The organism is Variovorax sp. J31P179 (assembly GCF_030316985.1).
Classification (GTDB): domain Bacteria; phylum Pseudomonadota; class Gammaproteobacteria; order Burkholderiales; family Burkholderiaceae_C; genus Variovorax; species Variovorax ginsengisoli_B.
Map to the genome: position 1 here is coordinate 1 of NZ_JASZYL010000018.1, position 55595 is coordinate 55595.

A 55595-nucleotide genomic window follows, 5' to 3' on the forward strand; every position below is an offset into this window, starting at 1 on the left:
GGCCGACCTCGTGATGTTCGACTGCCGCGGCATGAACATCTTCCCCGCGCTGCCGGGCGGCAATGCCGCCCACATCGTCGTCATGTACGCCGAGACCTCGGACATCGAGAATGTCATCGTGGCAGGCAGGTTCGCCAAGAGAAACGGACAGCTGAATTTCGATGCGGCCCGGCTGGCCCGCCTCCACGATGAACTTCTGGCCTCGCGCCTGCGCATGTTCGAGCAAGGCCAGTTCAAGTCAGTGCCCGTCGAACGCGGGCCCCAACCGGAGCACTTCGTCCTATGACCCTGCCTGTCTTCCGACACGTCCTGACCGCCGGCGCGCTGCTGCTGGCCGCGGCATCCGCCCTGGCGCAAGCCACGGCGCCGGCGGCCCCCTGGCCGACCAAGCCGGTGCGCATCATCCACGGCTTCACATCGGGCGGGCCGGTCGACAACCTGGCGCGCCTGCTGGCGGCGCAGTTCCCCGAGGCCTTCGGCCAGCAGGCGATCGTCGAGGGCAAGCCCGGCGCCGGCGGCACCATCGGCGCCAACTACGTCGCCAAGGCCGAGCCCGACGGCTACACGCTGTTCCTGATGGCCTCGGGCCACTCGGCGGCACCGGGGCTGTACAAGTCGCTGCCCTTCGACGCCGTGTCCGACTTCACGATGGTGTCGATGGTGGCGCGCAGTCCGTTCGCGATCATCGCGGGACCGGGCTCGACCGCCGGCAGCCTCCAGGAACTGGTGGCGGCCGCGAAGGCCCAGCCGGGCAAGATCGACTACGGCTCGGGCGGCACCGGCAGCGGCATGCACCTGGCGGCCGTGCTGTTCCAGGCACGCGCCGGGGTCCAGTTCACGCACGTGCCCTACAAGGGCGGCAGCGCGCCGGCGCTGGCCGTCATGAGCGGCGAGGTGCCGATCATCTTCACCTCGCTGGCGGGCATGTCCAGCCAGATCGAAAGCGGCAAGGTGAGGCCGCTGGCGGTCACCTCGCGCACGCGCTTCCCGGGGTTCCCGGACATCCCGACCGTGGCCGAGACCGTGCTGCCGGATTTCGACGTCAGCGCCTGGTACGCCCTGGCGGGTCCGAAGAACCTGCCGCCCGCGATCGTGGCCCGGCTCAACCAGATGGTGCAGGCCACGCTGCGCCGTCCCGAGATCGTCCAGAACCTGAAGCTGCAGGCGGCCGAGCCCTGGCCGACCAGCGCGCGCGAGGCCCAGGCCTTCCTGGCCACCGACGTCGCGCGCTGGACCCAGGTGGTGAAGGACGAGAACATTTCGCCGCCGCCGAACTGACGGGCACCTCGGCAGCTAGACCCAGATCTGCAGCACGTAGTCGAACGGCGCCTGCCCGTTGAAGAGGTCGACCCGCTGCAGCACGATGCGCAGCGCGCCGCCCGCGTCGCGCGCCAGCGTGTGCCGGTAGGTGCCGCCGAAATGCCGCACCGTGTCGCGGCGCAGCTCCATCAGATGGAAGCGCGAGCGAACATGGACGGTCACGCCGTCCACCGACTCGATCGCGACATTGCCGACGATGTGATTGGTCTCCCACATCGGTGCCTGCGACCATGCGTTGGGGTGCGAGACGCGGCCCTTGCGGATCTCCATCATCAGCTTGTCCTCGGCAAAGATCGAGGGCGAGCCCTCCCACTCGGTCTGCTCGAGCGTGACCGGCATCCAGTAGACGCCGCGGTCGTCGAACAAGTCCATCCACGCCTGCCACAGCTTGCGGTCGAGCAGCTCGGCCTGCAGGTAGAGCAGTTGCTCGACCTCGCGCTGCAGGTCGCTGTCCACGACCAGGCCGGCACGCGGCGCGGCCTGCGCGGCAGGCGCGGCGCCGAGCTGCGGTGCGCGCGGCGAGTGGTCGGGTGCGATCACCTGCGCGCCGGTGGGCGCATCGCCGGGCGCGGCCTCGATCACCACGTCCTGCGCGAGCAGGTGCTCGAAGTCGGGTCCGGCGTTCGGGATGGCGGCGCTCGGGCTGTCGGAAGATGGCTGGCTCATGACGTGGTTCCTGCACTATGAAGCCATGTAGGTCGACCAGGCGCGAAACTGGCTTCGCATCACCGCCTCGGAAGTGCCGTGGCTGGAATAGGTCACGCCGCCCTCCTCGCGGTCGTCGCCGAAGTAGCGATGGAAGCTGACCCAGTCGCCGCCATTCGACTGCAGACCCCACTGCCCCTTGGTCCAGTTCTCGAGGTCGTCGGCATTGATCATCGTGGCTGGAGAATTCACGAGGTTGTAGTACCAGAGGCTGCGGCGATAGATGGCCTCGGGCGCACCCTTGAGGCGGAAGTGCCAGATCTCCGACAGCGTCTTGTCGGGCGCGATCGGCCGAAGGCAGCGCAGCTGCTGCAAGGGTGACTGCACCGACAGATAGGGATAGATCAGCACGTGATGAATGCTGCGCGACAGGTATTCCTCGGCGCGTTGCTCGCCGTAGGCCTGTTTCAGCAATGCCTCGTGCGCGAGCGTGTCGGGGTCCTGCGGGCGCAGCCCCATGTAGGCCTTCAGGATGCCGTGTCCGCGCGGGAAATTGATGGTCTGCACCGAGTCCCACTGCTCGAAGCTCGACGCGAAGGCCGAGAGGTAGTGGTAGTACAGCGGCACCTTCTCCTGCTGCGCCTTCAGCCGCTTCTCGACCCGCCCGGCCGCGATGCCGGTCGACTGGTGAGTGACCGAGGGATGCAGCGCGTCGAGCTGGTTCTCCATGAAGAACTTCCAGTTCGAATGCTGGATCACGCGATGGCAGATCGGCACCACCTCCACCTCGCCGACCGGCGAGCGGTCGCACATGTCGTCGAAGGCGACGCGCGCTTCGCCGAGGAATTCCTTCAACGAAGGGCCGTGGTGCGAGAGGCTGGCGAAGACGAAGCCCCGATAGCTCTCCACGCGCGCCGCGCGCTTGACGCCGCAGTCGGGGTTGTCGCGCGTCATGCGCGTGCCTTCATAGCCCTGGGCCAGCGGGATTGCACGCACGCTGCCGTCCAGGTGGAAGCTCCACGCGTGGTAGGAGCAGACGATGCTGTGCCCCGTGTTGCCCTTCAGGTTTCCCACGAGCTGCACGCCACGGTGCGGGCAGCGGTTGTGCAGCACCTGCACCGAGCCGTCGGCCTGCCGCACCATGAACATCGGCTGGCGGCCGATGGTGACGGCGTGGTAGTCGCCGGGATTCGGCACCTGCGACAGGTGGCCGCAGTAGACCCATATGCGCTCCCAGATCTTCTCCATCTCGGCATCGAAGATCGCGGCATCGGTGTAGACGGTCTTGTGAACGCGGTCGGGCTCGACCAGCGCATCGAGGTTCATCATCGACTGCCCCCTTGTTGCCTAACGCCCGGCGGCACCACCACCGGGTCCGCCACCCGCACCACCGGCCCCGCCCGCGCCACCACCGGCGCCGCCCCCGGGGCCAGCCCCCGCTCCGCCACCCCCGCCGGGGCCACCGGGGCCACCGGCGCCACCGGGGCCGCCTCCAGGACCGGCTCCGGCTCCAGGTCCGCCTCCAGGTCCGGCGCCGGCGCCAGGTCCGCCCCCAGGTCCGGCGCCTGCTCCTGCTCCTGCTCCTGCTCCTGCTCCTGCTCCTGCTCCTGCTCCTGCTCCTGCTCCGGCACCAGCGCCAGCACCAGCGCCGGCTCCCCCGCCAGCGCCACCACCCGCTCCCGCTCCGCCACCCGCTCCAGCACCGGCCCCTCCACCACCACCAGCGCCCCCACCACCTCCCGCACCTGCACCCGCGCCTGCGCCTCCACCTCCACCTCCACCGCCCGAGCCACCGCCGCCTGCTCCGCCACCGTCAGCCTGGCTCGCAGCCCCACCGCTCGCCACGGCCGTGCCACGCAGCCAGCCCGTTCCGCGGCTGCCGGCGAGCGATGTTCCGGTGGCCGCCGATGGCTGCGTCCCCGGGCCAGCCGACTGGGTCGTGCTGGCGCACACGGCCTCGCCGAAGGGGTTGTAGCGATCACAGGGCAGATTGCCTACGGCCTTGGACGCGATTCCCGAGCGAAGCGTCTGCGAGGTCTCGGGCGTCCTCGCCAGCACCGGCGCAGCCTCAGCGGCCGCTGATGGGAGAGGCGCGAGCGGCGCCCGGGGAACGCTCTCGAACGTGGTCGTCGCCGCGCGTCGCTTCGGCGCCGAGGCGACGACCTGGACGCGGCGCCGGGGGCTCGACAACGGCTTGGCGACAGGGCCATCCGGGCTGGCCGACACCTCGTCCCCGGTCGTCTCCTGACTCGCGGCCTCCACCGGTGGGCCCGCGTGAGCAGCCGGTTGCGGCTCCGGACCCGGCAGCGACGCCTCCTCGACCGTCGGCCCAGCGACGGGGCTCCGCGGCGCCTCCTCGGGCGTGGATGCAGGCGGCTTCTGCAACGACACGGGCGTCGAGTTCGGGACTGTCGACGCCGGGTCCGGCACCGCGACCGCGACCGCGTCCAGAGTCTCAGGCGCCGTCTGAAGGAGGCGCTGCGGCGAACTCGGGACCGGCGCCTCACGGACCGCCCGGGTCGAGTACCAATACACGAAACCCGCAACAGACACCAAGAGCACGAACAACAGCGACAGCAGTGGGACGGCGGCCCGCGGAGGCGGCGCGAGCCGTGGGCCTCGCTTTGGCACGGACATGGTCTTTCGAAGCGGTGCGCGCACGACCACCCGGTCCAGCGGTCTGGGCGTTGGCATGGCTCCCGCCGCGCGCGCATCCGGCAACGTCGGAAGGAAGGCCCCAGCGTCGAAGCGCAGACCTGAGAACTTGCCCGCGCAGCCACGGCAATATCTGGCGCGGTCCTTGTTGGCCGTGTGGCACGAGTCGCAGTACTTCGTCATTTCCGGGCTCCTGCGGTACTTCGTGCGCAGTCACGGCGCCGAGGAGAGGAGAGCCGCCGAGACCGGCATCCCGTCAGGGCTGAAGACAGCCGGTGCGTCGAAACACCGCGACCTTCGCGCTCGCCCCCCGCCATGCCGCGCACGGAACGGCGCTGGGCTTGAATCCCGAGTCACACAGTTGGCTGTTGGCGCCGCAGTTACCCTGGACATCGCGCTCCCCCAGTGAATTGTGATCAGCTCACATTGAACGCCTTTCTCGCAAAATGAGGGGCCGTTCTCGCGAGCGAGGGCCTTGGACATTTGGTAACCAAGCGTTACGAAGCCTCGATCTCCGGCGACTGGAACAGGGCCAAGACAAGACGCTGACTACGTTTGCCAAGAACAATCTCGACGAGGCGATGACTCTGACCAAGCGTGCCGCGCCTCGGTCCGATTCGCTCGCCGGATCACCTGCGGCGGCTGTCCGTACGCGCGAAGAAATGCCCGACGCATGCGGTCGGGATCACCGAGGCCCGCATCCCTTGCGACGGTCTCGATGGGCAAATGCTGGGACTCGATCATGAGCCGTGCTGCCTCGGTTCGCAGACGTTCGATGATGGCCTTGGCCGGGGTCTGCCCAGTCTCCTCCCTGATCCGGCGCGACCGCCGCGCTGACTTGCGCAGGAAGGCCAGCAACGCAGGCGAACCCTCCGTCACCACCGTATCGCCCACTCGATCACAGAGACGACGGCCAGCGTGAGCAGCTGGAACCCGGGATAGACCACGACACCCACACGAATCATTGGATTGGCTCTATGAGCGGGACCGCGACGAGCATCGCCCTCTCGCGGGTGCTGGACAAGACCAATCCGACGAAGGTGATGCTGCGGGTGCTGGTCGTGGAGGCGCTCGACATGGCGTTCCTGCGCCGGACGAGCGCATCGCCGTGGTCGGCGGTGCCGGCCGTCGCGGTATGCATGGCGGGCAGGCGCATCGAGGGTTACCGCACTGGCTTGCGCTAGTTCGAACCCTTCGAACACTTCACCTTCATCTCCGAGCAAAACAAGAGGATGCGTTCGAGGATCAGCGATGAGACGTTCTGGTCGCCCGTGTGGGCAGACGTGATCAGGATTTGAGAGAGTTTGTCCGATAGTGCGTTGACCTGCAGCCCCGCGATCTGTACGTTGTTCGTGAACTGGATGGCGCGCGCTTGTTGGTCTTGGCCGGTGATCCGCAACTGAGGCTGGGCACTGAGGTTGCGAAGTGCGACGGCGTAGACTTTCTCGGCGGGAACCTCAACCACCACGGCGGCGGTGTCGTACGCCACGCCGCCGTTGCCTTGCTGTTGAGACATCTGCTCCACCCGACCGATGACGTGCCGAGCGATGAAAGCAATTTGCGCGTGGACGTGCGTGGTCCATGCCATGGCAGCAATCGTTGCAATCCAAAGAACAGGTCTTGCCCAATACATCTGAAACTTCATTTGAGCTGGTGACTGGCGACAGGCACTTTCGCCATTGGGGGACGGCTCTCGACTCGAATGTGCTGCATGGATTGTGGCCACTGTCATCCGCTCTGTCCATATGCGTGCACGACGAGCGCATGGCAGCGAGAACACCGGGCGAACTCGGCGTGCAGATGGGTTCCCAGAGTTGCCGGCACCTCCCCTCATTTGAGGAGATGGCCTGTGGCGGCCCCGCCGCCCATGGTCCATCGCACTGCCGGCGTGTTGCCTCGGCAGATGCGGACCCAATTTTCGCTACGGCAGATGGAGGGCCCCCAAGGGGTTACACCAGCAGTAGAGCAATCGAGTTCGGTTCAACATGGCACCCCGGCCACAGCTTCGCGGAAAGGACATCGTCATGTCAGACACCTTTGACTTCATCGTAGTGGGAGCAGGGTCAGCAGGAGCAGTGATTGCGGCTCGCTTGTCCGAAGACCCGTCCTGTCGGGTTGCGCTGCTGGAAGCGGGCGGCCGCCCGCCCGTCGAAGAGTTGATTCCCGCCGCGTGCTCCGCGATGCAACAGAATCCGCAGACGGACTGGATGTACACCGCGGATGCCGGCAAGTGCGGGCTCGGACTGAAGGGAGCGCGCATGATGATGCCGCGGGGCAAGATGCTCGGGGGGTCGTCCGGGATCAACTACATGGCGTACGTGCGCGGCCATCCTGGCGATTTCGACGCCTGGGCCGAAGGCGGCGCCAGCGGATGGAGCTACCGCGACGTGCTGCCGTACTTCAAGAAGAGCGAGGGCCTCTCGCCGAGCGACGACATCTCGATCGATGCGCCAGCGCACAACACTGCCGGTCCTCTTGGCGTGTCCGTGCGTGCGCCGGTGCTCGCGGGCGCGCGTGAGTTCGTGGATGCCGCCGTGGCCGCGGGTATTCCGCGCGGCGACTACAACGGAAGAGACCGTGGTGGGCCCGGCGGCGTCGCATCGCTCTTCCAGACCTCGACGCGAAGCGGCAAGCGCTCCAGCACCTTTCACGCCTTCATCGAAGGCGACACCGAAAAGCGTTCGAACCTCACCATCATCACCGGGGCGCAAGTCACGCGCGTGCTTCTGGACGGCGCGACGGGGCACTTGGCCGCGACGGGGGTCGAGTACCGCGTCGGCAGTGGTGAAACGCGTACCGCGTTCGCCACCAAGGAAGTCATATTGAGTGGGGGCGCCATCGGGTCGCCGCACCTTTTGATGCTCTCGGGCATCGGGCCCCGGGCAGAGCTCGAAGCGGCAGGCATCACATGTCGAGTCGACTCGCCGCACGTTGGGAAGCATCTGAAGGACCACCTCCACGTGGGCCTCTTCTTTCCTGCACCGGGGGTTGGCATACCGGTGAACGAACTTGGCGTCTCGTTCGGCCCCTCGGCCCTGCGCGCTCCGGCGGGACCCCTGCCCGCGAACCCCGATGACGACGCACAGATGCCCCCCGAACTGCAGGGGCTGAAGCAAGAAGCAGAACGACGCATCACCGAGTGGGCGACGACCGGCCATGGCCTGATCTCTTCGTCCCTCTACGATGCGGCCGCCTGGTACTCCACCGGCCTTGGCGACAACCACAGTCACGATGCACAAATCGCCTTCTTCGCCTGTGGCTACAACGACGACCTCTGGCAGCGCTGCCTGTGTGTCGACGTGAATCAGTACTTTGACGATGCGTCGAAGCGTCTCGCAGGCGAAGCGCAGAGCATGATCGTGCTCGCCAACCCTGTGCAACCGCACAGCGAGGGAGAGATCGTGCTCGCGAGCGCAAACCCTGCGGACCACCCGACGATCCGCATGAATTACTACGGCGACCCGCACGACATGAAGGTGATGGTCGCAGTGCTGCGTCGGGCGCTGGACATCGTTGATCACTGGCCGGCACACCGGAAGATCGGGCCGCTGCTCATCCCGCCATTCCTTGCCAGCAAGCACGGTCACATCGAGGGCGCCATGCCAAGTGACGCCCTGCTTGAGGACCTCGCGCTCCACTATTCCTTTACCGTCTACCACGTCACGTCGACGTGCCGGATCGGGAGTGTCGTGGATCCACGTCTGAAGGTGATGGGAGTGGAGAGATTGCGTGTTGCGGACGCGAGCGTTATGCCGAACGTGGTCAGCGGCAACACCAACGCGGCGTCGATCATGATCGGCGAGAAGGCGGCGGAAATGCTGGCCGCCGATCACAGTGTGAAGCTCTCCGAATTCGTAGCCGAGCATCCATCAGTCGGTGCTGCTGCGGATGTCAATCCGGCGTGAGCGCTATTGCCTTCTTCTGGCCCTCTGGAGCGCCCAGTGAGAAGCCCTCGTAGCCCCGATCGGCCACGGCCTTGCACCTTTCCGCGTAGGCTGGGAATCCGCCGGCCAGGGGCATGAATACGCGCGGCTTGCCCGGGATGTTGGCGCCCAGATACCAGGAGTTGCAGCTCAGGAAGACCGTTTGCGCAGCGACCGCATTGACATGTGCGACCCAGGCGCTCTCGGCCTCGTCGGTGGCCTCGATCGTGGCGTGACCCTGCGAGTCGAGCCAGGCGACGCATTCGGCGATCCAGTCCACGTGGTGCTCTATTGAGAGAATCACGCTCGTGAAGGCTGCGGCACTGCCCGCGCCCGCGATGTTGAACAGATTCGGGAAGCCGGCCACCGTCAAGCCCAGGTAGTTCAGAGGCCCGCAACGCCACTTGTCCTGAATGCGCAGGCCGCCTCGGCCGCGCAGGTCCAGTCGCATCAGCGTGCCGGTGACGGCGTCAAAGCCGGTGGCCAACACCAGCATGTCGAAGGTGTGCTCGCGCCCGCCGGTCCGCAGGCCGCCTGGCGTGATGGCTTCGATTGGTTGTTTGCTGACGTCCACCAGATGCACGTTCGGCCGATTGAAGGTCTCGTAGTAGTCGTCGGCCACGCACAACCGCTTGCAGCCAATGGGCTGGTGCGGCGAAAGCAGCGCTGCCGTCGCGGGGTCATGCACCGCCCGGCGAATCTTGCCGCGCACGAACTCGGCCACCAGGGCGTTGCTTTGCAAGTCCGTCATCAGGTCGCCGAAAGTCCAGAGCAGGGGGAATCCGCCGGCGTCCCATCGGGCCTCGAACGCGGCGTCCCGCTCCTCGGGGCTCGTGGTCAGCGCCGAGCTCGGGTTCATTGGCAGATCGGAGCCGAAGCCGGTGCGCATTTGTCGATTGCGTGCCCGAAAGCCTTGGTAGTCGGCCTTCACGCGGGCCTCCTGCACCGGATCGAGCGGGCCGTTGTGGGCGGGCACGACGTAGGCGGCAGTACGCTGAAACACCGTTACCGACGCCGCTGCCTGCTGCGCGATGCGCGGGATCACCTGGACCGCCGAGGAACCGGTGCCGATGACGCCCACATGGCGACCGTCGAAATCAACTGGCGCATGCGGCCAGGCGGCCGTGTGCAAGACCGGCCCGGCGAAAGTCTCCAGGCCTGGAAAGGCCGGCGTGTTCGGCGTCGACAGCGGCCCGCAGGCCAGCACGACGAAGCGCGCGTGCCAGATCTGCGCCTCGCCATCCTCGCCTGTGCTGCCGACCTCCCAGCGCTGATCGGCATCGTCGAAGCAGGCCGTCGTCACGCGGGTGTTCAGGCTGATGCCGCTGCGCAGGTCGAATCGGTCAGCCACGTGGTTGGCATAACGCAGCAGTTCGGGTTGCGATGCATAGCGCTCGGTCCACTGCCATTCCTGTTGCAGGGTCTCGCTGAACGAGAAGGAGTACTCCAGACTCTGGATGTCTACGCGGGCGCCCGGGTAGCGGTTGGCATACCAGGTGCCCCCCACGCTGGGCGAGGCTTCGAGCACTCGCGCCGACAGGCCCATCGCGCGCGCCTTTGTCAGCATGCAAAGGCCGCCGAATCCGGCTCCGACTATCAGCAGGTCCAGCTGGTCTAGCGCGCTTGTCCCATCGGGCGTCATGCGGCGTCGCGCTCGAAGCGCCCCCGCGGCACCGGAGATATGTTGAAGCGTCGCGTCATGCGCATCTCCCAGATCTTGAAGTCGATGGCGAGCACGGTGTTGGCACACGAACCGACGCCTCATGCGGCGATGGCCGAGGCGCAGTATGCGCTGTGGTCGGGTGACTGTCGATGGGGGCCGTACTGCTACTGGGGCCGCACGGTCGACGACCGCGTGCCGCAGGACCGGCGCGGGCCAGTCCAGAAGGCCCGCCACCTGCTCGCGGTTCGGGTCTACACGCTCGACAGCGCCCAGCCCCGGTCCTATAGTCCGACTTCTCTTGGGTCCCGAACAGCCGCAGGAGAGATCCGCGGCTTGCCGGCGGTGCAAGAGATTTCGACAGTTGTGCATATCCAATAATCCAGGAGACGCAATGAACAAGTCGCTTCTCAAGTTTGTCGGCGCAGCATTGGCGGCGCTTCTCGTCGCCGCACCGGCGATGGCCCAGAAGAAGACCCTGGCGGTCGTGGTCAAGGGTCTGGACAACCCCTTCTTCACCGTGCTCGGCGACGGCTGCGCGCTCTGGAACAAGGAAAACCCAAGCTCCGAATACACCTGCCTGTACACCGGGCCGGCATCGAGCGCGGACGAGGCCGGCGAAGTGCAGATCGTCGAAGACCTCATCAACAAGGGCGTGGCGGGCATCGCCATTTCGCCCTCCAACGCGCCGGCCATGGCCACCATGCTCAAGGCCAAGGCACCGAAGATGCCGATCATGACCATCGATGCCGATCTTGCCGCGGCCGACCGGTCGCTGCGCAAGACCTACCTGGGCACCAACAACTACGACATGGGCGTGCTGATGGCCAAGCACCTCAAGCAGCTCAATCCCAAGGGCGGCACGGTGTGCATGCAACTGGGCAACGTGGCCGCCGACAACATCAATGCCCGTGCAGCCGGCTTTCGCGACACCATTGCCGGCAAGAAGGGGGTCGACCGGCTGAAGGGTGACGGCGGCTGGACCGAGATCGACGGCTGTCCGCTCTTCACCAATGACCAGATCGACCTGGCCAACCAGCAGATGTCGGACGTGTTCACCAAGAATCCGAAGCTCAATGCCTTCATCCTCGTGGGGGGCTGGGCGCAGTTCGGTCCGTCCGCGTATGCACAGGTGACGGACCAGGTGATGGCCAAGCTGAAGTCCAAGGAGCTGATCATCATCGCCGGTGACACGTTGCCGCCGCAGCTCGACGCGCTGAAGAATGGCCGCAGCCATGCGCAGATCGGCCAACGCCCCTTCGAAATGGGGCATCGCGCGCCCGCCGTGCTGATCGACCTCATTGGTGGCAAGAAGGTCGCCGACCCGCTCTACACCGGGCTGGACGAGTGCGTGCCGACCAATCTGGACAAGTGCCCGGCGAAGTAGTCGCATGGCTGTTCTGGAGCTCGCCCGGGTCTCCAAGCATTTCGGCGCCATCCAGGCGCTCATCGACGTCTCGCTGCGCATCGAGCCCGGCGAGGTCGTCGGCCTGATGGGCGACAACGGCGCCGGCAAGTCGACGCTGGTGAAGATCGTCGCGGGCAACTACCCGCCCAGCGACGGCACGGTGATGATGGAAGGCCGCACGGTGGCCTTCCACAAGCCGGCCGACGCGCGCGGCGAAGGCATCGAGATCGTCTACCAGGACCTCGCGCTGTGCGACAACCTGACGGCGGCCGAGAACGTCTACCTCGGGCGCGAACTCACGCGCGGCTTCGGCCCCGTCAAGGTGCTGGACTATCGCGCCATGTTCAAGCGCGCGGCCGAACTCTTTGCCGAGTTGAAGTCGGAGACACGGCCGCGCGACCTGGTGCGCCGGATGTCCGGCGGGCAGCGGCAGGCGGTGGCCATCGCGCGCACACGCCTGGCCGATCCGAAGATCGTGCTGATGGACGAGCCCACGGCCGCCATCAGCGTGCGCCAGATCGCCGAGGTGCTGAACCTGATCCGGCGCCTGCGAGAGCACGGCATCGCGGTGGTGCTCATCAGCCATCGCATGCCGGACGTGTTTGCGGTGGCGGACCGCATCGTCGTGCTGCGCCGCGGCGTGAAGGTGGCCGACAAGCCCATCGCCCACAGTTCCCCGGAGGAGGTCACCGGCCTCATCACCGGCGCCATCGAAACCGCATGATCACACCCGACCCAACGACAAGGCAGTCCGACATGGCCGCAAGTCTCGAGGACAGCATCGACCGGCGCGTGCATGGCAACTGGCTGAGCTGGCTCGTCAGCCAGCAGACCTTCTGGGTTTCGGTGGCGGCCGTTGTCGCGTTCGTGGTGCTTACCTTCGCGAGCGATGTCTTTGCGACGCAGCAGAACCTCTTCAACGTCACTCGCAACTTCGCCTTCGTCGCGATCATTGCGATCGGAATGACGGCCGTCATCGTCACCGGAGGCATCGACTTGTCGGTGGGCGCGGTGCTCGTGCTGTCGGGCATGGTGGTCGGGATGACGATGCACACGGGCACATCGATCTGGGTGGCGATTCCGCTGGCACTGGGCGCATCGTTGCTGGCGGGTGCGATCAATGGCTTCATGATCGCCTACATCGGCGTGCCGCCGTTCGTGGTCACGCTGGGCATGCTTTCCATCGTGCGCAGCCTCGCGATGGTGCTGTCGAACAACCGCATGGTCTACGAGTTCGGGCCGGACCAGCCGAAACTGCTCGCGCTGGGTGGCGGCTTCGTCAGCGTGTCACTGCCATTCGTCGACCCCATCCGGGTGCCAAGCCCGGTGCTCTTCCTGATCGTTCTGCTCCTGATCGCGAGCTTTCTGTTTCGCTGGACGCGCTGGGGCCGGCACCTGTATGCCATCGGCGGCAATGAACGTGCGGCGACGATGACGGGTGTGCCGGTGAAGTTGGTGAAGGTGAGCGTCTACATGTTCTGCGCGCTGTGCGCGGGCATTGCGGGCGTGCTCGAAGTCGGCTGGCTCGGCACTGTGACGACCAGCCTGGGACAGGGCATGGAGTTGTCGGTGATCGCGGCGTCCGTCATCGGCGGAACCAACCTGGCGGGCGGCATCGGCACGGCCTTCGGCGCCGTGGTGGGCGCGGCCTTGATCGAGGTGATTCGCAACAGCCTGATCCTTCTGGGCATCAGTACCTTCTGGCAGGGCACTTTCGTCGGAGGATTCATCATCGTGGCGGTGCTCTTCGACAGACTACGGGCGCGCAGCGCGAACGAGTGACACGTTGGGCCACGCGCGCCCGCAAAGGTGCTCAGCCGATCGGTGCGGCCGGACTCAGCAGGCCGGCGGACTGAAGGTCGCTCCACAGTGCGGCCGGCACGGGCTGATCGGCATCGGTGGAGTTGGCCTGGACCTCCTGTGGTGTCACGCCGCCGAGCAGCACCGTCACGACCGCGGGATGCGCCATCGCGAACTGCAGCGCCGCGCGGCGCAACGGTGTGGCATGCGCTGCGCAGATCGCCTCGATCTTGCGCACGCGCTCCATGATGTTCTCGGGCGCCGGCCCATACTCGAACTTGGCGCCCGGCACGGCCCCGGTTGCGAGGATGCCGGAATTGAACACACCGGCCAGCATCACGCCGATGTTCTTCTCGAGCGCCAGCGGCAGAAATTCGTCCACCGCGTTCTGGATCAGCAGCGAGTAGCGGCCCGCCAGTATCGCCACGTCGAAATCGCCGGCCTTCGCGAACTTCACCGCGATGTCGGACTCGTTGATGCCGAACCCAATGGCCGCGACGATCCTCTCGCTGCGCAACCTCTCGAGCGCCTTGTAGGCGCCCTCCATCACCTCCTTGAAGCGCACGGGCGCATCGACCGGACCGTGCGTCCACACGTCGCAATCGTGAATCAGGAGGATGTCCAGGCGATCCAGGCCGGTGCGCAGCAAAGACTGTTCGACCGAACGCATCGTGCCGTCGTAGGAATAGTCAAAGCGCGGCGCATGCGGATGGCCGCCGGCAAAGCCCGGCGAAAAAACATCGGGGTTCTTCGGCGCTGGCTTGACAAAGGCATCCATGACTCGCCCGATCTTGGTCGAGACGATCACGTCCTTGCGCGGCAGGTGGCGCAGGCCTGCACCCACGCGCGCTTCGGCCAAACCGTTGCCGTAGTGCGGCGAGGTGTCGAACACGCGCACCCCGCTGGCGTATGCCTGTTCGATGGTGACGATGCAGGTTTTCTCGTCCAGCAGTTCGTACAGGTCGCCCAGGGGGGCCGTACCCAGACCGAGGGCCGAGAAGGAGAGTTCCGTTCCATTGCGAGTCGTGAAGCGGCGTGACCTCATTGCGTTTCTCCTCGTCGGGTTGCGGGTGGAAGGCCCGCGCAAAGCATAGCGCGCGCGCCGGGGAAATTTCGGACATCGCGCAGGACATCGCCGAAGCCAGCGCTCGCCCGATCCGCGCGATCCGCGGCGGCGCTGAGTATGATCCGATCGTGCAGCGCGCCGCCGCGATCATCGGTTCCGCAATCTTCCTGGTCATCGCTCCGGGCACGCTCGCCGTGTATGTCCCTTGGTACCTCACGCACTGGCACTTCGCGCCTCCGCTGTTCCCGATCGCGCGCGTGCTCGGCGCCGCCCTGATCGTCGCCGGGTTGCCCATCTTGCTCGATTCGTTCGCTCGCTTCGCGTTGCAGGGCCTTGGCACACCGGCGCCCGTGATGCCTCCCAAGCGCCTCGTCGTCACCGGACTCTATCGCTACGTCCGCAATCCGATATACGTCGCAGTCACGGCGTTGATCGCCGGCCAGGGCCTCCTGTTCGGGAGCGTCACGGTGCTGGCGTACGGCGCGATCGTGTGGGCCGGATTCTTCTTGTTCGTTGTCGCCTACGAAGAGCCTGCGCTGGGCGAGCAGTTCGGCGACGAGTACCAGCGCTATCGGGCGAACGTGAGGCGATGGTTGCCGCGCATCACCCCATGGCGCGGGTAGGTGGGGTGCGCCAATATAGGAGTGCTTGTCCATGAACCTGAGCCAAGGTAGTAACAAGCTTGAGACGTCTTGAAAGAAACACGAGGAAGGTTTGAAATTCGGCGACCCAACTCGAGGAGTCTGCTCATGACCAAGCCCGGTGCCCTCCGTACATTCACCCGTGTGAGCGTTTCAGTCGCTTCAGCGATGCTGCTGATCCACGGCAACGCCTTCGCCTCCGATGACGATCGTCAAAGGGAAAGGGGAGAAAAGGGCCCGGAGGCCATCGTCGGGGTTTGGGAGTCGACGGCGACAGTGAGAGACTGCAATAACGGCGTCGCGCTTGGCGGCTTCAAGGGATTGTCCACGTTCAACGTGGGAGGAACGGCGTCATATGGAAGTAATTCCCCTCCCGGCTTGACAAGCGCTTCAATGGGAACCTGGAAGCGCGAGTCCCATCGGACCTACACCATTACGCTGGTGTTCTATCGTTTCAACCCCGATGGGTCGCTCCTCGGCTTGCAGAAGTCAAAGGGAACGCGCATTTTGTCCGCGGATGAAAACAGTTTCACAGGCGCGGTAGATGGTCAGATCACCGATGCCGCGGGAAATATTCTTGCGCATACCTGCCTGACCGATACCGGCTCCCGCGTTAGTTGGTAGCCGCTGCAGCGGAGGCCTCGTGCTGGGGATCCTGGCTCGGAACTTCGAGCTCTTGGAGGTCGAGGGCCCCCGGCGGCGGCGTCCCTGAAGAAGTCATGACCTTCACGATGCATCCTGTCGGCCTGCGCATGCGTCTGAAGAAGCATGCTGTCAGCGCCTAGAGTCGACTCGGTACCCAACGTCGCTATCGATCAAGAACCCGTCAATACAGGAGTGATGCGGATGCAGCTGCATTTCGACGACGAGGCCTTCGACGGTCAATTGCAGCGCACGGTGGGCAAGTGCGACGCCGGCATGGCCAACGTCGGGGAGTGCTTGTACATCGCGTCGCGGATCACCGAGGGCGACCGCGACAGCTGGTACGCCGCGTGGTCGACGTTCGCAGACGGCCTCGTGGCGCAGGCAGCGGCGGCCGCGCAGACCGGTCACGCCACGAGCGCTGCCAGCCTGCGGCTGCGGGCGGCCGAATACTACCGGCAAGCGTTCTTCTGGCATCGAGATGACCTCGACGGCAAGGAGCTGACCACGGCCTACCGGGCCAGCGTCGACGCCTTCCGCAGCGCCCTTCCCGGCCTGCTGGGGCGCGGCCGCCTGATCGAGGGCGACACGCCGGGCTACCTGTTCGCGCCGCCCGGCAGCGGCCCCTTCCCCACAATCCTGCACATCGGCGGCTACGACAACACAGCCGAGGAGCTGTACGCATCGGTGTACCCGGCCCTCGACCGGGGATGGGCGTTCGTGGGCCTCGACGGCCCGGGCCAGGGCAGCGTTCTCTACGACCGCCGCGTGCCGCAGCGCCCCGACTGGGAGCACGTCGTGCCTGGCATGTTTGACTGGTCGCAGGCCAGCCAGAAGTAGACGCCCGCCGGATCGTGCTCGTCGGCCGCTCGTTCGGCGGCCTGCTCGCCCCGCGCGGCGCCGCGGGAGCGCCACAGCTTGCCGCCTTGGTCGTCGACCCGGGCCAGTACGATATGTCGGCCGGTGTCGCCGCTCGCCTGGGCGGGCTCTGGGAACACGTCGACGACCCCACCGCCAAGCCGCGGTTCGACGCGCTGCTCGAGATCCCGGCCCTGCGGACGCTGCTCGGGCCGCGCATGGTGACGAACGGCGTCGCCGACCCGCAGACCTACTTCCAGGACATGCGCCGCTACACGAGCGCCAAACTGGCACCTTCGATCACCTGCCCGTGCCGAGGGCGCCGAGGGGCACTGCGAAGGCATGGCATCCATCGTGTTCTGGACAGCGGCATTCGATTGGCTCGACACCATGGTGCGCTGACCCCGCCGTCGCATCCGCGAGCGCCGACGTTTGGCGATCGCACCTCGCAACCACCTTGATGCCGACCTCCATCGATTCGCCGTGTGATTGATGGAAGCGAGGAACGTGACTGGCTCACCAACATAGATGGGCTGCCGGAAGACCACTTGGTCGACGCCTCCGCGAGGATTGGAACAACGCCAAAGTAGAACGCATCGTTCGACAGGAAGAAGGTCATCGGGGCGCTCAGTAGCGCGGTGATGAGGGGCACGAAGTGGCCGGCAGAGTCCGGGATGGACGACACGAGGTTCTGTGCAATCGCATCGGTCATCGTCGTTCCAGACAGGATGCCGGTGAACACGCCCATGAAGAGCAACGGCAACGGCAACGGCAGACGCTGGCAGCACAGGTCCCTCCCGTGCCGCCAGGCAGGCAGCGCAGGATTGCTTCGAGAGAGGGAGGAGAAGAAGGCTTCTGGGCCTTCCCTCAAGGTCAGCCTAGGGCCGCGCCTTGACTGGCACTGGGCACTTCGGTGCCCGGCATTGCGTCGGGTAGTTCATGTTGAGGACCTCCGACCTCCGACTGCACACGCTTCGCCGAATGCGAGACGTGCTCTTCGGACTTGCCGGAGACATAGTCGCGCCACACCAGCGGCAGGATGCCGCCATGGCGCCAGTAGTCGACATCCTCTTCGGTATCAAGGCGGATGATGAGCGGAACGGCCGTCGAGGTCCCATCGGTGCGATGCACGATGGCTTCAATTTGCCCTGAAACCTCGAGGTGTTGGGCAAGCGCGGGGACGTCTATGGTTTCGCTGCCGTCCAAGTTCAGAGATTCCGCCGTCGTGCCTGGCTCGAACTGCAGCGGCAACACGCCCATGCCCACGAGGTTGGTCCGGTGGATGCGCTCGAAACTCTCGGCAATCACGGCCTTGACGCCAAGCAGTGCCACCCCTTTGGCTGCCCAGTCGCGGGACGACCCGCAACCGTAGTTCTTGCCAGCAATGACGGCGAGCGGCACATCGCGCCGCAGGTATTCCTCCGCCGCCTCGAAGACCCGCATCTGCTTACCGTCCGGCATGAGCTTGGTCTCGCCCCCTTCGACACCGGGAACGATGCGGTTACGCAAGCGGATGTTCGCGAAAGTAGCGCGGACCGCCACGTCGTGGTTTCCGCGCCGCGTCGTGTAGTTGTTGAAGTCACGCCGCTCGACGCCTTTGGCAAGGAGGAAGTCCGCTGCGGGGGTGCCCAGGCTGATAGCCCCGGAGGGAGAGATGTGGTCAGTCGTCACGGAGTCGCCGAGGATGACCAGCGGGCGCATGCCGACGATGTCCTGGACCGCAGCAGCCTCGCGCGAGACGCCTTCGAAATACGGGGGCTGGCGAACATACGTGCTCGCGTCGTCCCAGGGAAATCGCTCGCTGCGCTCACCGGCCAGAGCGTCCCAGGGCTCGCCGCCTTCGAACAGGTCCGAATACTTTTCTCGGAAGATTGCCGGCTCGTAGGCGCCCTCGACTGCCTTGGAAATCTCGACCGAGGTCGGCCAGATGTCGCGCAGGTAGACTGGCTGGCCGTTGCTGCCAATCCCGATGGGCTCCTTGGTCACGTCGACCGACAGGGTGCCGGTAAGCGCATAGACAACCACGAGCGCGGGCGACCCCAGGTAGGCTGCGCGAATGTTCGGATGGATGCGGCCCTCGAAGTTTCGGTTGCCGGAGAGCACTGCGGTACCAACCAGCTTCTCTGCCTCAATGGCCTCGACCAAAGCGTCCGGCAGCGGACCCGAACCACCATTGCAGGTGGTGCAGCCAAAGCCGGCGATATGGAACCCGAGGGCGTCGAGCGACTCCTGCAGGCCGGCCGTCTCGAGAACCGCAGCAGTGACATGGCTTCCCGGAACCAGGGAGGTCTTGACCCAAGGCTTGGTCTTCAGGCCTAGCGCGACCGCCTTCCGCGCGACCAGGCCGGCGGCCATCATGTTGACGGGGTTTGCAGTGTTGGTGCAGCTGGTGATGGCTGCGATGAGCACGTCACCGTCATGCAGGGAGAACTGCTCGCCCTTCACAGGAGCGGCATGCTCGGGGTCGAGTGGCCTGCCGGCAATTTCCTGGTAGTGCTTCACGAATGCGCTGGGCACTGTCTCCAGGGGCAGATGGTCCTCGGGGTTGCGAGGGCCGGCCAGGCACGGCCGGATTTCATCGAGGTCGATGGTCACCACGGTGTCGAAACGGGGAGCCGGCGTGTCGGCGCCGCGCCAGAGCTTCTGGGCCTTCGCGTACAGCTCTACCAGCTCGACTTGCGCGTCTTCGCGGCCAGTCATGCGCAGATAGTCCAACGTGCGCTCATCGATTGGGAAGTAGACGGCGGTGGCTCCGTATTCGGGCGCCATGTTGGCAATCATCCCGCGGTCGCCAAGGGACAGGGCTTCCAGGCCGGTGCCGAAGAACTCGACAAACTTGCCAACGACGCCGAGGGCGCGCATGCGCTGCGTGATGGCGAGGACCAGGTCGGTCGGGAGCACGCCTTCGCGCAATTTGCCTTTGACTTCAATGCCGACCACTTCCGGAAGGGCCAGTGCGACGGGCTTGCCGACCATGACGGCCTCTGCCTCGATGCCGCCGACTCCCCAGCCCAGCACGCCGAGACCGTTGATCATGGGCGTGTGGCTGTCGGTTCCGACGCAGGTGTCAGGAATCGCGAGTTCGCCCTGACCGTCCTTGTCGGTCCAAACCACCTTGCCGATGTACTCGAGGTGTATCTGGTGCATGATGCCCTTGCCTGGGGGAACGATGCGTACGCCCTCGAAGCTGCTGCTGCACCACCGCAAGAAGGCGAAGCGCTCGGCGTTGCGCTCGTACTCGCGCTCCAAGTTCACCTTGCGCGCAATTGGCGACGCCCAGCTGTCCACCTGAAGCGAGTGATCGATGATGACATCGACCGGCACCTTGGGACCAACTTGCGAGGCGTCGCCACCCGCTTCCGCAACGGCGTCGCGCATGCCGGCCATATCCACCAACATCACTTGGCCAAGAATGTCCTGGCCGTACACGCGCGTCGGGTAGAAGCTCAGGCCCGCGCCAATCTTGCGGTCAAGAAGCGCATCAACTTCTGCCTGGGTGTCCACGCCGCGAATCGCCGCTTGACGCAAGAGGTTCTCCAGCAGGATGCGAAGGGAAAAAGGAAGCTGCTCCACGCCGCTCACGTCGGCGATGGAGACATAGCGCACCGTCCGGTTGGCCACGGGAAGCTGCTTGATCTGGGGGGCGGCTTTCATCTGATTTCCTCTGGGGAGCGACGATGTCAGGTTCGTTCAATCAACCTGACGGATTGGGTGACGGCGCAGAGCTCGTGGCGAGCTCGCAAGGCCTCGAGCGCACCGTGAGCGGCTTGTTATTCGACCTTGATGTCCCGCTTGGCAACGAGCGCCTGCCAGCGCGCGGTCTCGTCTGTGAGCAATTTGCCGAACTCAGCCGGGGTACCGCCCGCAGGCGTCAGGCCGTCCGAGGACATGCCCTTGGTCATCTCCGAAGCGTGGATGGACTCGTTGATGGCCTTGTTGAGTTTGTCGACGATGTCCCGCGGAATCCCCTTGGGGCCAATGATTCCGTGCCAGTTCGTCACCGAGTAGTTGGGGAAGCCAGCCTCAGCGGTCGTCGGGACGTCGGGCAATGCAGCCAGGCGGTTGGGCGTCGTCACGGCCAAGGCCCGGAGCTTGTCGGCCTTGGCGAATGGGAGGGTGGATGCGACGGTGCCGAAAACCACCTGGGTTTGACCTGAGATGGTGTCGGTCAGTGCAGGCGCTGTGCCCTTGTATGGCACATGCATCATTGGCGCACCCGTGACATCGAGAAAGTACTCGGTCGCGATGTGGACGATGCTGCCTGTGCCGGCCGATGCATAGCTCAGCTTGGTCGGTTCCTTTTTGGCCAAGGCCACCAGGTCCTTGAGGTTCTTTGCTGGCACGTCGGGGTTCACCGCAATGATGAACGGGCCTCGAGCCAACTGCGCGATGGGAGTGATGTCCTTGATCGGGTCGAACGTGAGCTTGTAGAGCGCAGGGTTCACGGTGTAACTGGCGGCTGCCAGGAACAGGGTGTAGCCGTCCGCTGGCGATTTGAGCGCGGTACTCGCACCCAGGTTGCCACCCGCGCCCGGGCGGTTTTCGACGATGACAGGTTGACCCAGCTTTTCGCCAAGTCTCACTGCAACCAGGCGCGCGATGAAGTCGGAGCCACCGCCCGGCGCGAAGGCCACGACGAGCTTGATAGGACGGGTTGGATACGGTGCCTCGGCCCATGCGGGGGCACAGGCAGCACCGACCAGGGTTGCCGCCAACAGGGCGCGTCGCATCGCACCAAAAAGCTGCTTCTTTGTCTCGTTGATTTGCATGAATGTTCCTTCAATGCTTGCGTGGGGTCTGGCGCAACCTGGGCGAAATCATCGATAGCGCCTGAGTTGTATGTTCTAATCAGTTTAGACAATCATAGACAAGGGTAAACCCGCGGGCCGAGTAACGGGTTGTTGGGCGACTGCGCGGCGAGTGGACGCAGCTGAGCCGCCCAAGGCCATACGGCCACGGTTCAGTGGAATTTCAGCCGCTAGGCCGCTTGGGAAAAGACGCTGGGGTCCAGCAGCTTGCCGCGGCGCGCGCCGTTGAGGTGGGCTCGCATCAGGTTGGCGGCCTGCATGAAATCTTGGCGCTCGATGGCGTCCAAGATGGCCAAATGTTCAGACGCCTGGGTGTGGCGAGGCGTGCGTTTGGAGGCCTGCCGGTACTCCACCAGCCGACGCAGCTGATTGATGCGCCGGATCGACTGGAGGACAAACCGGTTGTGCCCCCACTCCGCAATAGTCTCGTGGAAGTGGCTGTTCGCCTCGAACAGCTCAATGGGCGTCATCGTCTGGAAGCCGCCGTCCACGATGCGCTGTTGCTCACGCCGAATCTGCTTGAGCTCCGCGGGAACGAACATGAAGGACGGTCCCAGGATGGCCCCGGGCTCGATGGATTGCCGGAAGAGGTAGCTCTCCTCATACGCATCCGGAGAATCAATCATCGACAGGAAGCGCCACCCGTGGCCCATGCTCTGCTCAATCCAGCCCTCCTCGGAAATCCGGGACAAGACCTTGCGCAGGGTGCTGCGGGCGACGCCGTAGCGACGCATCAGGTCGGCCTCGGTCACTTCGTCGGGCAAACGGTCAGACTGGCGGTCGTCTGCGATGCGCAGGTACAGAGGGTCGTCGGTCGACAAAAGGCTGGCCACCGAGCCGTCCCAGTCCTTGGCGTCGACGCTGAGGAAAAACCCGCGATTGGCATCCTGCTGGAGGACGCCGAGTTGGGCCAGGTGTCTCAGCGCAGCTTGAATGGGGGACCGCGAGGTGCCGATGTGCTGCGCCAGCTGAATTTCGGGCAGATGGTCCCCGGCGGCGCGGTTGTCTCGACGCACCAGCGCCACGATTTCCCTGGCAACACGCTGCTGCAGGGAGGTCAATTCCGGGGCCGAAGCCGCTTCATTCGCCGAGGACATGCCGCGTAGTCTAGGCCAGCCGCCGGCCTCCCCAACGGACTTGCTCGCGTCAATCAATCTTCATCCCGTATTGCTTGATGAGCTTGGACCAGCGGTCGCTTTCCCGCTGCATCAGCTCGCCAAATTCCTTCGGCCCTGCTCCGACCGGCTCGGTCATCCCGGCCGACAGCTTCTCGGCAACGTCCTTCTCCTTCAGGGCGGCTGAAGCGGCCGCATGGATTTTCTGGATGGCGGCGTCCGGCGTGCCCTTGGGAACAGTCAGCCCCATCCAGGACGAGAACTCGTAGCCGCTCACGCCGCTTTCGGCCACGGTCGGAACGTCCGGCAAAGCCTTCGAACGCTTCTTGCCGGTTACGGCAAGGGCCTTCAGCTTGCCGGCCTTCACGTGGGGGAGCGCAGCCAGCGGGAAGGCGACGACAGTACTGATTTCGCCGCCCAGCAAAGCGACGATGGCCGGGGCTCCGCCTTTGTAGGGCACATGGGTGATGTCCACCTTGGCCATCGACTTGAGCATCTCGCCAGCCAAGTGATTGGCACTGCCATTGCCTGCCGTGCCGTACGTGTATTTGCCCGGCTCCCTCTTGGCCAACTCCAGGAATTCCCTCAGGTTTTTCGCCGGAACGGAGGGATGCGCGACGATGACCAAGTCGATGGAAGTCAGCCAGGTCACCGGGGCAAAGCAGTCGACCTTGTAGCCAGGGTTCGGGTACAGGCTCGGATTGAGGGCCATGGTGCCCTGGTTCACGAAGGTGACCGTGTAGCCGTCCGGGGCTGCCTTGCCACCCAGCGCGGTTCCGATGTTTCCGCCGGCCCCTGCGCGGTTGTCAATGATGACCGACCGACCCAGGACCTCCTGCATCTTGGTCTGGATGCTTCGGCAGACGACGTCTGCATCTCCGCCGGCGGGCTGGGGAACGATGAGCGTGACCGGTTTGCTGGGGAACTTGTCTTGCGAAAAGCTACGACCGGCAAAGCTCAGGGGAAGGGCAACTGCGCCCGCTTGCAGCAGCGCGCGTCGAGAGAGATGGCTCATGGGTTTGTCTCCAAAGAGGTGAGCGGGAAGGCATCGATGAATTGCTTGATTGTCGAAACTAATCATATAATGCAATCTAACGAAGGGTCAAACCATGGAGACATTCCATCATCTCGAGCAATCCGATGTCGCCCTTCGGGCGTACGTCGGATGCCGAACGACCGCTTTGCGCCGCGCGCGTGGGCGGGGACTGGAGGTCTTCGACGTGTCGAGCGCCGGGAAATGGACTCATCGGTGGACCGTTCCGGCCGGCGACAACCCCTCTTATCTGCTCGTCGACGAGGCCCGCAGTGCGCTGCATTGCGTGCACGGCGACGGAAGCGAGGTCAGCAGCTTCAAAATTGACGGCGATGGCCGCCTGTTCGGGCTTGGTACCCAAGCGACGGGCGGTACGAATCCCGTGCATCTAGCGCTGAGCGCCAGCGAGCGCTGGGTCTTGGTCGCCAACTACGCCACTGGCAGCGTCGTGAGCCTCCCGGTGCAGGAGGACGGCTCACTTGGGCAAAGGGCTCATCTATTCGAGCTCCCGGCCAAGGCTGGACCTCACAAGACCCAACAACAGGGTGCGCATCCCCATCAAATCGTCGTGAATCCAACAGGCCGATGGCTTCTGGTGCCGGACAAAGGCGCCGACGCCGTCCACACTTTGGCGCTCGACGAGGCAACCGGCGCGCTGCGACTCGTAGCAACACTGGATGTGGCGCCCGGCAGCGGCCCTCGGCATTTGGTGTTTCGTCCGGACGGTGCCATAGCGTGGGTTGTGCTGGAGCTGTCGAGCCAGGTTCTCACGACTCGATTCGACGCTGCGACGGGCCGGCTCGAGCCTTTGCAGCGCACGCCATCAGTCCCCGACTCCTTCATTGGCGAGAGCACTGGCGCAGGCATCGTGCTGGCCAACGACGAGCACCACCTGTTCGTCAGCAATCGCGGACACGGGAGTGTGGTGCGCTACCACGTCGACCCCGTGGACGGGACACTGAGTGGTCCGACCTGGACGCGCGTTCATGGCGCCGTGCCCCGCTTCATTGCATCCCTACCGGGCACCGACTCTCTCTGTGTCGCAAACGAAGACGCGGACTCCATCGTCCTTGTCGCAGGCCTATCCCAAGTTGAACAGCTGGCTCCCACGGGCAGTCCCGTGTGCATCGCCTTCCTCCATCCATCGAAAGGAACTACATGAGCAAGCAAATTGGCATCCGCGCGACCTGCATGCGCGGCGGTACGAGCAAGGGTATCTTCTTCGCGTTAGAAGACCTGCCGGAGGCCGCCCGTCAGCCTGGCGCCGCTCGCGACGCGCTGATGCTGCGCGTCACGGGAAGCCCGGACCCGTACGAAAAACAAATTGATGGCATGGGGGGTGCCACTTCCAGCACAAGCAAGGTGGTCATCGTCGGTCCGAGCACACGTGACGGTTGTGACGTTGACTACCTGTTCGGCGCCGTCGCCATCGAGTCGCCAGTCGTTGATTGGAGCGGAAACTGCGGCAATCTCTCTTCGGCCGTCGGCCCCTTCGCCATTGAACGCGGGATGGTTGCCGTATCCGAGAACGGCGTCGCCGTGGTTCGCATCTGGCAGGCAAACATTCAGAGGAAAATCATCGCGTACGTTCCTGTGCGCGATGGACAAGTTCAGGAGACTGGCGATTTCGAACTCGACGGCGTGGCCTTCCCTGCAGCTGAAATCAAGCTGGAGTTCCTGGACCCCGGAGCAGATGAAGACAGCGAAGGCGGCGCGATGTTTCCCACCGGGAACATGATTGACAAGGTGGATGTGCCGGGAGTGGGGGTCGTCGAGGCAACGCTCATCAATGCGGGCAACCCGACCATCTTTGTGGATGCTGTCACCCTCGGCCTCAGCGGTTCGGAACTGCAGCCTCGCATCAACACGGACGTGGGTCTTTTAGCGAAAGCCGAGGCCATCCGGGCCAATGCGACCGTTGCCATGGGCCTTGCGGCGACCGCGGCAGAGGCAACCGAAAAGCGTCCGCACACGCCCAAGATTTCCTTCGTCGCACAACCGACTGGGTACACGGCATCCAGCGGCAAGGCCATCAGCTCTGACGACATGGACTTGTGCGCCCGTATCTTCTCGATGGGGAAGCTCCACCACGCCATGACCGGCACCGGAGCCGTTGCGATTGCTGTTGCCGCGGCAATTCCTGGCACCTTGGTCTCGCGCGTTCTCGGTGGCGGCCGCCACGGCGAAATTCGGTTCGGCCATCCCTCGGGCACCCTGCTAGTGGGAGCCGAAGCCGCAGAGCAGGAAGGGACATGGACAGTGACCAAGGCCCTCATGAGCCGCAGCGCGCGCCGCCTGATGGAGGGTCAAGTTTTCGTCCCTTCCAATTGGCTCTCACAGGAGTGAGGTCCTGGGGGTGCTCTACTCTGCGCATGACGCCGAGGCCCTCGCCCCGACGGGCGTCCTCCGGGCCGCAATCAATCTCGGCAATCCAATGCTGGCCCGGCTTCGCTATTTCTGCAAGCTACCCGGAGGTCATGGCCCTTCGACTTGCCAAGCGCGCGTCAGGCGTTTGGCGAACACCAGTAACTGGGCAAAACCTTGCCCGGATTCAAGATGCACCGGGGATCCAGGGAACGCTTGAGCAGCGACATGATCTTGAGTTCCTGAGCGCTCTTGTAGCGCGCCAACTCTTTGACCTTCAGTTGACCGACGCCATGCTCCGCGCTGATGGAGCCCCCGAGGGCGTGCACGCGATCGTGCACCAGCACGTAGATTGCGTCTTGGTTCGCCAGCATTTCCGCATCCCCGAACGCTGGCGAGGTGCCGACGTTGTAGTGAAGATTGCCGTCGCCCAGATGGCCGAACGTCATGTTGACCAGACCGGGGAAGCGCAGCTGTAGTAGCGTATCGGTCTCCTGGACGAAACGCGGTATCTGGGAGATCGGCAGCGACACATCGTGCTTGATGCTCTTGCCAGCTTCTGCCTGAGCCAAGGTGATGCTTTCTCGCAGGTGCCAAAGCGCCTTGCTTTGCGCGATGTTCTCGGCCACCACCGCATCGTCGGCTTCTCCAGCTTCGATCGCTTCTCCGAGCACGACTTCAAAGCGTTCACGTGCGTGCGCTTCGCTTTCGGCGTCCGAGATCTCGAGCAAGGCATACCAGGGCGCGGCGGCCGACGGGCCTTCAAAAGGCAGGCGTTGGGCGGGATAGGTGCGCGTCACCATTTGAAGACAGACCCCTGCCATCAGTTCGAACCCCGTCAACGATGCGGCGAAGCCGGAACGGGCCCTGGCGAGCAGCGCGACGGCCTGATCTGGGCTGGAGAGCGCAAGCAAGGCCGTGCAACGCGCTGCAGGTTGGGGGAACAGTTTGATTGTTGCGGCGGTGATGATGCCAAGGGTGCCCTCGCTACCGACATACAGGTCGCGCAGGTCATAACCGGTGTTGTCTTTCCGTAGTCCGCGCAGCCCGTCCCAAATTTGCCCATCTGCGTCCACCACTTCCAGGCCCAGTGTCAGATCGCGCATGTTGCCGTACCGGAGCACGCCGGTGCCGCCGGCATTGGTCGCAAGGTTGCCACCCATGGTGCAACTTCCCTCCGCGCCGAGCGAGAGCGGAAAGAAGCGACCTTCGGCGGCGGCGCGTTCCTGGACTGCCTGAAGAATGCAGCCTGCCTCCACGGTCATCGTGTCGTTGACCGTGTCGACGGCTCGGACACGATTGAGCCTGGACGTCAGCACTACCACTGCCCGTCCCGAGTCGTCGGGTGTGGCTCCGCCGCACAGACCTGTGTTGCCACCTTGCGGAACCAGGGGAACTCCATGGTCGGCACACGCCCGGACTACATCGGCCACCTGTTGGGTGGTTCCCGGCCGCACCACCGCGATGGCTTGGCCTGTGAACCGGTTGCGCCAGTCGGTCAGGAATGGCGCCGCCTCGGTGCCAGTCAACACGTTGGTCGCTCCGACGATGTCAGAGAGCTTCGCGGTGAAGCTCATGCGATGCTCCGCTCGTTCGCACTTGCAAGTACCGCGTCACGCCGCTTCTCGAAGCGCTCCCATACTTCCGGGTTGACCAGGCGCGGTGCCCTGTGTCCAGCAAGCACTTGAATGATCTGCTCCGCGCTCATGGCCGCGATGTTGGCGCGGCCTTCGTGGGAAACGCCTGCCGTGTGAAAGGTCGCGACCACATTGTCCAAGGCAAGGAGGGGATTGTCGTTGGAGGGCGGCTCCTGCTCCCAGACATCCAGTCCCGCGCCGGCGAGATGGCCGGACTGCAGGGCCTGATGCAGCGCGCCTTCGTCGTGCACGCCGCCGCGGGCAGTGCTGACGAAGAGCGCGCCTTTCTTCATCGCCATGAAGCGGTCGGCATTGAACATCTTGAGGGTGGACGCGTCACGCGGACAGTGCAAGGAAACGATGTCCGCCTCGCGAACCAGCGTATCGAGGTCGACACTTTCCGCCCCTCTCGCCTCGAAGTCAGCCCCCGCAAGCAGCGGGTCATACGCCAGGACGCGCATGCCGAATGCCTTGGCCAGCGCAGCCGTCTTGGTTCCGGCGTATCCCAGGCCCACGATCCCCAGCGTCTTGCCGCCCAGGTCGTGGCCCATCACCGACTCGCGCGAAAAGCCCCGAGTGGCCGAACGCAGCAAGCGGTCCGACTCCACAATGCGGCGCGACACGGCCAACATGAGGCCGATGGCCATCTCCGCGACCGCAGCGGAATTCCCGCCGATCTGGCAGACGACCGCCACGCCCGCGCGCGTACAGGCGTCGACATCGACGGTGTCGTAGCCCGCTCCGCCTGCCGAGACGCACAGCAGGTCGGGGCACCGTGACAGCAACTCTTCTTTAGCCCAGAACTGCTTGGGCAATTCGTCCTTGGCAGCGGAGATCTGGTAGACATGGGCGTGCGTCAGCGCCGCCCAGGTCGACGCATCGTCCCCTCTCATAGGAGCGACAGTGAGTTGCACATCATCTTCCTGCGAGAGCCGCTCATCGAAGATGGGATTGATCCACTGATTCAAGCGCACCACGCGCTTGGATTTCGCTTCGGTCGACATGATGAATTCCTTGGTTGATTTGCACACCACCGGGGATAGGGCGGATCGCTTGCGGGACCCCGGCTGCGCCTGGAACGAGTTGCGGTCAGGCAATCACATTTCGATGAAGCAGTTCAGTCGAGCCAGGGTCTCGTCCACCCACGCCCGGTCGAAGCATCCCGCCTCGATGTCTGCGACCATCTTGTCTTCAATGACCTGCTTCTGCCGCGCTGCCGCCAGTAGCCGCTCGACGTCATCAAACGGAACGCACAGCAGTCCATCCTCGTCGCCGATGACAAGGTCGCCCGGCTCGATGACCATGCCATCGATGGCGATCGGAACGTTGATTTCGCCGGGGCCATCCTTGTAGGGTCCGCGATGCGTCACGCCGGCGGCAAACACGGGGAAGGACCCGGCGCGCAGCGCACCGGCGTCCCGAATCGCGCCATTCATCACGAACCCGCCCAGACCTTGCTTGATGGCGTCGCCCACCATGATTTCACCCACCAGGGCGTTCGTCAGATCGCCGCCGGCATCAACGACGATGACGTCGCCTGGTTTGGCGAGCTGCAGCGCCTTGTGAATCATCAGGTTGTCACCTGGCCGGGTCTTGATCGTCAGCGCTGGACCGGCCATGCGGCCCCCCGCGTGCATCGGACGCAGGCGAGCTCCGCCCGCGGTCATTCGCGACATGCAGTCACTGACATTGGCGACGGGTACGTCGAGGAATTGGCGAGCCAGGTCGAGGCTGACAGCACGGCGTCTTTGAAGGATACGAAGTCCGTTGTTCATGATGAGCGTCCGGTTGCGTCGATGTTCAATCGAGTTTGATTTCTGCCGCCTTGACCACGGGGGCCAAGCGCTCGCGATCGGCCTTGTAAAGGTCGGTCATGGATTGGGGTGTGCCACCGTGCAGTTCCGCGCCCGTCGCAAGAATCTTCTGGCGCACGTCGGGCTGCTTCAGCAATTCGTTGATTGCGACGTTCCATTTCTCGATGATCGGCTTGGGGGTACCGGCCGGCGCCATCACGCCCCAGACGCTCGCGAGCTCCACGCCCCGAATTCCGGTTTCGGTGAACGTCGGCACATTGGGAAGCACGGGCGAGCGTTTAGCTGCCGTCACGGCGATGGGACGGACCTTGCCGCCCTCGATTTGGCTCAGGAGCGTGGGGATGGAACCCATGTAGATGTCGACCTGGCCACCAATGAGGTCGGGCAGGGCCTGGGACATACCGCGGTAGGGCACATGGGTGAACTTGACGCCGGAAGCGTTCTGCCACAGTTGGGTGACCAAGTGCGCGATGGTACCGGTGCCGGGTGTCGCCACCGTCAAGCTACCGGGCTTCGACTTGGCCGCAGCGACGACGTCGGCGAGTGTCTTGTAGGGAGAATCGGCCCGCACGACGAGCACTACCGCACCGCTGGCGACGGAGGACACCGCCTCCAAGTCCTTGACCGGGTCGTACGTCATCTTGCTGTAGAGAAGCGGGTTCAGCACGACGTTATCTGTCTGGGCCATGACGAGTGTGTAGCCGTCCGGCTTCGCCTTGGCCACCGTGTCCAGAGCCAGGTTGCCGCCAGCGCCAGGCTTGTTGTCGACGGTGATGACCCAGTTCAGCTTGCTTGTCAGTGCCGTCGCCAGCAGGCGTGAAAGGCTGTCCGTGCCCCCGCCAGCTGGGAATGGGACAACCATCCGGATGGGCCGTTCTGGATAGCTTTGCGCGACGGCACTGGCAGCACCGATGCAGAGCAGGGCGGCGGTCGAGATTCGCATCAGAGTGCGCATGTGTGTCTCCTGAGATAGAAAGAAAGCGGCTTCAGGCCGCAAAGGGGGGTGAATCGGTGTGGGTAGACAGCAGCCAGTCGAGGGCCTGCTCGACGCTGGGCTCGGCTACTGGGAGCGGATGGGCTGCGAGCGATTCGATGGTCTTGTGGAAGCGCTCTTCGACACCAGGCAAGACGGTGGAGCGCAGCCCCAGCGACGTCAGTTCCCTTTGCGCGTCTTGCACCTCGTGCGCGCGCCGCTGCGCATGGATCACATGCGTGCGGACCATCGAGTCGATGACGGACCGCAAGGGGATCTTGTCGATGTCGCTCAGCTGGGCGTACAGCTCCTCGCGCACACCCTGCTTTTCGGCGCTCATGAGCAATTCGACGCTCAACGCTTCCATGCCCTTGGTAAGAACACTGCGCAGGAACTTGAGCGAGATGGCGTCCCCGACCACCCCGTGGCACCCCTGTCAGCGAGATCCCGCCCATGATGGCGGTATCGACGTAGACAACGCCGTGCGCGTGGGCTCGGCCTGGCGCCTGTGACGCACGACAACACCCAATCTGCATCGGCGAGCCAGGTGCCAGGCTTCTCGTGCACCACCACATGAAGGTTCTTCGCCAAGGCCGTGGCGGCAGGCGACATGCGGATCTCGCAAGCGCTGAGCGTGAACGCCGCTGCGTGCAGAGGCGCAGCGTAGCAACGCCCCACCTCTCCCAGCCCGACGAGGGCGATATGCGTGCTCATGAACGTGGCTCCATGCGGCGAGAATACAAAATAAATACAAACGAGGCAACTTAAACAAGGGTAAACACCAGTATTCCCTCCGCGGATAGGCAGCGATGGCGAGAGTGAAGGAAATAAATGCTTTCATTTTGTACGTTGCGATGGAGCTCAAATTGCAAGTGAATACAATCTCACCAACGAAGGCGGAAGATTTGATGCGTAACGGAAGCGACAACGCCTATGAAGTGCTCAGGGAACGCCTGGTTGGCGGCCACTACAACCCAGGCTTCCAGCTGAAAGAGGAGCCGATTGCGCGTGAACTGGGCTTGAGCCGTACGCCTGTCCGAACGGCGCTCAAGCGACTGGTGGAGGAAGGACTTGCGACGGATGCAGTCGGTCAAGGCATCCACGTGGCCAAGTGGACTGAATGGGATGTCGAGGAAACGTTTCAGCTCCGCATGCTCTTGGAGCCTTACGCTTCCTACCTCGCGGCGACGCGAGGCGGCGCGGACCTGCTGGCGCGCCTCCAGGCCAGCAATCTTGAGATGGAAACCGCCATTCGCATGGGAGGCAACGCGGGAACAGAAGGCGTGCAGGAGGCGAATCGCAAGTTCCATCGAGCGCTGCTTGATGCAGCAGGCTCTTCACGGTTGCGTTCCATGCTCGACACCATCATCGACATGCCAATCGTCGTGAGATCGTTCTACCTCTACACGTCCGCTGAACTGGAGCAGAGCCTTCACCACCACCAAGACCTGACGTTGGCTGTAGCGGCCAAGGACGGGGAGCTCGCACGTCAGGTGATGCAGTTGCATCTGCGCATGTCCCACCATCGATTCATGCAGCACAGAAGCGAGTATGTGAAGGCGCCCCGGCAGGCGGACTGAGGTGGTGCGGCGCTTCTGGCTTCGCATGAGCGGGCCACGGATGCCGCCAGGCCGTGTCGAAGTCCAGTGCCTACGGTTGCACGTGCGTGATCAACTCGGGGCGCAACTCGCGAATGCGCTTCTCCACGTAGTACCCACCGTACTCGGTGTACCGTAGGTACGGTTTCTTGCAGCTTCGGCATTGCCAAAGCTCGCATCGGTTGTAAGGGTGAAACTGCAATGCGATCGGCGCTTCAGGAGACCACAGGGAAGAGCTGGCTCCACGAAACTCTTCAACCGTCGGCTCGGTGTGTTCCGGGTCCCAGGTCGAGCCGAGCATGACGAGAGCCTCGTCGGACACGGTCGATGGAAAAGCTTCCCAACCCTTGGACGCGAAGGCATTGCAGTCACCACAAGCCTGCGCCGCCCCATGAGCCCTGGCTAACCGTTCAACGTCTTCGCTCGTAAGCAGCACTGTCATTCGTTGCCTTCTTGATGCATTTTGACCCTGCGGAGGGTGCTTCAAGAACTGATGGTAATGCGAAGGCAAGCACGCGTTCGAGCCTGGACCTCGTCAACGGGACCTACCGGCCAGTTGGCTCCAGGATGTTGGCGCCGGCACTGCGCTGCCCGAGGGCGGGCCGAGGTATTCGCGAAGTCATCAGCAAATGCTCTTGCGATAGAAGACTTCGCCCTGCCCCTTCACCGAACTTGGACGCTCGACGAGATCGCTGCATCGGGCCTCGGCAAGATGGACGATCAGTGCAACAAGATCAGCGAACTCGCATACCCGTTGAATCCGGCCGGCTTCCTCCGTAGTCGGCCACGAGCGGAACGTCACCGGCGTACGAGACGCCGCCGGAGCGGAGGAAGCCTCACCTTGAAATTGCGTCGGGAGCGCGTAGCATCACGACAGCTGTCAGCAAGCTTGAACGACGTCAGGCGGCCGCGTCGGTTCGAGGCAGATCGCATCGGCCGCTCATGAGAACCCGAAGGAGATGAAATGATCACCTACGTTGGTTTGATGAGCCTCACCGAAGAGGAAGGCCAATTTGAGCCTTCGCGAGTTGCTGAATGCAGGAAAGTATGGCGTCATGCCGACCGAGCGGAGGTGACATCATGACCGCCGAACTCGTTGGCAATGAGAGCGTTTGCCGCAGCGCGGTCCTGGCTGGTGTCCTCGCTTTGAGCGGCGGCAGCATCGCGTTCGGCCAGGGGACGCTCAACACTTGTCTTTCAGGCTTCGAGGTCTCGCGCGGCACCGATGTGGCCGGCGGCCTGCTGACCAAGGGCGTGACCTTCGCCGGTGTCGACGACCTTGCCAAGGACGGGGGTGTCCCGAACCCTGCCACTTGTCCCTGGACCACGAACGGCAACGGCGGTAGCTGGACCGCGAAGATCGACCGCATTGGCGTTGCCGGTATCGGTGGCAGCGGCGTCACAGTGGTCGGCGGACGCTGGTACTGGCTCGATCGCGACAACAACGTGCAGTTCGGCCGGGTCGAGGGAGGCTTCGTTCGGTGGCCAGGCACAGTCGATCAAGACATCGGCTGCGGCGCAGGCGTGGCGCAATTCGCACTATCGGTGCGAAATCAATTTTCTCCCGGCACCATCGCTGGCTGCCTCGACGACACTCACCTCGACCCGGCGAGACAACCGTTCGTCTTTCCGCCGCACATTTCGGGTGCACTCCGCCTGAACTGAACTGAGCGCCGGCGTTGCAACGGCGACCGCGAAGCGCTTTGCATCCGGTTTCAGCGGTGCCGGCCAGCCATGTGCGGTCATTCGCCAACGTCAGATTGTTGGACGGTCGCCGTCGTTCGGCGCAGCATTTCGATTGGTGGCAACCATGAAGGGTTGTGAGACATCTGCCCGGCATCCGCGCTGCGGTAGAGCGACCGCGACTTAAGGGCAGGTGTCGCACAACCCTTCATGGGATCGGAAGTTGGGCCAATGCTCGCGCACTACCGTCGTCGGCCAGGAACGGAAGTTCAGACAAGTGGGCTCGCATCTTCTTTCGGTGAGCGAGGGACGTCGGAAGATCTACGAACTGATTCGCTTCGCCAAGCGATTTGAAGAAATTGGAGCTGCCATCTCTGTACCGGTGTGCATGTACCCGTTTCGATATTCGCGCAGGCGCTCGAGCGCTCGTGCCATGTACTCTGGCTCCTCCCAGAGGAACGCACAACGACGAAGCACACGTCGTAGTCACCACGCCCTGGCGATGCGAGGCGTTCAACCGCGGACCAAAGCATCGTGAACGCAGTGTTCTGGTTCCACTCGTCCAATGCTCGTGCATACAGCAGCATCGCATCGACAATGTCCGTGGTGTAGTTGCCGTTCTTCAAGCACGCGAGGATGCCTCGGACTTTCCTCTTGAGAGTTGCAGGCGCCCGCCTGGAAGCCCGGCGATCCTGCGGTGGTGCTGTAGTAGCCTCGGTGCGCCCGGCCACGCGCAGTGCACCGCGCCCGTACTCGGCACCAACCCCCAGGCTCGCGCCGACCACGGCGGGAAACACTGGTCGACTCCTTCAGCCACGAGCCCGCCGGCAACGGCAACGTCATTGGCTGGACGATGGCCACAGCCAGCGAATGGGCTGCATCAATCAGCGCGCGCATTTGCTCGACGAACTCGGCCTGGGCCTCGGCCGCCATCCGCTGGTACGCGGCGCTGTCGAGTTCGCCTTCGAAGCGCTCCGACGCCAGCTTCCCGTCCGTCAAGCGGGCCGTCCGGAACCGGATCCGAGTCCTGCCCGCCACGCTCGCTATTTCGGTGATGGACCCACGACGCCGTCCTGAGCAATCCTCCACGGGCAATACTTGCCGCAAAAGTTGCCGCCGTACGTCTCTCCTCGCAGCGATCTCGGGGGGACGCCATCGGGCACATCAATTGCTCCACGGCCAGCGGAGAACTCTCACGATGCGCTGGAGCGAATGCTACGGGAAGATCCAGCAGTTGAGTCCGAAGGCCGCCAAGTTGGCCTCCCGGATGCTGTCCAAGGATCCCCGGGTCCCCTCTCACTGGGCCTTTGCCCTCGATGTGGCCCTGGCCGGCCGCGGCAAGTCGGCGGGCGCCTTCACTTCGGCGGATCTGGAAGCCATCGGCGCCAGCCAAAGACAGGAGCGACCGGAGCCCGCGGCCGGCCTCGACCCGGCGCAGCGGGAAGCCTGGACCTTCGCGGCTTCCGTTCGCACGTCGGCCGCCGGCGCCGCAAACAAGGGCGCCCAGGCGCCCAAGCCCGGTCCGGAAGACGCCTTGTGGGATCCACGAACGCCCACGCCGGAAGAAGCGTGGCTGCTCGCCTTTTCGCATGAGTTCCAGCGAATCTCCGACGCCAGCCCGGACGACATCGCCCGTCGTGCCCTTCGCAGTCTCGAGACGGACGGGCACCGAAACCCCTTGGAAGCGGCCAGAGATGAACTCGCCGCAAGTGAGGTCGAGTACGTCGCGCTGGACCGGAACGTCGGCGTTCCCCCGGAAGGCGGCTACTGAAGCCACGTGGACCGTCACGAGCCAGTGACAGTCTGCTCCAGGGTGCGACAGGCGGTCACAACACGAATCTTGACGGCGAGGAATAGGTCGATGTCTGTACCGATCGGGAAGAGGAGAACGTCCAGGCGCGAACGCCAGTCGGCCGTCCATCCGTCGATGGGCCGGCTGCGTCGTGCCTCGGGCGTCTTTCAGGGACGGATCGAATCCGTGGACGGCGTCGTCGGCGTGTCGATCAGTCCGGACGGTCAACCCGTCGACAGCGTGCTGGCCTTCTCCGAAAGGGTGGTCGAGACCATCGACGCCTTGAGCGCCAGAGGGCGGGAACTCGTCGCCGCCGAGGCGCTGGAGACCTACAACGCGGACTGGCGCTTCGGCGAGCGCCCCGCCGGAGAGGGCATCGTGGCGATGTTCGAAGCCCCCGTGAAGTCGAAGGCCGAGTTCTCCGCGGGTCTCATGCTGTTCATGGTCCGGGTTACCGGGCTCCGGTCCGTCACCTTGACCTTCGCATGCGCAGAGAGATTCTCGCGGCATGCCGTCAGCGTGACCTCGCTGGACGGACTCGGCTTCAACAGCGTACGTGTCGAACTTCATGAGGCATGCCCCGACATGCTGCACGACGTGCCCGGCTGGTGGTATCCGATCCACCTGCATCCGAAGGCGCCCTCCGCACCCTGCGGCCTCACGCCTCGCCAGCGAGCGCTCAAGCGCTCGGTGGACATCGTGGGAGCGCTGGCCTTCTTCGTGCTCCTCGGCCCGCTCTACCTGCTGATCGCCGCGGCCGTGTTCATCGGCATGGGCGGCCCGGTGCACTATTGGCAGACGCGCCTGGGCCAGGGCGGTCGACCCTTCCGCTGCTACAAGTTCCGCTCGATGGTGACGGGGTCGGACGACATCCTCGCGTATCACCTGGCGCATGACGCCGTCGCGCGCGATCGTTGGGAGCGGTTCCAGAAGCTCGACGACGATCCCCGTGTCACGCCGGTCGGTCGCGTGATCCGCCGGCTGAGCCTCGACGAGCTGCCGCAGTTCTACAACGTGCTGAGGGGCGATATGAGCCTGGTCGGTCCCCGCCCGTGCCTGGTTCGCCAGCGCAGCCTGTACGGCAGCAGCTGGGCCCACTATTGCCAGATACGGCCCGGCATTACCGGCCTCTGGCAGGTCAGCGGCCGCAATCACCTGCCCTACGCCGACCGTGTCGCGCTGGACGTCCGCTATGTAACGCAATGGTCGTTGACTCTCGACGCCAAGATTCTTGTGCGCACCGTCTGGGTAGTTCTGAGCGGCGACGGATCGTCTTGAAAGGAGATCGCACCTGCGCAGGCGAATGCTGACAAGAACCCTCCCGTTTCTCCTGCTTCTGTTCCGTCCCGCCCACGACAAGGTGGATTGGGCAAAGATCAAGGAGTCATCCGATGGCGACACCATGCGAGGCTATTTACTGTTTCGATCGGGCTGCAGTTCGCTTTGCCATATACCCAGAAGGCCTTGAAGGCCCTCGAATCCTCGCGGAGATTTCAGAAGACGCCCTGCGCGATGTGTTCGGCGCGCGCGATGGACCGGACAGCCTGCTCAAGACCTGCGAGGCCAACTTCGAGGCCATAGAAAAGGCTGCGATGGAACTGCAAAGGCGCCGACCCGAAGCACCGATCGAACTGGAAATCATGGATTTCTCCGTTCCTTCCACCCGTCAAGATTTTCTATCTCACCGCGGATCGGGCGTCCTGCCTGGGTGACAAGCGGGGCCAACGGCCAGCGCATCAGGTCTGACGCCCACGAGAGATCCCACGGCTTCACTCGAGCGCGGCGAACGCGTAGCCTTGCACTTCCACCAGCGCGATGGTCCTGCCCTTCCAGCCCTGGTTGGCCAAGCCGGTCAGTTCGCCCCGCGCATAGCTCACGAACCCGTCGTGGCGCCGGGCATTGCCCTCGATCCATTCCATCGCCGCGAGCAGTGCCTCCCAGATGATGGCGATGAAGTCCATGTCGCCCGTGCGTTCGGCATAGGCCGTCGCCAGCATCACGAACAGCGGGGTGCTGGTGTCGAGAAGTCGAAGGCGCGGGTCCGGACCTACAGCAAGAGGGATGCGTTCAGACATGGTCGGCTCCGGAAACACCCAAGATGCACTGACCACCAGAGCAGTTTTTGGAGGTCTTCATGAGCGACGAAGCGAGCTTCTCGGAAACCCCGAGCGCCACGAGCGGCGTCACAGCTTCTGCATCAACCGAGGCCGCCGGCTTCAAGCCATCGGCGGCCGAGGCAGGACAGGCCGTCAAGGAGGCCGTTTCCGAGGTGGCAGGCCAAACCCGCCAGTCCGTGGCGAAGGCCGCCGAGCAGGTCCAGCGCGCCGGGGCGCAAGCTGTCAATGCGACGAAAGCCTACGCCAACGATGCAGTTGACGCGGCCGGCCGCAAGTTGCAGGCCGTCAGGACGCAGTTCGAGACCACCAAGTCGAGCGCTGCCGAATACATCCATGAAAACCCGGTCCGCGCTGTCAAGATGGCGGCCATCGGAGGCGCCGTGCTGTCCGCAGCGCTCGTGCTCTTCACCCGCCGGGCGCGTTGACCGAAGGCGACTGGGCGCGGCCGACGCCGCGCCTCTCACCAAGGGCCGCCAGACGCGGCCTACGCGCATCCGCATGAGGAACTGACGTCGCCAGCGTCGTGTTTTTCAGAAGACAGGGCACGCGAGGGAGTGTCAGGTGGAAAGGAGCGATTTCGCATGTTCAGTGGTGCATTCGAGATGGTCACCCAGCAACGCGCCTGCATCCTGCTTGGCGGAGCGGCAATGGCGTTGTCGATCAGTCTCGTGGCCGCGCAGCCGGTTCCCACGCCCTCCGTACGTCCAGAGTCGGAAAGCCAGCGATCGGGCGCCGACCCGGAGATGGTCGTGAGGCCTACGACGTCGGGCGACTCCAAGATGGCGGAGCCTGCCCCGCGTCACATCGATCCGGGCCTGGTCGAGCGCCCCCCGGCGGACCGACGTCCGGGCGATCGAGCGAAGCCCGGCCTCGATCCTTCGGCACGATCACGTCAGGACGACTGCAGGGGTTCGGCCGTCGACTGCAAACAGACTTCAGCGCGATAGGGGCAAGTCCACGGTCGGCTGAAACGCCCTGCCGGGCCGCCTACTTCTGCGGCTTGCCCAGATGTTGCCGAACGGCGTCGGCACGGACCCCGACAGCCGCCACCGCCTCGCGCAGTTGCGCCTCCGTCACACCCAGTGCCTGGTCCAATACCGGATCTCATGATCCTCGTTCACGTTGATACGGCCGCGATCCTGCGCCCCGCGGTTGTTGGTGTCGTCTGCCATGGTTCTCTCCGTTGTGAAATCCGAAGATCGCCTGGCCAGCAGGCACCAGGTGGCGCCCGCCGCAGACCCGGGCCGGATCGATTCGCTCGAAGCCGCTGTCGCCTGATCGGCGGGAGCCCCGGCAGGTTCAGCCCGTTGCCGTCGGAAGATTTTGAAGTGCATTGCTGTTGTCCCTTGCCGGCGCATGCGCCTCTCGTCATGGCCCGCGCCGTAGAAACCGACGCTCGCCTACGTTCAAGTGGGCGAACGACGATCGACAGCGAACTGCGGCACGGCCACCCTATCGTTCTGAACAAGGAGATGTAATGGATGCCTCCCTCCCTACGGGGAAAGAAGAGCAGGAGCACGCAGATGAGTAGCTTGACTGTTCTGGGAGCTCCCCTTGCCGGGCGGGCAAGGTGGACCCCCGAATGGATACGGCATCGAAGTGCCCATGCGTGATAGACCGAGGTCTTCACAAACACCATCGGGGGTCCAAGATGAATCGTAGTGCAGCACAAGGTGCAGGACAAATCATCGGCTTGATCGACGGCCGGCAGGTCGTTGGCCTGGACGTCGCCAAGAGCGTGTTCCAGCTTCACACCGTGGACATGGACTCGGGCGAGATCGTCAGCGTCCAACTCAAGCGTGCCAAGGTGCTCGAGCACTTCATCAATCGCCCGCCCTGCCTGATCGGCATCGAGGCCTGCGGCGGGGCGCACCACTGGGCGCGCCAGTTGACGGGGCTGGGCCACAGCGTGCGGCTGATTCATGCCAAGGCCGTGCGCCCCTTCGTGGCCGGCAACAAAACCGACGCCACTGACGCCCGAGCCATCTGGCTGGCCGTGCAGCAGCCGGGCAGGAAGTTCGTAGGCATGAAGACGTTGGAGCAGCAGGCCACGCTGGTCTTGCACCGTCAGCGCGAACTGCTCATGAGGATGAAGGTCATGCAGACCAACGCGCTGCGGGGCCTGCTCTACGAGTTTGGCGCGATCTTCGCGCGGGGCAGGGGTGCGCTGTTCTCTGAGATCGAGGCGACCTTGGAATCGCTGGTCAACGACATCCCCCAGTACGTGGCCGACAGCCTGCGCGAGCAGGCGCATCGGATCAAGAAGATTGCCGAGGACATCAAGGCCATCGAAGTGCGGCTAGCGCAGCGCCTGCGCGCCGATGCGGACATGAAGCGCGTAGCCGCTATCCCCGGGGTCGGGCTGATGACGGCCACGGCCGCGGTTGCCACGATGGGTGAAGCCACGGCCTTCAAGTCGGCCCGCGAGTTCTGCGCTTGGCTGGGCCTGGTGCCGAGCCAGCGCGGCACTGGCGGCAAGGTCAAGCTATCGGGCATCTCCAAGCGGGGTGACACTTACCTGCGCACCTTGCTCATCCACGGGGCGCGCTCGGTACTCACGCATACCAAGGAACCGGGGGTGTGGCTGGAGCAACTCCAGGCCAGACGCCCGGCCAATGTCGTGATCGTGGCGCAGGCAGCCAAGATGGCCAGGACGATCTGGGCTGTCACGGCCAGGCAGCAGGACTACCAACGGGGCTACGTGAGTAGCAGGCCGCAAGTGCGCGCCTGAACACCGTAGCTGAATATCAACCAGCCTGAACAGAAAGGGTATGTGAGCCTTTGAAGGCGATTGGGGCAGCAACACACGACGTGATGTGAAACAGGTCAGACCGAGACGAGCCAAACCTGAGTGGCGAACAGGACTTCAACAGTCCGCCAAGGAGATGAGGCGCTCGTCAGCGGATTACATCGGGGCCAGTGGGCAAACGGGGCAACTCAGCACCCACACAACAGGCCGGATACAAGGCAGCAGCCGACTTCTTCACGACACGACGCGGGTAACTACCTATCGCCGGGAGGCATCCATACAAGTTCGCCATGACTGAAATCAAACCCCCGACAGCCGTGCCGCCCACCGACGATCATGAAGCCAGGCTCGGCGACCGCGGAGCCAACTCCGGCCAAAACATCCAGCAGAGCCGCGCCATTGGGCAGGATCCACCGACCGAGGGGAGCCGAATGGGCCGCGAGGCGAACAAGAAGTCTGGTTTCCCTGGGACACCGGACATCGGGACCGATGCGGCGCAAACCGAGGAAGCCGCAGGGGACGACGGGGCCAGGCAGTGAGGGCTTTCTACGCCGGGCTGCTCGGCGCAGTTCTCAGCATCGTCGCCGCTGTAGTTGACGCGGGCGCCCGGCGGTAGCTCTGGCTCTCTCGACGTGGTCGCCGGCTTTCGCGCCGGCCACACTGGCCCTGGCGGCAAGTTGCCCCTCGAGTCGCACGCCACAAGCATGGGCAGCGTCAGCGAACTCCCACGGGCCTGTTGCGGCTATGCCGGAATCCGCGGCAGATCCACGGATGGCGGCGAGGAAGCCGGAGACACGCTGCGCTACTTTTTCAGCAGCAACTGCCCCATTTTCTGCAGCCTTCCCTCGACACCCCGCGCGATCATGCCGAGGACACCCGGCATCTGAATCTCCATGGCGACCTCAGCATCAAGCACGTGGATGACTCCGGAGACTGACTGACCCATCGCTGCGACGCTGAAGATGAGCCGGTCCCCGTCCCAGCGCTCGCTGGGGGTTCCGCTGCTGCCGGGCAACAGCCTGATGATCTTCGCGAACCCGGCATCGATGCGGCGACGCGCCTCAGCACGGCCGAGCTGATGTGGAATGCTGATGGTGATCGGCGTCGCCATGCGCATAGGGTGCCGCGAATCTGCGAGCCGGGCAAGCGGCTTGCAATGGAAACACGCGGTGCAACAGACGGGCCGAGCCGATCCAACCCTCTGACCTTGCACGTCACTTCCCGACGCGGCGCATGCCTACAGCCCCATGGGCAACCGGCCGACCCGTGATCAGCTGTTGTGCTTGCACCATTCGTGCTCGTTTCCAACTCGCGGGATCCGCCCCAGGTGCTTCGCCCCGTTGCAGGAGAAGGAATGAACACAAGCGTTTTCCCCGAGGTCGCCCATGTGGACCAGCTGGCCCTGTTGCAGATGGGTGTTCCCGGCCTCGACGACATCCTGGGCGGAGGACTCACGCCACATCGCCTCTACCTGCTAGAGGGGACTCCCGGCGCGGGCAAGACTACCGTCGCGGTCCAGTTCCTGCGCGAGGGCGCCGCGCGTGGAGAGTCGGTCTTGTACGTCACGCTGTCGGAAACCAAGTCCGAGTTGGAGGGGGTCGCGCAATCCCATGGCTGGGACCTGCGTGGCGTGGAAGTCCGGGAGATGCTTCCCGCGCAGGATGCCCTGGAACCCGACGAGCAGCACACGATGTTCCACCCCTCGGAAGTTGAACTGAGCGAAACGACGTTGCGCATCCTCGCCGATGTCGACATCATCAAGCCGTCCAGGGTCGTGTTTGACTCGCTGTCCGAGTTGCGCCTGCTGGCAGGCAGCTCCTTGCGCTACCGCCGTCAGATTCTTGCCCTCAAGCAGTTCTTCACGGGCCGCATGTGCACGGTGCTGCTGCTGGACGACCTGACCGCCGCGGACCAGGACCTCCAGGTCCAGAGCATTGCCCATGCAGTCATCCGGCTGGAGCAGCTGAACCCCGACTACGGCGCGTCGCGGCGGCGGATCGTGATCAGCAAGTACCGCGGGAAGCAATTCCGCGGCGGGTTCCATGACTACAAGATCGTGCGCGGGGGATTGCAGGTCTTTCCCCGGCTGGTTGCGGCCGAGCATGTGTCGCCATTGACGCAGACGCGCATTCCCAGCGACCTGCCCGCATTGGACCAACTGCTGGGTGGCGGACTGGAGAAAGGCACCAGCACGCTGTTCGTGGGCGCACCGGGCACGGGCAAGTCGAGCGTGGCAGTGCAATTCGCCATTGCGGCCGCCCAGCGCGGTGAGTGCGCCGCCCTTTTCATCTTCGACGAGAGCATCAACACCTTGCGCACGCGCTGCGAGGGCATGGGGATGGACCTCACCGCGCACATCGATTCCGGTCACATCCGGGTGCGCCAGATCGACCCGGCAGGACTGTCGCCAGGCGAATTCGTCCACGAGATTCGCGACGCGGTGGAGCATCACGACGCGACCGTGGTCATCATCGACAGCCTGAATGGCTACCTCAACGCAATGCCGGACGAGCGCTTCCTGATCGCCCAACTTCATGAACTGCTCACCTATCTGGGCCAGCGCGGGGTGGCGACCATGCTGATCGGCGCGCAGCACGGACTGATCGGTATGCAGATGCAGACCCCCGTCGACGCGAGTTACCTCGCGGACGCGGTGGTACTGCTGCGCTACTACGAACTCGACGGCGAGGTCAGGCAGGCCATCTCCGTGCTGAAGAAGCGTGGCGGTGCCCATGAGCGCACCATCCGGGCCTTCACGTTGACCTCGAACGGCGTGAACGTCGGCGAACCGCTACGCAATTTTCGCGGCATTCTCACGGGCATTCCGGTTCCGATCGACGGTGTCCGTTCAGCACCGTGAGTCATGCACCTTCCAAGCTGGACTTTCGCGTCCTGCTGCGGACGGCGACCTCGAAGGACGCCCTGATCGCGAGCGCCGTGCTCGAACGAGCGCAATTCGATCCGCATGTCTGCACCGACATGGACGAGCTGGTCACGGAGCTTTCGGCTGGTGCCGGCGCCGTGATGCTGGCCGAGGAGGTGATCTCCGGTCCGGTCATGACGGAACTGAAAGTCGCACTAGCATCTCAAGGGCCCTGGTCCGACCTGCCAGTGATCGTGCTGGCGCGACAGGGAGCGGACTCGCGAGCGATCGCGGACGTGATGGACGAATTTGCCAACGTGACGGTCATCGAGCGACCGATGCGCGTGGCCGCCCTCGTGAGCGCGGTACGCACCGCCTTGCGCTCGCGCCGCCGGCAGTATGAACTGCGTGGCCTCCTGGGCGGGTTGCGCGATGCCGACCAGCGCAAGACCGAGTTTCTAGCAACCCTGGCGCACGAGCTGCGCAATCCGCTGGCGCCCTTGAGTACCGCCTTGTCGTTGCTCGCACGCAGGAGGCCTTCGCCGGAGGAGTCCGAGAAATACTACGAGCTGATGCGACGCCAGGTCGATCATATGGTGCGCCTGGTGAACGACCTGATGGAGGTGTCGCGCATCACGCGCGGAAAGATTGAACTGCAGATGCGGCCAGTACTGCTCGACGCGGTGATCGACGACGCGATCGACCTGAGCCGGCCACTGATCGAGCGTGCTGGTCACACGCTGAGCATCGAAATGGGCGCCGAGCCGCTCGTGATCAGTGGCGACGCGGTGCGCCTGACACAAGTCTTCTCGAACCTGCTCAACAACGCGGCGAAGTACACGCCCTCGGGCGGCCACATCCGGCTTTCCGCAGGCCAGCGGGACCGTCAGGCCGTGGTCGAGGTGAGCGACACGGGTGCCGGCCTGTCGCCGGACATGCTGAAGTCGATCTTCGACATGTTCGTGCAAGTAAGCGGGACTTCGAAGGCGGCGCAAGGCGGTCTCGGCATCGGGCTGACCCTGGTCAAAAGCCTGGTCGAACTCCACGGCGGCAGCGTTGAGGCTGCAAGCAAGGGCCTGGGCCTGGGCGCCGAGTTCACCGTCCGGCTTCCTCTGGCGAAGAGCGTGCCTGTGATCACACCTCCGGCAATCGCATCGCAGGACGCTTGGGGCACGACCTTGGACGGCGTCATCCTCGTCGTCGACGACAACCGCGATGCGGCCGACAGCTTGGCCGAGTTGTTGCGATCGCTGGGGGCGACTGTCTTCGTCGCGTATGGCGGGGAGGAGGCGCTCCGACTGGCTAGCTCGAACCGGTTCGACATCGCCGTGCTCGACATCGGCATGCCGGGCATGGATGGCTGCGATCTGGCGCGCCATCTGCGCGCCGAGCCCGGGGGCGCCCAAATGATGCTGATCGCGCTGACGGGCTGGGGCCAGCAAGGGTACAAGGAGCGCATCGCAGCGGCGGGGTTCGACTATCACTTGCTGAAGCCACTGAATCTGACGGAGTTCATGACGGTGCTTGACACTGCCTAGATCGGGTCGTGCGCCTCGGGGGGGTGTTGGAGGAAGCCTGGGGCGCCGCGCGGCGCCACGGCCAGCGTCTCCGTATTTCCTGCTCTCGAGGTAGCCCTTGCTGCCCTGCTGCAAACGCGTTCGAGCCGGGCCGTCGAACTGGGCCTGCCGGCCAAGAGGAGACGGTCGATTCCGAGCCTCAAACCCGACGTTCACCCTGCCATGCGTTGCGACTGCAACGGTTGAAGGCGAGTACTATTTCGCGGGAAGTGACGGGCGATTCTTGCGGTACGAGTTCTTAACGGCAATTTTTCCTTGTCGGAAAGTGAACACGTCGCATCCGTTGACCTCGACGCGTGAGCCGTCCGCCCGCGTCCCGGTGAATGTCCACTCCGACACCCCTCGGTCGCCGCAAACGAAGTGGCGAGGATGAAGCCACTGCGCGTCCGGAAATGCCTTCCAAACGTCGGAAAAGCTGGCTTGGACGGCCTCTCTGCCAATGTACGAGGTTCCGCAGACGTCAGGGCCGGCCGATGCTTCGAACACACAGTCGTCCGTCATGAAGCTCATGAGCGCCTCAGCATCGTGGCTGTTCCAAGCAGCGGCGAAGGCCTGCAGGTCTGCGACGGTGACATTCATGCTTCACCCCAATTTTCCGTGACTTGGGAATTGTTGCTCAGTTGGTCCCGGCTGGGGAAGCGGAAAAGGGCTCAAACGCAGCGGTAGCCTGACATTCCCTGGAGGTCGGCGAGGACCGCTGGCCGGGCGAGACAGGCTACAGGCGGCCAACAGCAGACCTTCGTTGGTGCTTCTCAATCTCAACTTTCAATTTCAGTAGACGAAGTCAGCTATGACGCGACGATCACGGCCGGCGGTGTCCAGAGGCCATCGACGACGGCTTGCTCCGGCCAATATGTGCGGATGTACAGGGAGAATCCCCCACGCTCGGCGCCGGAAGCCAGTTGATCACCTGCGAGGGATCGGTCGGTGCAGAAGCTTGCACATGGATCGTCACCGAGCCATCGGCGTTGCGGACCAGATCCTTGTTCTTGGTGCCAACCGAGTAGCGGTTGATTTCGTTTGGCACGAAGAAGTGCTGAGCGTCGTACAGGGTCAAGGACCAGAAACCGCGTACTGGAGGCTCCCCCTTGGCAAAGGTCACCGTATAGCTCTTGCCGCCGTCCAGTCGTTGGCCCGCGGCATCGAGGTCCTGGTAGAAGTAGCTCGCCTCGTTGGCCCTGTTCACGAAGATGTTCGACTTCGCCACCGCGGTTCGGGTGAAGTAATCGACGCCGAATACCGCGCAGGTCCTTACCGTCGTCCAGTGGTGGGGCAGTGGGACGCCGAATTTGCGAAACTCCAGCAGCGGCCCGATCAACTCCTTCTCCGCCTTGATGGCTTCATCGATGATCGCCGTCTTCAGGGCCGGGTCGGCAACTGCCGAGGCGACCAGTGCGAGGGCCTCGGTGTAGCGAGCCTCTTCACCGGGCAAGGGCGGGGCGTCGTTCAGCACCGCTGCCAGCTGGTCCCAGAATGCGGCCGGAACCACCTTCGGGGACTCTGAGCCGTCGGGTTGCGCAGGCGGCGCAGGGAATGCCGGAGTCTTGCTCCAGTCTCTCTGCCTGGCTTTGCCGTCGAACATCGACAGCGGATACACCTCGATCTGGCTGAGCAGGGCCTGAACCGCCTGCCGGTCCTCTGGCGTGTCGTCCACGTAGACGCGGGGAATGACGAAGCCGGTCCGGGTCTTCGCCCGGAAGACCTGGGCGATGCCGCTCGGCACCTCCCCCGTCCAGTCGGGGCCGGCCAGCAGGTAGAAGCCGGGCTTGCTGTCGTACATGGCGCCCAGCGCAGCGAAGCTGTCGGTACGCAGGTCCACGATCTGGTAGACCCAGAAGCGGCCGCCGAAGTCGGGCACCTGAACGACCACCGGCTCCAGATCCAGTGCCAGGGCACCACCGCCGTAGACCACGTCCTGATTCGGACAGGCCACATCGCGCTCCGATGGCTCGACGTAATCTGTCAACAGGCTGACCCTGTTCAGCGGGGCGGCCGGCAATACACCTCCGAGCCGGCCCGGCTCCTTGAGATCCTTGAAGCCGATCCTGCGGTTGTAGACATTGACCATCGGCCACGTCCAGAAGTAGACGGCCCGGGCAACCATCCGGGCATAGGCTTCGGTGATCCTGGTGCCCGGGAGCGGGCCAGGAACCGTTTCGACATTCTTGTTCGGCATCCTGCGCTCCGAAAAGTTTGGTCAGAAGGTGATTCTGCCGAAAGTGCAAGGGACTATGCACGACCGCTCTCGAGCGATGCGAAAGCCTGGTTTGGGCCCTCCCCTGCCCTCCACCAGCGCCGCAGCCGTAGATCACGTCGTCCCCGTGGCCCGTTGATCTTCGGGTTGCGCTGAATCAGTTCGCGGATAGGCACCGCGCCGAGGTCGTCGATAGGCACCGACGGAAACGATCGGCCGTAGCGGCCGATGGGTGTGCGAATGGCGTCGCAGCGTGGGTCATGGTCGTGTGTGTGCTCAATAGATCGTCATCGCGAAGACAATGGCAAGGGCATTGGTGAGGATCGGGGTCACCACGGCCAGCATGAAGATCGGCTTGTAGGCCTGCTTGTGCGACAGCCCGACGACGGCCAGCGCCGTGATGACAGCGCCGCTGTGCGGCATCACGTCCAGGCCTGTGGTGGCAAGGCTGGGCAACGCGATGGATGACCTCGGGGTTGAGGCCCAGCGCCAGAAACTGCTTCGCGAAGAGCTCCATCGCGATGCCGCGACCGCCGGATGCGGAGCCCGTTATGCCGCACAAAAGCTGCGTGGCCAGCGACAGCGAGATCAGGGGCGTGCCGGGAATGCTCAACAGCATGTTCGAGATGGACTTGAACCCGCCGACGGACCCAACTACCGCTCCAAAACCGACATCGGCGCAGGTATTGATGACCGGCAGGGCGCAGTTGAGCCCCGCCGGTCAGCGTCTTCAGCTTCTCGGGATGATGTAGCCGTCCGCAGCGGCTCGGACCACTTCCGCGGCGCTCAGGTTGCCGCGCGTTCGGTGATGTCGCAGCGGAACGCCTGCGCCCGCCCGCCTTCATCCCGGATAGCGGCCACGACCCTCTCGGTGGCCTCCAGGCTCATGTCCTATACGGCGACCTTGGCGCCCTCGCGCGCAAAGCGCCGGAGGTTGCCACGCCAATACCGCCGCCACCGCCGGTGACCACCGCTGTCTTGCTTTCGACGAACCGATTGCAGTCATTTGAATTGACTATTCGACTTTCGCCTCAGTCCACTGCGTACCTTCTTTCACGCCTTCTCCGAAATTGATGCTGGTCCGGCGCGGATTGCGATTGACCATCAACCTGACGACGTCACCCCGGGCGTAGTGCCCGGAAGGATCGTAGGCCGCCTTTGCGACGGCGATGGTGGAGAGATCCATGTCCGCGTACAGGATTCCTTCCAGGTCTTGCGGCATGTGCTCCACCAAGGGTTGACCATCGGGGCCGAAAATCATGGAGTACCCACCGCCGGGCTTGCCTCCATCGGAATTCAGCAATAGGGTCTTCTCGGGCGTGTCGCACAAGAGGTCGAACATGTCCTGTCCTGTGATGGCACTCGCATGCAAGACGAAGCAACCGCCTTCCAGCGCATAGACCTGGCTCGCGGAGAGATTCACTTCGTGACCCAGCGCGTAAGCAGTGCCGCGGTACAGCGTGAACGAAGGCCACGAGGCGACATGGACCTGCTCGTGCATCGAATACATCGCGTACTTCGACAGCGGCTGGATGTGTTCGGCGCAGCAGAGAGCGCCCAGACGCCCGACGCTGGTGTCGACCACCCGAAAATCGGAACCGTCGCCTTCCCCGAACAGGGTGCGCTCGACGTGGGTCGGCTTGAGCTTCCGGCGCTTGAAGAGCATCTCGCCCTTGTCGCTGATCAGGGCCTGGGAGATGTAGAGCGATCCGCCGTCGATCTCCGAGAAGCCGATCACCACGTTGACATTCGCCTCGGCGGCCGCCGCGGCAATGGATGCGAGTTCCGGACCCTCCGCGTGCAACGAATTGGCGTGGTACCGCGACACGAACTGCATACCCCAGGCTGGCGTGCCGAGCCAAAGCCACCAAGGGTAGCCAGGAATGAACACTTCCGGGAAGGCCAGGAGCTTGGCTCCGTTCGCGCCCGCTTCGGAAATCAGGCGAATGGCCTTTTGTGTGGAGGCTGCGGCGTCCATGAAGACCGGGGCAGCCTGTACGACCGCGATCTTGAAGGCAGTTTCAGACATGAGTTTTCCTTGGGTGATGAGAGCGGGACTACCGCGGCATGTCGCGTCGCACGCCGAATGGATCCACCGGCCACTTGCGCGTGATCAGGCTCCAGGCGCCACCGGGCGCCAAGATCATCATGACGATGGCAAGGGAACCGAGGCCAATGAAATACCAGGAGCCGTAGGAAGCGAAGCTCTCGCGCAGCAGGAAGTACACAAGCGTGCCGAGGATCGGCCCCTCCAGCGTTCCTATGCCGCCGAGCACGGCGATGAAGATCGCTGCTGCCGACCAGTTCAATGAAAACGTGGCATCCGGTGTGACCTGCAGCGTGTTCATATAGGCGACAGCCCCCGCCAGTCCGGTCAGCGAACCTGCGATGACCCACAGCACCAGCTTCGCTCTGCGGATCGCCACGCCCGAAGCTTCTGCAGCCGCCTCCGAGTCGCGCACGCTCATGAGCGCCAGGCCGAGCCTGCCGCGAAGGATCGTGCGGGCAACGACGAGCGTTCCAACGCCGACCACCAGGGCCGCCCAGTAGATACCTGCGTTACGGGTCCATCGATCGAAGCTGCTCAGGGCCTCCAGAGGCATGCCGCCGCCCGCACCGAGCCATTCGTTGTTCAACGTCAGAATCCGCATCATCTCGGCAAGCACCCAAGTCCCGACGGCGAAGTGCGCGCCGCGAAGCCGGAACATCGGATAAGCGCTGACTACGGCGAAAAGGCCGGTTGCGATGGCGGCCAGGGGCAGCATCATCCAGGGATTGAATTCCAGCCTGTTCGACAGCGCGAACAGCGCGTAGGCCCCTACGCCGACGAACATCTGGTGGCCAACCACGACGAGACCGCCGTACCCCGCCAACAGGTTCCACGCCAGGGCGATGGCGAACACGGTGAAGATTTCAATCATCAGGCGCTGCGTCCCGAAGTTGGTGAACCAGGGCACGGCCGCCAGGACGCCGCACACCAGCAATGCAGTGGCAAATGCCAGTCCTTTGCCTTTTGCGCGCACGGACAAAGGAGCTCGGAGGGTGGCGACGGTGCTCATCGCTGTGCCTTTCCAAGCAAGCCTTGCGGTCGCGCGAGCAGCGCGATCAGGAAAACAAGGTGGCCGAAGAATGGTCCGAGGCCCGAGGAGACCTTGGCGCCAAAGAGCTGGGCGACGCCGATGACCAGTCCGCCGATGAAGGTGCCCCAGACGTTGCCGAGCCCTCCGAGAACGACCGCCTCGAACGAATAGAGCAAGCGCTCCGGGCCGGATGTCGGAGAGAAAGGCGTGCGGATTCCGTACATGACGGCCGCGAGTGCAATCACGGCCAGCACGAACCCGGTGACGAGCGCGAAGAAGTTGCCGTCGTTGACGCCGACGAGGCGCGCCGTGCCTGGATCGTCCGCCACTGCGCGGGCCTGCCGGCCAAGATGCGAATGCCCGATCAGCCAGCTGGTGCCCGCGAAGATCACCGCGCTGATCAGCGTCGAGACAAGCGGCAGCAGTCCGACCGAGACGCCGGCGATGTCGAAACCTCGGAGGGAGAGATCGCCCGCCTGGAGGCTGCGGGTGTCCGCGGTAAAGGTCTCCTGGAGCACGTTCTGCAGCACGATGGAAAGGCCGAAAGTGAGAAGAAGCGGCGTCAACGCGCCCTTGCCAACGACACGGTTGAGAAGCACCCGCTGGAGGACATAGCCGATGACGAACATCAACGGCACGACCGCAACGAGTGAGACGAAGGGTCCGACCCCCGCGAACTGCATCACCGTCGAGCACAGATAGGCGCCAAGGACGATGAGATCACCATGCGCGATGTTGATCATCTTCATCACACCGAGGCTCAGGCTCAGGCCAAGCCCGAACAGGGCATACAGCGCGCCGAGCATCAGGCCGCCCAGCAGCGTTTCAATGAATGTTTCCATGTCAGATCCCGAAGTAGGCTTGCGCGACTTGCGCCTGGTCGGCCGATTCGGATGCCCCCTCGAGGACCACCCGGCCTTTTTGAATGCAGTAGTAGCGATCGGACTCGGCCAGCGCACGCTTGACGTTCTGCTCGACAAGCACCACCGCAAGCCCGTCGTTGCGTGCCCGGCCCAGCAGGTCGTAGACCTCGTTCACTGCCACAGGCGAGAGGCCCAGCGAGATCTCGTCGCACAGCAGGTACTTCGGGTTGCACACCAGCGCGCGCGAAAGCGCAACCAGCTGCTGCTGGCCGCCTGACAGCGCTGTTGCGGGACGATGCTGGAACGCTTGCATGACGGGGAACTCCCGCATGAGGCGCTCGACGGACCACGGCCCGGGGCGGCCATTGCGCGCGGCGAGCTGCAGGTTCTCCAAGACGGTCAGGCTCGGGAACAGTCGTCGACCTTCGGGCACGAGCGCGATGCCGCGGTTCAGCTGCCTGCGCTCGGAGTCACCGCCGATGGCCTGATCGTCGAGAAGCACGCCGTCGCGTCGTGTCCGCACCGAGCCGACGATCGAGCGGAGCAATGTGGATTTGCCAGCGCCGTTGGAGCCGATGAGGGCCACGGTTTCGCCGGGCGCAATCTGAAAGCTCAAGCCGAACAGCGCCTGGAACAAGCCGTAGTACGCATCCAGTCGATCAGTGCGCAGCATGGTCCAGCTCCTCCTCGATGTCCGAGCCCAGGTAGGTGTCACGCACCGTGCGATCGGCCATCACCGTCTTCGGGTCGCCATCGCAGATCACAGCGCCGCTTGCCAGTACGACGAGCCGATCGGCGGCGGAGACGAGGGCGTGGACGAGATGTTCGATCCACAAGACGGTCACTCCGCCTTGGTGGATCGTCACGATGAGCCGGAGAAGCTGCTGCATTTCGGCATCGGTCAATCCACCGGCCACTTCGTCGAGCAGCAACAGGCGCGGACGCGTGGCGATCGCTCTTGCCAGCTCGAGCCGTTTGCGCTGCAGCAGCGTCAGGGTGCCTGCCAGCTTGTCCGCCACCCCATCGAGCCCGCAGCGCTGGATTGCGTCGACAGCGGCTTGCTGAGCCGCTTGCCCATGCAGTCCGCTGCCGAAGGTGGCCGCCACGAGCACGTTCTCGTAGGCCGTCATGCCGTCGAAGGGCTGCGGAATCTGGAAGGTGCGACCGATGCCGGCTCTGCACCTCTCGGCGGCATCGTAGATGGTGACGTCCCTGCCATCCAGGTAGACGCTTCCGCTGTCGCATCGCGCGCTGCCCGAGATCAGGCCGAACATGGTGCTTTTTCCAGCCCCGTTCGGGCCGATGACGCCAATGAATTCCCCGTCCTCCACGGACAGCGACAGCTTGGGGATGACCGCCATGTCGCCGTAGCGCTTGGTGGTGTCACGCAGTTCGAGCAGCATGTCGGAACCTGTCAAGCAATCGACAGCAACTCGAACTTGCGCTGGACCGGGATTTCCGGTGCCGTCTTGTTGTTGGTGATGAAGAGTTCCGGCTTGGCACCATTGAGGATGCGCCACTGGCCGCCAACAACGCGCATCTTCGAGACGTTCTTGATCCCGCTGGACGTGAAGTCGAGCCTGCCGATGATCGTGTCGTGCTTCATCACGCGCAAGGCGTTGGCAACTTTCACGGGATCCTTGGGGTCCCCGCTCGACTTGAGAGCCTGGATGCCGGTCTCGAACAGCGCATGCACCACGCCCATGGGTTGGGTCCATTCGCGCTTGGTGGCAGCCGTATAGGCATCGGCAAACTGCCTCGCAGTCTGGCCTGTCAGGCTTGACTTGAAAGGATAGGCCGGTGTCCACCAGATCTCGGTTGACATGCCATCGGCGCGGGGACCCAAAGCGGCGACGCCACCGGGAAACAGCAGCGCCTTGGCCACCGTGGCCGCCTTCGGCCTGAATCCCATCTGTGCAGACTGCTTGACGAACGAAGCCCATTCGGGAGGATTGAACAGGCCGGTCACGATCTCGACGTTGTCCTTCTTGAAAGCCTGGATGTACGACGAGAAGTCATCGGCGCCGACCGGGAATCGTCCGATGTCGACGATCTTGTAGCCAGCCTTTGCAAAGGCCGCGGGCATGCCGAGCTTCATGTCGCCCATGGCGTTGCCCGGCACGTCGTTGCTGAATGCGGAGCCGATCACCTTGTTCGATGGCACGCCTTGCCAGATGTCCAGGTACACGTCGGCGATGTCTTCCAGACCCCAGAAGAAATGGAAGACGCTCTTGAACCCCTTCGTGGGGTCGCCTTTGAGCGGAAACATCCAGGCCTGCCAGGGACCGACGGTCGAAAGGCACGGCACGCCGTTGAGCTCGCACTGCTGGGAAGCGTTCGGTCCGATCGCGACCTGTGCCAGCATCAGGTCGATGTTCTCCTTGTTGATGAGTTCAGCAGCCAGGTTGGATTGCCGGTCCGGGCTGCTTTGGTCGTCTCGCGCAAGGATCTCGACCTTGTACTTCCTCCCGCCGATGACCAGGCCATCGGCCAGCGTCTTGCGGACCTGCTCCAGGATGAAGTCGTCCGCTTCGGAAAACGGCGAGAACGGTCCTGTCCTCGGGCTGATGTAGCCGATCCTGATCGTGTCCTTGTCGGCTGCCCAGGCCCGGCTGGCCTGCCCCAGCGCCGCGACGGCCGTGAGCGCTGCCGCGCCGCGCAGCAGTCCCCGCCGGCTCGACACGAGGCTCGATTCCAAGGTCGTCTGAATGTCGTTTGAAGTGGTCACATTGGTCTCCGTTGAGGTGGAGGCCTTCACGAGGCCCTGGGAGCAATGGTCCGCTTCCCGGCGGCGACAAACTTTGCTGCATCAGCCAGGAAACTTGATTCAAACGGCCCCTGCAAGGCGGCCGGCGGCGTGTTGGCGGATGCCGACCCGAGGGTTTCTTTGGCATCAACCTTGCGTGGAAATTGACGAAAATCCTTGCAGCCCCCGGGCTTTGATCTGTCTTGACCAGGCTTTTGCACCATCCACGGGCCTGCCAATGCCTCGATCGTGCGCCATGCAACCTGTTACAGCCGAACCCTCCTCGCGAGTCATTGACGCTTCCACCGCCGGCCTGACCCCGCGCGACAAGTTCGGGTTCTGGCAAGAAGTGGTGCGCAAGGCGCTCGTCGACCTCGAATGCCGGCCCGACGGGAAGAGCCCGTTCGAAGCGTCTGTCAGCGGGACGCGACTGAGCGCGCTCAGCGTCGCGTGCATCGAGGCATCCCCGCACCGCGTCGCGCGCCTGCCTGCCGGGATCTCCCGCTCGGGCGACGAATCCCTGATCTTCAACTTCATTCTTTCCGGCTCGGCGCTCGCCGAACAGGACGGGCGATCGGTGCTGCTGAAACCGGGCGACGGTGCAGTATGCGACGCGCAGCGTCCCTACAACCTGCGCTTCGACGATGCGTTCAAACTCATCACCGTCAAGCTGCCGTTCGGCTCACTGTCGCATCGGTCGGCGGGCATCCACCGCATCACTGCGCGCAGCCTGACCGAAGCAGGCCAGATGTGCCCGATCCTGTTCGGCTACCTGGTGGGACTGAGTCAGCAACTGCCTTCCATGGACGCGGTGGCTTCCGAGAGGATCGCGCGCAATTTCACGGAGTTGCTCGCATCGGCGCTCGACGAGGCGATTCTCAGCTCACCGTTGCCTCTGTCCGAGTACCGTGCCACCGCCCTGGTCCGGGTCAAGGATTTCCTGGAACGCCACCTGGATGCCTGCGAGTTGGACGCGACCATGGTCAGTGCCGCGCTCAACCTCTCGCCGCGGTACATCAACAAGCTGTTCGAGGCGGAGAACACCTCCCTTGCGCGCTACATCTGGCGCCGCCGCCTGGAGCGCGCCGCAAGCGACTTGCGCGATCCTGCGCGTCATTCCCTAGGCATCTCGACGATCGCCATGGCTCACGGATTCAATGATCTGAGCCACTTCAGCCGTGCGTTTCGCCAGAGGTTCGAGATGTCGCCGCGCGCCTATCGCCTCGGAGGCGGCGCGGAGCGGGTCGCCTGAGGGCTAGGCAAGAGAGCCGTTCGCACTCTCAAGTGCGTCGGGCAACGCAGATGCCGACGTCGCGCCGAGCAAGGTCATGCTGCGCACCAGTTCGGCTGCAAGCAATCCGATCACAGCCTCGGCGCCTCGGGCGCCGTCGGCCGCCAGGCCGTAGAGCACCGGACGACCGACGAAGGCCGCCGTCGCGCCCAGCGCCAGGGCTTTGGCAATGTCGCCGCCGCGCCGGATTCCTCCATCCATGAAGACCGGGATCCGGCCGTTGATTGCCGCGACCACGCGAGGCAATGCCGAAATGGCTGAAGGTGAAGCGTCGTTCTGACGACCGCCGTGGTTGGAAACGATCAATCCGTCGACGCCGTGGTCGACCGCCAGCCGTGCATCGTCTGGGTGAAGAATGCCTTTGAGCAACAGTGGGCCCTTCCAGAGCCCGCGCAACCACACGAGCGTTTCCCACACGAGCGAGCGATCCATCGCTCTTGCGAGGAGCGCAGCCTGCATGTTCGCCGAACCAGCGTTGCCGCCCGTGGCTGTCAGGTTGGCAAAGTCCGGCGCGCCACCCGGCAACATGCGCATCGACCAGCGCGGGTGCGTGATCACATCCCAGGCCACCCTTGCGGTCGGCTTGAAGGGGATGCGAAAGCCGTTTCGCAAGTCCGCTTCCCGATTCCCGCTGACCGGGACATCGACCGTCAGGACCAGGGCATCATACTTCGCGCGCG

54 protein-coding genes and 3 pseudogenes (1 of these 57 running past the window's edge) are annotated in these 55595 nt (G+C 64.2%); 26 read left to right on the forward strand and 31 right to left on the reverse strand.

All coding sequences use genetic code 11. From position 1 onward, the window contains the following. The coding region (locus QTI17_RS30635; RefSeq protein WP_286537597.1) for a hypothetical protein at window positions 1–286 on the forward strand (286 nt) is incomplete at its 5' end. Continuing rightward, the gene (locus QTI17_RS30640) at window positions 283–1278 is read left to right on the forward strand and encodes a tripartite tricarboxylate transporter substrate binding protein (protein WP_286537598.1); all 996 of its coding nucleotides are present in this window, start codon (window positions 283–285) and stop codon (window positions 1276–1278) included. The genes QTI17_RS30635 and QTI17_RS30640, both read left to right, overlap by 4 nt. Window positions 1279–1293: 15 nt before the next feature. Here QTI17_RS30640 and QTI17_RS30645 read toward each other — a convergent pair whose 3' ends face one another. The 4 genes and pseudogenes from QTI17_RS30645 to QTI17_RS30660 all read right to left on the reverse strand — a co-directional run. Continuing rightward, a complete protein-coding gene (locus tag QTI17_RS30645; RefSeq protein WP_286537599.1) occupies window positions 1294–1986 on the reverse strand; it encodes an aromatic-ring-hydroxylating dioxygenase subunit beta in 693 nt (230 codons plus the stop codon). 15 nt (window positions 1987–2001) lie between these two features. After that, window positions 2002–3294 carry an aromatic ring-hydroxylating oxygenase subunit alpha gene (locus tag QTI17_RS30650; protein WP_286537600.1) on the reverse strand — a complete coding sequence of 431 codons (1293 nt, stop codon included), beginning with the start codon at window positions 3292–3294 and terminating at the stop codon, window positions 2002–2004. Continuing rightward, a complete protein-coding gene (locus tag QTI17_RS30655) occupies window positions 3291–3776 on the reverse strand; it encodes a hypothetical protein (protein ID WP_286537602.1) in 486 nt (161 codons plus the stop codon). Before QTI17_RS30655 ends, QTI17_RS30650 begins: the two co-directional genes overlap by 4 nt. Window positions 3777–5169: 1393 nt before the next feature. Next, window positions 5170–5445, reverse strand: a pseudogene (locus QTI17_RS30660) (helix-turn-helix domain-containing protein); the annotation flags it as partial. Window positions 5446–5597: 152 nt separating this feature from the next. Here QTI17_RS30660 and QTI17_RS30665 point away from each other — a divergent pair. Continuing rightward, entirely contained in the window at window positions 5598–5804 is a 207-nt protein-coding gene (locus tag QTI17_RS30665; RefSeq protein WP_286537603.1) for a hypothetical protein, read from the forward strand. Here QTI17_RS30665 and QTI17_RS30670 read toward each other — a convergent pair. After that, window positions 5801–6208, reverse strand: a complete 408-nt coding sequence (locus tag QTI17_RS30670) for a hypothetical protein (RefSeq protein WP_286537604.1) — start codon at window positions 6206–6208, stop codon at window positions 5801–5803. The genes QTI17_RS30665 and QTI17_RS30670 overlap by 4 nt on opposite strands. 436 nt (window positions 6209–6644) lie before the next feature. On the opposite strand from QTI17_RS30670, the gene QTI17_RS30675 reads away from it, so the two are divergent. Then, on the forward strand, window positions 6645–8525 hold the full coding sequence (locus tag QTI17_RS30675; RefSeq protein ID WP_286537605.1) for a GMC family oxidoreductase: 1881 nt from the start codon (window positions 6645–6647) through the stop codon (window positions 8523–8525). On the opposite strand, the gene QTI17_RS30680 is transcribed toward QTI17_RS30675, so the two are convergent. Continuing rightward, entirely contained in the window at window positions 8512–10185 is a 1674-nt protein-coding gene (locus tag QTI17_RS30680; RefSeq protein ID WP_286537606.1) for a flavin-containing monooxygenase, read from the reverse strand. The two genes, QTI17_RS30675 and QTI17_RS30680, sit on opposite strands and share 14 nt — an antisense overlap. 57 nt (window positions 10186–10242) lie before the next feature. Here QTI17_RS30680 and QTI17_RS30685 point away from each other — a divergent pair, with 57 nt between their 5' ends. The 4 genes from QTI17_RS30685 to QTI17_RS30700 are packed head-to-tail and all read left to right on the forward strand — an operon-like array spanning window position 10243 to window position 13393. Further along, a complete protein-coding gene (locus QTI17_RS30685) occupies window positions 10243–10584 on the forward strand; it encodes a hypothetical protein (protein ID WP_286537607.1) in 342 nt (113 codons plus the stop codon). A gap of 13 nt (window positions 10585–10597) precedes the next feature. After that, on the forward strand, window positions 10598–11590 hold the full coding sequence (locus tag QTI17_RS30690) for a substrate-binding domain-containing protein (RefSeq protein WP_286529211.1): 993 nt from the start codon (window positions 10598–10600) through the stop codon (window positions 11588–11590). A gap of 4 nt (window positions 11591–11594) precedes the next feature. Continuing rightward, window positions 11595–12335 carry an ATP-binding cassette domain-containing protein gene (locus QTI17_RS30695; protein ID WP_286529210.1) on the forward strand — a complete coding sequence of 247 codons (741 nt, stop codon included), beginning with the start codon at window positions 11595–11597 and terminating at the stop codon, window positions 12333–12335. Beyond that, on the forward strand, window positions 12332–13393 hold the full coding sequence (locus QTI17_RS30700) for an ABC transporter permease (protein ID WP_286537610.1): 1062 nt from the start codon (window positions 12332–12334) through the stop codon (window positions 13391–13393). Before QTI17_RS30695 ends, QTI17_RS30700 begins: the two co-directional genes overlap by 4 nt. 31 nt (window positions 13394–13424) lie before the next feature. Here QTI17_RS30700 and QTI17_RS30705 read toward each other — a convergent pair whose 3' ends face one another. After that, window positions 13425–14456 (reverse strand): aldo/keto reductase, encoded by a 1032-nt coding sequence (locus tag QTI17_RS30705; protein ID WP_286537612.1) that lies wholly within the window; start codon window positions 14454–14456, stop codon window positions 13425–13427. Between QTI17_RS30705 and QTI17_RS30710 the strand changes: the two genes are divergently transcribed. The 4 genes from QTI17_RS30710 (at window position 14447) to QTI17_RS30725 (ending at window position 17079) form a co-directional block, all read left to right on the forward strand. Further along, entirely contained in the window at window positions 14447–15100 is a 654-nt protein-coding gene (locus QTI17_RS30710; protein WP_286537614.1) for a methyltransferase family protein, read from the forward strand. The genes QTI17_RS30705 and QTI17_RS30710 overlap by 10 nt on opposite strands. Before the next feature lie 126 nt (window positions 15101–15226). Further along, window positions 15227–15742 (forward strand): hypothetical protein, encoded by a 516-nt coding sequence (locus QTI17_RS30715; RefSeq protein WP_286537616.1) that lies wholly within the window; start codon window positions 15227–15229, stop codon window positions 15740–15742. Between the two features lie 222 nt (window positions 15743–15964). Then, a complete protein-coding gene (locus tag QTI17_RS30720) occupies window positions 15965–16600 on the forward strand; it encodes an alpha/beta hydrolase family protein (RefSeq protein WP_286537618.1) in 636 nt (211 codons plus the stop codon). Window positions 16601–16614: 14 nt separating this feature from the next. Further along, window positions 16615–17079 carry a hypothetical protein gene (locus QTI17_RS30725; RefSeq protein WP_286537733.1) on the forward strand — a complete coding sequence of 155 codons (465 nt, stop codon included), beginning with the start codon at window positions 16615–16617 and terminating at the stop codon, window positions 17077–17079. On the opposite strand, the pseudogene QTI17_RS30730 reads toward QTI17_RS30725, so the two are convergent. The 5 genes and pseudogenes from QTI17_RS30730 to QTI17_RS30750 form a co-directional block, all read right to left on the reverse strand. Continuing rightward, window positions 17069–17175, reverse strand: a pseudogene (locus QTI17_RS30730) (acyl-CoA thioesterase); the annotation flags it as partial. The gene QTI17_RS30725 and the pseudogene QTI17_RS30730 sit on opposite strands and share 11 nt — an antisense overlap. Before the next feature lie 316 nt (window positions 17176–17491). Beyond that, complete coding sequence (gene acnA / locus QTI17_RS30735) at window positions 17492–20272, reverse strand: aconitate hydratase AcnA (protein ID WP_286537619.1); 2781 nt, start codon at window positions 20270–20272, stop codon at window positions 17492–17494. Between the two features lie 116 nt (window positions 20273–20388). Then, window positions 20389–21387, reverse strand: a complete 999-nt coding sequence (locus QTI17_RS30740) for a tripartite tricarboxylate transporter substrate binding protein (protein ID WP_286537620.1) — start codon at window positions 21385–21387, stop codon at window positions 20389–20391. 209 nt (window positions 21388–21596) lie between these two features. Further along, window positions 21597–22523: a GntR family transcriptional regulator gene (locus tag QTI17_RS30745; protein ID WP_286537622.1), complete on the reverse strand. Its 927-nt coding sequence runs from the start codon at window positions 22521–22523 to the stop codon at window positions 21597–21599. A gap of 49 nt (window positions 22524–22572) precedes the next feature. Continuing rightward, window positions 22573–23556: a Bug family tripartite tricarboxylate transporter substrate binding protein gene (locus tag QTI17_RS30750; RefSeq protein ID WP_286537625.1), complete on the reverse strand. Its 984-nt coding sequence runs from the start codon at window positions 23554–23556 to the stop codon at window positions 22573–22575. A gap of 94 nt (window positions 23557–23650) precedes the next feature. Here QTI17_RS30750 and QTI17_RS30755 point away from each other — a divergent pair, with 94 nt between their 5' ends. After that, on the forward strand, window positions 23651–24736 hold the full coding sequence (locus tag QTI17_RS30755) for a lactonase family protein (RefSeq protein WP_286537627.1): 1086 nt from the start codon (window positions 23651–23653) through the stop codon (window positions 24734–24736). Beyond that, a complete protein-coding gene (gene prpF / locus QTI17_RS30760) occupies window positions 24733–25920 on the forward strand; it encodes a 2-methylaconitate cis-trans isomerase PrpF (RefSeq protein ID WP_286537628.1) in 1188 nt (395 codons plus the stop codon). The genes QTI17_RS30755 and prpF overlap by 4 nt, the downstream gene beginning before the upstream one ends. Before the next feature lie 158 nt (window positions 25921–26078). Here prpF and QTI17_RS30765 read toward each other — a convergent pair whose 3' ends face one another. The 5 genes from QTI17_RS30765 to QTI17_RS35145 all read right to left on the reverse strand — a co-directional run bounded on the left by QTI17_RS30765 (window position 26079) and on the right by QTI17_RS35145 (window position 30783). Further along, window positions 26079–27515 carry an FAD-binding oxidoreductase gene (locus QTI17_RS30765; protein WP_286537629.1) on the reverse strand — a complete coding sequence of 479 codons (1437 nt, stop codon included), beginning with the start codon at window positions 27513–27515 and terminating at the stop codon, window positions 26079–26081. Beyond that, window positions 27512–28579, reverse strand: a complete 1068-nt coding sequence (locus QTI17_RS30770; RefSeq protein ID WP_286537631.1) for a hydroxyacid dehydrogenase — start codon at window positions 28577–28579, stop codon at window positions 27512–27514. The genes QTI17_RS30765 and QTI17_RS30770 overlap by 4 nt, the downstream gene beginning before the upstream one ends. 93 nt (window positions 28580–28672) lie before the next feature. Then, complete coding sequence (locus QTI17_RS30775; RefSeq protein ID WP_286537632.1) at window positions 28673–29350, reverse strand: RraA family protein; 678 nt, start codon at window positions 29348–29350, stop codon at window positions 28673–28675. Window positions 29351–29375: 25 nt separating this feature from the next. Next, entirely contained in the window at window positions 29376–30344 is a 969-nt protein-coding gene (locus QTI17_RS30780) for a Bug family tripartite tricarboxylate transporter substrate binding protein (RefSeq protein WP_286537634.1), read from the reverse strand. 31 nt (window positions 30345–30375) lie between these two features. Next, window positions 30376–30783 (reverse strand): DUF1932 domain-containing protein, encoded by a 408-nt coding sequence (locus QTI17_RS35145; protein ID WP_353506746.1) that lies wholly within the window; start codon window positions 30781–30783, stop codon window positions 30376–30378. A gap of 487 nt (window positions 30784–31270) precedes the next feature. Here QTI17_RS35145 and QTI17_RS30790 point away from each other — a divergent pair, with 487 nt between their 5' ends. After that, a complete protein-coding gene (locus QTI17_RS30790; protein ID WP_286537725.1) occupies window positions 31271–31942 on the forward strand; it encodes a GntR family transcriptional regulator in 672 nt (223 codons plus the stop codon). A 70-nt stretch (window positions 31943–32012) separates the two neighbouring features. Here QTI17_RS30790 and QTI17_RS30795 read toward each other — a convergent pair whose 3' ends face one another. After that, complete coding sequence (locus QTI17_RS30795; protein ID WP_286537636.1) at window positions 32013–32402, reverse strand: hypothetical protein; 390 nt, start codon at window positions 32400–32402, stop codon at window positions 32013–32015. Between the two features lie 638 nt (window positions 32403–33040). On the opposite strand from QTI17_RS30795, the gene QTI17_RS30800 reads away from it, so the two are divergent. From QTI17_RS30800 to QTI17_RS30815, 4 genes are all read left to right on the forward strand, one after another. Beyond that, window positions 33041–33625, forward strand: coding sequence for a hypothetical protein (locus tag QTI17_RS30800; protein WP_286537638.1), 585 nt, complete (start codon window positions 33041–33043; stop codon window positions 33623–33625). Between the two features lie 1216 nt (window positions 33626–34841). Further along, entirely contained in the window at window positions 34842–35414 is a 573-nt protein-coding gene (locus QTI17_RS30805) for a hypothetical protein (protein WP_286537639.1), read from the forward strand. A gap of 90 nt (window positions 35415–35504) precedes the next feature. Next, a complete protein-coding gene (locus QTI17_RS30810; protein ID WP_286537640.1) occupies window positions 35505–36713 on the forward strand; it encodes a sugar transferase in 1209 nt (402 codons plus the stop codon). 113 nt (window positions 36714–36826) lie between these two features. Beyond that, window positions 36827–37147, forward strand: a complete 321-nt coding sequence (locus tag QTI17_RS30815) for a hypothetical protein (protein ID WP_286537642.1) — start codon at window positions 36827–36829, stop codon at window positions 37145–37147. A gap of 57 nt (window positions 37148–37204) precedes the next feature. Here the strand turns inward: QTI17_RS30815 and QTI17_RS30820 are convergent, their stop codons facing one another. Beyond that, window positions 37205–37510 carry a glucosidase family protein gene (locus QTI17_RS30820; protein ID WP_286537644.1) on the reverse strand — a complete coding sequence of 102 codons (306 nt, stop codon included), beginning with the start codon at window positions 37508–37510 and terminating at the stop codon, window positions 37205–37207. Between the two features lie 59 nt (window positions 37511–37569). Between QTI17_RS30820 and QTI17_RS30825 the strand changes: the two genes are divergently transcribed. Next, on the forward strand, window positions 37570–37977 hold the full coding sequence (locus tag QTI17_RS30825) for a hypothetical protein (RefSeq protein WP_286537646.1): 408 nt from the start codon (window positions 37570–37572) through the stop codon (window positions 37975–37977). 562 nt (window positions 37978–38539) lie between these two features. Here QTI17_RS30825 and QTI17_RS35260 read toward each other — a convergent pair. Then, window positions 38540–38910 (reverse strand): annotated as a pseudogene (locus QTI17_RS35260) (DUF3606 domain-containing protein). A gap of 293 nt (window positions 38911–39203) precedes the next feature. Here QTI17_RS35260 and QTI17_RS30835 point away from each other — a divergent pair. Beyond that, window positions 39204–40283 (forward strand): IS110 family RNA-guided transposase, encoded by a 1080-nt coding sequence (locus QTI17_RS30835; protein ID WP_286537727.1) that lies wholly within the window; start codon window positions 39204–39206, stop codon window positions 40281–40283. Window positions 40284–40591: 308 nt separating this feature from the next. Further along, window positions 40592–40840 (forward strand): hypothetical protein, encoded by a 249-nt coding sequence (locus QTI17_RS30840; protein ID WP_286537647.1) that lies wholly within the window; start codon window positions 40592–40594, stop codon window positions 40838–40840. Window positions 40841–41103: 263 nt separating this feature from the next. Here QTI17_RS30840 and QTI17_RS30845 read toward each other — a convergent pair whose 3' ends face one another. Continuing rightward, window positions 41104–41412, reverse strand: coding sequence for a polyhydroxyalkanoic acid system family protein (locus QTI17_RS30845; RefSeq protein WP_286537649.1), 309 nt, complete (start codon window positions 41410–41412; stop codon window positions 41104–41106). A gap of 243 nt (window positions 41413–41655) precedes the next feature. On the opposite strand from QTI17_RS30845, the gene QTI17_RS30850 reads away from it, so the two are divergent. Further along, complete coding sequence (locus tag QTI17_RS30850) at window positions 41656–43161, forward strand: ATPase domain-containing protein (protein WP_286537650.1); 1506 nt, start codon at window positions 41656–41658, stop codon at window positions 43159–43161. After that, window positions 43158–44702, forward strand: a complete 1545-nt coding sequence (locus tag QTI17_RS30855; RefSeq protein ID WP_286537651.1) for a hybrid sensor histidine kinase/response regulator — start codon at window positions 43158–43160, stop codon at window positions 44700–44702. Before QTI17_RS30850 ends, QTI17_RS30855 begins: the two co-directional genes overlap by 4 nt. 234 nt (window positions 44703–44936) lie before the next feature. On the opposite strand, the gene QTI17_RS30860 is transcribed toward QTI17_RS30855, so the two are convergent. The 3 genes from QTI17_RS30860 to QTI17_RS30870 form a co-directional block, all read right to left on the reverse strand. Beyond that, entirely contained in the window at window positions 44937–45320 is a 384-nt protein-coding gene (locus QTI17_RS30860; RefSeq protein WP_286537652.1) for a nuclear transport factor 2 family protein, read from the reverse strand. Between the two features lie 223 nt (window positions 45321–45543). Next, a complete protein-coding gene (locus tag QTI17_RS30865) occupies window positions 45544–46917 on the reverse strand; it encodes a DUF1254 domain-containing protein (RefSeq protein WP_286537654.1) in 1374 nt (457 codons plus the stop codon). 294 nt (window positions 46918–47211) lie between these two features. Then, window positions 47212–47391, reverse strand: a complete 180-nt coding sequence (locus QTI17_RS30870; protein WP_286537655.1) for a hypothetical protein — start codon at window positions 47389–47391, stop codon at window positions 47212–47214. Window positions 47392–47486: 95 nt separating this feature from the next. On the opposite strand from QTI17_RS30870, the gene QTI17_RS30875 reads away from it, so the two are divergent. Beyond that, window positions 47487–47687: a hypothetical protein gene (locus tag QTI17_RS30875; RefSeq protein ID WP_286537656.1), complete on the forward strand. Its 201-nt coding sequence runs from the start codon at window positions 47487–47489 to the stop codon at window positions 47685–47687. A gap of 263 nt (window positions 47688–47950) precedes the next feature. Here QTI17_RS30875 and QTI17_RS30885 read toward each other — a convergent pair whose 3' ends face one another. Genes QTI17_RS30885 through QTI17_RS30910 form a run of 6 tightly spaced genes read right to left on the reverse strand, consistent with a single transcriptional unit; the run spans window position 47951 to window position 53636 of the window. Then, entirely contained in the window at window positions 47951–48964 is a 1014-nt protein-coding gene (locus QTI17_RS30885) for a nitrilase (protein WP_286537657.1), read from the reverse strand. A gap of 28 nt (window positions 48965–48992) precedes the next feature. Then, window positions 48993–49994, reverse strand: coding sequence for a branched-chain amino acid ABC transporter permease (locus tag QTI17_RS30890; RefSeq protein ID WP_286537659.1), 1002 nt, complete (start codon window positions 49992–49994; stop codon window positions 48993–48995). Continuing rightward, a complete protein-coding gene (locus QTI17_RS30895) occupies window positions 49991–50857 on the reverse strand; it encodes a branched-chain amino acid ABC transporter permease (RefSeq protein ID WP_286537660.1) in 867 nt (288 codons plus the stop codon). The genes QTI17_RS30890 and QTI17_RS30895 overlap by 4 nt, the downstream gene beginning before the upstream one ends. Window position 50858: 1 nt before the next feature. Beyond that, window positions 50859–51551 (reverse strand): ABC transporter ATP-binding protein, encoded by a 693-nt coding sequence (locus tag QTI17_RS30900; protein WP_286537661.1) that lies wholly within the window; start codon window positions 51549–51551, stop codon window positions 50859–50861. Further along, entirely contained in the window at window positions 51538–52281 is a 744-nt protein-coding gene (locus QTI17_RS30905) for an ABC transporter ATP-binding protein (RefSeq protein WP_286537663.1), read from the reverse strand. Before QTI17_RS30905 ends, QTI17_RS30900 begins: the two co-directional genes overlap by 14 nt. Window positions 52282–52292: 11 nt before the next feature. After that, window positions 52293–53636, reverse strand: a complete 1344-nt coding sequence (locus QTI17_RS30910; protein ID WP_286537664.1) for an ABC transporter substrate-binding protein — start codon at window positions 53634–53636, stop codon at window positions 52293–52295. 244 nt (window positions 53637–53880) lie between these two features. Between QTI17_RS30910 and QTI17_RS30915 the strand changes: the two genes are divergently transcribed. Further along, the gene (locus QTI17_RS30915; protein WP_286537665.1) at window positions 53881–54876 is read left to right on the forward strand and encodes an AraC-like ligand-binding domain-containing protein; all 996 of its coding nucleotides are present in this window, start codon (window positions 53881–53883) and stop codon (window positions 54874–54876) included. 3 nt (window positions 54877–54879) lie between these two features. Here QTI17_RS30915 and QTI17_RS30920 read toward each other — a convergent pair whose 3' ends face one another. After that, window positions 54880–55595 carry the 3' portion of an alpha-hydroxy acid oxidase gene (locus QTI17_RS30920; protein ID WP_286537666.1) on the reverse strand. Its footprint extends 430 nt past the window's final position, so the window shows 716 of its 1146 coding nt (coding positions 431–1146); the start codon falls outside the window, past its right edge — the gene reads right to left on this strand; the stop codon is at window positions 54880–54882.

Excerpts from the sequence above, each read along its gene's own strand:
- QTI17_RS30640 (WP_286537598.1), top strand. The coding sequence starts at position 283 with ATGACCCTGCCTGTCTTCCGACACGTCCTGACCGCCGGCGCGCTGCTG.
- QTI17_RS30645 (WP_286537599.1), bottom strand. The coding sequence starts at position 1,986 with ATGAGCCAGCCATCTTCCGACAGCCCGAGCGCCGCCATCCCGAACGCC.
- QTI17_RS30650 (WP_286537600.1), bottom strand. The coding sequence starts at position 3,294 with ATGATGAACCTCGATGCGCTGGTCGAGCCCGACCGCGTTCACAAGACC.
- QTI17_RS30665 (WP_286537603.1), top strand. The coding sequence starts at position 5,598 with ATGAGCGGGACCGCGACGAGCATCGCCCTCTCGCGGGTGCTGGACAAG.
- QTI17_RS30670 (WP_286537604.1), bottom strand. The coding sequence starts at position 6,208 with ATGGCATGGACCACGCACGTCCACGCGCAAATTGCTTTCATCGCTCGG.
- QTI17_RS30675 (WP_286537605.1), top strand. The coding sequence starts at position 6,645 with ATGTCAGACACCTTTGACTTCATCGTAGTGGGAGCAGGGTCAGCAGGA.
- QTI17_RS30680 (WP_286537606.1), bottom strand. The coding sequence starts at position 10,185 with ATGACGCCCGATGGGACAAGCGCGCTAGACCAGCTGGACCTGCTGATA.
- QTI17_RS30685 (WP_286537607.1), top strand. The coding sequence starts at position 10,243 with ATGCGCATCTCCCAGATCTTGAAGTCGATGGCGAGCACGGTGTTGGCA.
- QTI17_RS30690 (WP_286529211.1), top strand. The coding sequence starts at position 10,598 with ATGAACAAGTCGCTTCTCAAGTTTGTCGGCGCAGCATTGGCGGCGCTT.
- QTI17_RS30695 (WP_286529210.1), top strand. The coding sequence starts at position 11,595 with ATGGCTGTTCTGGAGCTCGCCCGGGTCTCCAAGCATTTCGGCGCCATC.
- QTI17_RS30700 (WP_286537610.1), top strand. The coding sequence starts at position 12,332 with ATGATCACACCCGACCCAACGACAAGGCAGTCCGACATGGCCGCAAGT.
- QTI17_RS30705 (WP_286537612.1), bottom strand. The coding sequence starts at position 14,456 with ATGAGGTCACGCCGCTTCACGACTCGCAATGGAACGGAACTCTCCTTC.
- QTI17_RS30715 (WP_286537616.1), top strand. The coding sequence starts at position 15,227 with ATGACCAAGCCCGGTGCCCTCCGTACATTCACCCGTGTGAGCGTTTCA.
- QTI17_RS30720 (WP_286537618.1), top strand. The coding sequence starts at position 15,965 with ATGCAGCTGCATTTCGACGACGAGGCCTTCGACGGTCAATTGCAGCGC.
- acnA (WP_286537619.1), bottom strand. The coding sequence starts at position 20,272 with ATGAAAGCCGCCCCCCAGATCAAGCAGCTTCCCGTGGCCAACCGGACG.
- QTI17_RS30740 (WP_286537620.1), bottom strand. The coding sequence starts at position 21,387 with ATGCAAATCAACGAGACAAAGAAGCAGCTTTTTGGTGCGATGCGACGC.
- QTI17_RS30745 (WP_286537622.1), bottom strand. The coding sequence starts at position 22,523 with ATGTCCTCGGCGAATGAAGCGGCTTCGGCCCCGGAATTGACCTCCCTG.
- QTI17_RS30750 (WP_286537625.1), bottom strand. The coding sequence starts at position 23,556 with ATGAGCCATCTCTCTCGACGCGCGCTGCTGCAAGCGGGCGCAGTTGCC.
- QTI17_RS30755 (WP_286537627.1), top strand. The coding sequence starts at position 23,651 with ATGGAGACATTCCATCATCTCGAGCAATCCGATGTCGCCCTTCGGGCG.
- prpF (WP_286537628.1), top strand. The coding sequence starts at position 24,733 with ATGAGCAAGCAAATTGGCATCCGCGCGACCTGCATGCGCGGCGGTACG.
- QTI17_RS30765 (WP_286537629.1), bottom strand. The coding sequence starts at position 27,515 with ATGAGCTTCACCGCGAAGCTCTCTGACATCGTCGGAGCGACCAACGTG.
- QTI17_RS30770 (WP_286537631.1), bottom strand. The coding sequence starts at position 28,579 with ATGTCGACCGAAGCGAAATCCAAGCGCGTGGTGCGCTTGAATCAGTGG.
- QTI17_RS30775 (WP_286537632.1), bottom strand. The coding sequence starts at position 29,350 with ATGAACAACGGACTTCGTATCCTTCAAAGACGCCGTGCTGTCAGCCTC.
- QTI17_RS30780 (WP_286537634.1), bottom strand. The coding sequence starts at position 30,344 with ATGCGCACTCTGATGCGAATCTCGACCGCCGCCCTGCTCTGCATCGGT.
- QTI17_RS30790 (WP_286537725.1), top strand. The coding sequence starts at position 31,271 with ATGCGTAACGGAAGCGACAACGCCTATGAAGTGCTCAGGGAACGCCTG.
- QTI17_RS30795 (WP_286537636.1), bottom strand. The coding sequence starts at position 32,402 with ATGACAGTGCTGCTTACGAGCGAAGACGTTGAACGGTTAGCCAGGGCT.
- QTI17_RS30800 (WP_286537638.1), top strand. The coding sequence starts at position 33,041 with ATGACCGCCGAACTCGTTGGCAATGAGAGCGTTTGCCGCAGCGCGGTC.
- QTI17_RS30805 (WP_286537639.1), top strand. The coding sequence starts at position 34,842 with ATGCGCTGGAGCGAATGCTACGGGAAGATCCAGCAGTTGAGTCCGAAG.
- QTI17_RS30810 (WP_286537640.1), top strand. The coding sequence starts at position 35,505 with ATGTCTGTACCGATCGGGAAGAGGAGAACGTCCAGGCGCGAACGCCAG.
- QTI17_RS30815 (WP_286537642.1), top strand. The coding sequence starts at position 36,827 with ATGGCGACACCATGCGAGGCTATTTACTGTTTCGATCGGGCTGCAGTT.
- QTI17_RS30820 (WP_286537644.1), bottom strand. The coding sequence starts at position 37,510 with ATGTCTGAACGCATCCCTCTTGCTGTAGGTCCGGACCCGCGCCTTCGA.
- QTI17_RS30825 (WP_286537646.1), top strand. The coding sequence starts at position 37,570 with ATGAGCGACGAAGCGAGCTTCTCGGAAACCCCGAGCGCCACGAGCGGC.
- QTI17_RS30835 (WP_286537727.1), top strand. The coding sequence starts at position 39,204 with ATGAATCGTAGTGCAGCACAAGGTGCAGGACAAATCATCGGCTTGATC.
- QTI17_RS30840 (WP_286537647.1), top strand. The coding sequence starts at position 40,592 with ATGACTGAAATCAAACCCCCGACAGCCGTGCCGCCCACCGACGATCAT.
- QTI17_RS30845 (WP_286537649.1), bottom strand. The coding sequence starts at position 41,412 with ATGGCGACGCCGATCACCATCAGCATTCCACATCAGCTCGGCCGTGCT.
- QTI17_RS30850 (WP_286537650.1), top strand. The coding sequence starts at position 41,656 with ATGAACACAAGCGTTTTCCCCGAGGTCGCCCATGTGGACCAGCTGGCC.
- QTI17_RS30860 (WP_286537652.1), bottom strand. The coding sequence starts at position 45,320 with ATGAATGTCACCGTCGCAGACCTGCAGGCCTTCGCCGCTGCTTGGAAC.
- QTI17_RS30865 (WP_286537654.1), bottom strand. The coding sequence starts at position 46,917 with ATGCCGAACAAGAATGTCGAAACGGTTCCTGGCCCGCTCCCGGGCACC.
- QTI17_RS30875 (WP_286537656.1), top strand. The coding sequence starts at position 47,487 with ATGCCGCACAAAAGCTGCGTGGCCAGCGACAGCGAGATCAGGGGCGTG.
- QTI17_RS30885 (WP_286537657.1), bottom strand. The coding sequence starts at position 48,964 with ATGTCTGAAACTGCCTTCAAGATCGCGGTCGTACAGGCTGCCCCGGTC.
- QTI17_RS30890 (WP_286537659.1), bottom strand. The coding sequence starts at position 49,994 with ATGAGCACCGTCGCCACCCTCCGAGCTCCTTTGTCCGTGCGCGCAAAA.
- QTI17_RS30895 (WP_286537660.1), bottom strand. The coding sequence starts at position 50,857 with ATGGAAACATTCATTGAAACGCTGCTGGGCGGCCTGATGCTCGGCGCG.
- QTI17_RS30900 (WP_286537661.1), bottom strand. The coding sequence starts at position 51,551 with ATGCTGCGCACTGATCGACTGGATGCGTACTACGGCTTGTTCCAGGCG.
- QTI17_RS30905 (WP_286537663.1), bottom strand. The coding sequence starts at position 52,281 with ATGCTGCTCGAACTGCGTGACACCACCAAGCGCTACGGCGACATGGCG.
- QTI17_RS30915 (WP_286537665.1), top strand. The coding sequence starts at position 53,881 with ATGCAACCTGTTACAGCCGAACCCTCCTCGCGAGTCATTGACGCTTCC.